Annotated in this window: 52 protein-coding genes (2 of these 52 running past the window's edge); 32 read left to right on the top strand and 20 right to left on the bottom strand. The window is 70.5% G+C overall.

Annotated features, from left to right (window positions below; all coding sequences use genetic code 11):
- Positions 1–920 carry the 5' end (the start) of an APC family permease gene (locus ACFQVD_RS01540; RefSeq protein ID WP_343967578.1) on the bottom strand. Its footprint begins 1,120 nt before the window's first position, so 920 of the gene's 2,040 nt are visible here — the first part of the coding sequence; the start codon lies at positions 918–920; its stop codon lies beyond the left edge, outside the window.
- A gap of 116 nt (positions 921–1,036) precedes the next feature.
- Here ACFQVD_RS01540 and ACFQVD_RS01535 point away from each other — a divergent pair, with 116 nt between their 5' ends.
- Together ACFQVD_RS01535 and ACFQVD_RS01530 are read left to right on the top strand one after the other, a co-directional pair.
- A complete protein-coding gene (locus ACFQVD_RS01535) occupies positions 1,037–1,702 on the top strand; it encodes a potassium channel family protein (RefSeq protein WP_343967580.1) in 666 nt (221 codons plus the stop codon).
- On the top strand, positions 1,702–2,373 hold the full coding sequence (locus ACFQVD_RS01530; protein ID WP_030914802.1) for a potassium channel family protein: 672 nt from the start codon (positions 1,702–1,704) through the stop codon (positions 2,371–2,373). Before ACFQVD_RS01535 ends, ACFQVD_RS01530 begins: the two co-directional genes overlap by 1 nt.
- 80 nt (positions 2,374–2,453) lie before the next feature.
- Here ACFQVD_RS01530 and ACFQVD_RS01525 read toward each other — a convergent pair whose 3' ends face one another.
- The 7 genes from ACFQVD_RS01525 to valS form a co-directional block, all read right to left on the bottom strand.
- The gene (locus ACFQVD_RS01525; protein WP_343967686.1) at positions 2,454–3,116 is read right to left on the bottom strand and encodes a DUF3159 domain-containing protein; all 663 of its coding nucleotides are present in this window, start codon (positions 3,114–3,116) and stop codon (positions 2,454–2,456) included.
- 33 nt (positions 3,117–3,149) lie between these two features.
- Positions 3,150–3,542: an OB-fold nucleic acid binding domain-containing protein gene (locus tag ACFQVD_RS01520; protein WP_030914810.1), complete on the bottom strand. Its 393-nt coding sequence runs from the start codon at positions 3,540–3,542 to the stop codon at positions 3,150–3,152.
- 49 nt (positions 3,543–3,591) lie between these two features.
- Entirely contained in the window at positions 3,592–4,266 is a 675-nt protein-coding gene (locus tag ACFQVD_RS01515; RefSeq protein WP_343967584.1) for a DUF3710 domain-containing protein, read from the bottom strand.
- Positions 4,267–4,405: 139 nt separating this feature from the next.
- On the bottom strand, positions 4,406–4,849 hold the full coding sequence (gene dut / locus ACFQVD_RS01510) for a dUTP diphosphatase (protein ID WP_343967586.1): 444 nt from the start codon (positions 4,847–4,849) through the stop codon (positions 4,406–4,408).
- The gene (locus tag ACFQVD_RS01505) at positions 4,846–5,400 is read right to left on the bottom strand and encodes a PaaI family thioesterase (RefSeq protein ID WP_343967588.1); all 555 of its coding nucleotides are present in this window, start codon (positions 5,398–5,400) and stop codon (positions 4,846–4,848) included. The genes dut and ACFQVD_RS01505 overlap by 4 nt, the downstream gene beginning before the upstream one ends.
- A gap of 11 nt (positions 5,401–5,411) precedes the next feature.
- On the bottom strand, positions 5,412–6,575 hold the full coding sequence (locus tag ACFQVD_RS01500; RefSeq protein ID WP_343967590.1) for an AI-2E family transporter: 1,164 nt from the start codon (positions 6,573–6,575) through the stop codon (positions 5,412–5,414).
- A gap of 426 nt (positions 6,576–7,001) precedes the next feature.
- The gene (valS, locus tag ACFQVD_RS01495) at positions 7,002–9,584 is read right to left on the bottom strand and encodes a valine--tRNA ligase (protein ID WP_343967592.1); all 2,583 of its coding nucleotides are present in this window, start codon (positions 9,582–9,584) and stop codon (positions 7,002–7,004) included.
- A gap of 82 nt (positions 9,585–9,666) precedes the next feature.
- On the opposite strand from valS, the gene ACFQVD_RS01490 reads away from it, so the two are divergent.
- Positions 9,667–9,963 (top strand): DUF4235 domain-containing protein, encoded by a 297-nt coding sequence (locus tag ACFQVD_RS01490; RefSeq protein WP_343967594.1) that lies wholly within the window; start codon positions 9,667–9,669, stop codon positions 9,961–9,963.
- A gap of 46 nt (positions 9,964–10,009) precedes the next feature.
- Here ACFQVD_RS01490 and ACFQVD_RS01485 read toward each other — a convergent pair whose 3' ends face one another.
- The 5 genes from ACFQVD_RS01485 to ACFQVD_RS01465 all read right to left on the bottom strand — a co-directional run bounded on the left by ACFQVD_RS01485 (position 10,010) and on the right by ACFQVD_RS01465 (position 14,948).
- Positions 10,010–11,386 (bottom strand): alpha,alpha-trehalose-phosphate synthase (UDP-forming), encoded by a 1,377-nt coding sequence (locus ACFQVD_RS01485; RefSeq protein ID WP_343967596.1) that lies wholly within the window; start codon positions 11,384–11,386, stop codon positions 10,010–10,012.
- A gap of 55 nt (positions 11,387–11,441) precedes the next feature.
- Complete coding sequence (locus ACFQVD_RS01480; RefSeq protein ID WP_364153153.1) at positions 11,442–12,248, bottom strand: hypothetical protein; 807 nt, start codon at positions 12,246–12,248, stop codon at positions 11,442–11,444.
- 83 nt (positions 12,249–12,331) lie between these two features.
- Positions 12,332–12,631 carry a DUF4193 domain-containing protein gene (locus ACFQVD_RS01475; RefSeq protein WP_030914836.1) on the bottom strand — a complete coding sequence of 100 codons (300 nt, stop codon included), beginning with the start codon at positions 12,629–12,631 and terminating at the stop codon, positions 12,332–12,334.
- Positions 12,632–12,903: 272 nt separating this feature from the next.
- Complete coding sequence (locus ACFQVD_RS01470; protein ID WP_343967688.1) at positions 12,904–14,214, bottom strand: sensor histidine kinase; 1,311 nt, start codon at positions 14,212–14,214, stop codon at positions 12,904–12,906.
- 80 nt (positions 14,215–14,294) lie between these two features.
- The gene (locus tag ACFQVD_RS01465) at positions 14,295–14,948 is read right to left on the bottom strand and encodes a response regulator transcription factor (RefSeq protein ID WP_343967605.1); all 654 of its coding nucleotides are present in this window, start codon (positions 14,946–14,948) and stop codon (positions 14,295–14,297) included.
- A 222-nt stretch (positions 14,949–15,170) separates the two neighbouring features.
- Here ACFQVD_RS01465 and ACFQVD_RS01460 point away from each other — a divergent pair, with 222 nt between their 5' ends.
- Entirely contained in the window at positions 15,171–15,335 is a 165-nt protein-coding gene (locus ACFQVD_RS01460) for a hypothetical protein (protein WP_169750159.1), read from the top strand.
- Positions 15,336–15,411: 76 nt separating this feature from the next.
- Here ACFQVD_RS01460 and ACFQVD_RS01455 read toward each other — a convergent pair whose 3' ends face one another.
- Positions 15,412–16,206 carry an inositol monophosphatase family protein gene (locus ACFQVD_RS01455; protein ID WP_343967608.1) on the bottom strand — a complete coding sequence of 265 codons (795 nt, stop codon included), beginning with the start codon at positions 16,204–16,206 and terminating at the stop codon, positions 15,412–15,414.
- A gap of 92 nt (positions 16,207–16,298) precedes the next feature.
- Complete coding sequence (locus ACFQVD_RS01450) at positions 16,299–18,320, bottom strand: S9 family peptidase (RefSeq protein ID WP_386274183.1); 2,022 nt, start codon at positions 18,318–18,320, stop codon at positions 16,299–16,301.
- Positions 18,321–18,413: 93 nt separating this feature from the next.
- Between ACFQVD_RS01450 and ACFQVD_RS01445 the strand changes: the two genes are divergently transcribed.
- Positions 18,414–19,376, top strand: a complete 963-nt coding sequence (locus ACFQVD_RS01445; RefSeq protein ID WP_343967614.1) for a ferrochelatase — start codon at positions 18,414–18,416, stop codon at positions 19,374–19,376.
- 12 nt (positions 19,377–19,388) lie between these two features.
- On the opposite strand, the gene ACFQVD_RS01440 is transcribed toward ACFQVD_RS01445, so the two are convergent.
- A complete protein-coding gene (locus tag ACFQVD_RS01440; protein ID WP_343967616.1) occupies positions 19,389–20,660 on the bottom strand; it encodes a lytic murein transglycosylase in 1,272 nt (423 codons plus the stop codon).
- A 156-nt stretch (positions 20,661–20,816) separates the two neighbouring features.
- Between ACFQVD_RS01440 and ACFQVD_RS01435 the strand changes: the two genes are divergently transcribed.
- The 3 genes from ACFQVD_RS01435 (at position 20,817) to sepH (ending at position 25,767) form a co-directional block, all read left to right on the top strand.
- A complete protein-coding gene (locus ACFQVD_RS01435; RefSeq protein ID WP_343967618.1) occupies positions 20,817–22,019 on the top strand; it encodes an MFS transporter in 1,203 nt (400 codons plus the stop codon).
- Positions 22,020–22,130: 111 nt separating this feature from the next.
- Positions 22,131–23,444, top strand: a complete 1,314-nt coding sequence (locus ACFQVD_RS01430; RefSeq protein ID WP_343967620.1) for a D-arabinono-1,4-lactone oxidase — start codon at positions 22,131–22,133, stop codon at positions 23,442–23,444.
- Between the two features lie 568 nt (positions 23,445–24,012).
- Positions 24,013–25,767 carry a septation protein SepH gene (sepH, locus tag ACFQVD_RS01425; protein ID WP_343967622.1) on the top strand — a complete coding sequence of 585 codons (1,755 nt, stop codon included), beginning with the start codon at positions 24,013–24,015 and terminating at the stop codon, positions 25,765–25,767.
- A gap of 55 nt (positions 25,768–25,822) precedes the next feature.
- Here sepH and ACFQVD_RS01420 read toward each other — a convergent pair whose 3' ends face one another.
- Positions 25,823–27,685 (bottom strand): PH domain-containing protein, encoded by a 1,863-nt coding sequence (locus ACFQVD_RS01420; protein WP_343967624.1) that lies wholly within the window; start codon positions 27,683–27,685, stop codon positions 25,823–25,825.
- Complete coding sequence (locus ACFQVD_RS01415; RefSeq protein ID WP_343967626.1) at positions 27,682–28,290, bottom strand: PH domain-containing protein; 609 nt, start codon at positions 28,288–28,290, stop codon at positions 27,682–27,684. The genes ACFQVD_RS01420 and ACFQVD_RS01415 overlap by 4 nt, the downstream gene beginning before the upstream one ends.
- Before the next feature lie 233 nt (positions 28,291–28,523).
- On the opposite strand from ACFQVD_RS01415, the gene ACFQVD_RS01410 reads away from it, so the two are divergent.
- The 6 genes from ACFQVD_RS01410 (at position 28,524) to ACFQVD_RS01385 (ending at position 36,391) form a co-directional block, all read left to right on the top strand.
- Positions 28,524–29,495: an ATP-binding cassette domain-containing protein gene (locus tag ACFQVD_RS01410; protein ID WP_343967628.1), complete on the top strand. Its 972-nt coding sequence runs from the start codon at positions 28,524–28,526 to the stop codon at positions 29,493–29,495.
- The gene (locus tag ACFQVD_RS01405) at positions 29,492–30,301 is read left to right on the top strand and encodes an ABC transporter permease (protein ID WP_343967631.1); all 810 of its coding nucleotides are present in this window, start codon (positions 29,492–29,494) and stop codon (positions 30,299–30,301) included. The genes ACFQVD_RS01410 and ACFQVD_RS01405 overlap by 4 nt, the downstream gene beginning before the upstream one ends.
- A 452-nt stretch (positions 30,302–30,753) precedes the next feature.
- Positions 30,754–31,305: a YbhB/YbcL family Raf kinase inhibitor-like protein gene (locus tag ACFQVD_RS01400; protein ID WP_343967633.1), complete on the top strand. Its 552-nt coding sequence runs from the start codon at positions 30,754–30,756 to the stop codon at positions 31,303–31,305.
- 183 nt (positions 31,306–31,488) lie between these two features.
- Positions 31,489–33,009 carry a hypothetical protein gene (locus ACFQVD_RS01395; protein ID WP_343967635.1) on the top strand — a complete coding sequence of 507 codons (1,521 nt, stop codon included), beginning with the start codon at positions 31,489–31,491 and terminating at the stop codon, positions 33,007–33,009.
- A gap of 71 nt (positions 33,010–33,080) precedes the next feature.
- Positions 33,081–35,330, top strand: a complete 2,250-nt coding sequence (locus ACFQVD_RS01390) for a SulP family inorganic anion transporter (protein WP_343967638.1) — start codon at positions 33,081–33,083, stop codon at positions 35,328–35,330.
- 68 nt (positions 35,331–35,398) lie between these two features.
- Positions 35,399–36,391, top strand: a complete 993-nt coding sequence (locus ACFQVD_RS01385; protein WP_343967640.1) for an NAD-dependent epimerase/dehydratase family protein — start codon at positions 35,399–35,401, stop codon at positions 36,389–36,391.
- Between the two features lie 343 nt (positions 36,392–36,734).
- On the opposite strand, the gene ACFQVD_RS01380 is transcribed toward ACFQVD_RS01385, so the two are convergent.
- Entirely contained in the window at positions 36,735–37,190 is a 456-nt protein-coding gene (locus tag ACFQVD_RS01380; RefSeq protein ID WP_343967642.1) for a hypothetical protein, read from the bottom strand.
- A 310-nt stretch (positions 37,191–37,500) separates the two neighbouring features.
- Between ACFQVD_RS01380 and ACFQVD_RS01375 the strand changes: the two genes are divergently transcribed.
- The gene (locus ACFQVD_RS01375; protein WP_343967644.1) at positions 37,501–38,775 is read left to right on the top strand and encodes a phytase; all 1,275 of its coding nucleotides are present in this window, start codon (positions 37,501–37,503) and stop codon (positions 38,773–38,775) included.
- 194 nt (positions 38,776–38,969) lie between these two features.
- Positions 38,970–39,278: a hypothetical protein gene (locus tag ACFQVD_RS01370; RefSeq protein WP_343967646.1), complete on the top strand. Its 309-nt coding sequence runs from the start codon at positions 38,970–38,972 to the stop codon at positions 39,276–39,278.
- 619 nt (positions 39,279–39,897) lie between these two features.
- Here ACFQVD_RS01370 and ACFQVD_RS01365 read toward each other — a convergent pair.
- Complete coding sequence (locus ACFQVD_RS01365; RefSeq protein WP_343967648.1) at positions 39,898–41,070, bottom strand: ABC transporter substrate-binding protein; 1,173 nt, start codon at positions 41,068–41,070, stop codon at positions 39,898–39,900.
- A gap of 221 nt (positions 41,071–41,291) precedes the next feature.
- On the opposite strand from ACFQVD_RS01365, the gene ACFQVD_RS01360 reads away from it, so the two are divergent.
- From ACFQVD_RS01360 to fxlM, 16 genes are all read left to right on the top strand, one after another.
- Positions 41,292–42,035, top strand: a complete 744-nt coding sequence (locus ACFQVD_RS01360) for a GntR family transcriptional regulator (protein WP_343967650.1) — start codon at positions 41,292–41,294, stop codon at positions 42,033–42,035.
- A gap of 123 nt (positions 42,036–42,158) precedes the next feature.
- Positions 42,159–43,130, top strand: coding sequence for a Gfo/Idh/MocA family protein (locus ACFQVD_RS01355; protein WP_343967652.1), 972 nt, complete (start codon positions 42,159–42,161; stop codon positions 43,128–43,130).
- Entirely contained in the window at positions 43,127–43,963 is an 837-nt protein-coding gene (locus ACFQVD_RS01350; protein ID WP_343967654.1) for a TIM barrel protein, read from the top strand. The genes ACFQVD_RS01355 and ACFQVD_RS01350 overlap by 4 nt, the downstream gene beginning before the upstream one ends.
- Entirely contained in the window at positions 43,960–44,931 is a 972-nt protein-coding gene (gene iolC, locus ACFQVD_RS01345; protein ID WP_343967655.1) for a 5-dehydro-2-deoxygluconokinase, read from the top strand. Before ACFQVD_RS01350 ends, iolC begins: the two co-directional genes overlap by 4 nt.
- Positions 44,924–45,805: a Cgl0159 family (beta/alpha)8-fold protein gene (locus tag ACFQVD_RS01340; RefSeq protein WP_343967656.1), complete on the top strand. Its 882-nt coding sequence runs from the start codon at positions 44,924–44,926 to the stop codon at positions 45,803–45,805. Before iolC ends, ACFQVD_RS01340 begins: the two co-directional genes overlap by 8 nt.
- A complete protein-coding gene (iolB, locus tag ACFQVD_RS01335; RefSeq protein WP_343967658.1) occupies positions 45,802–46,650 on the top strand; it encodes a 5-deoxy-glucuronate isomerase in 849 nt (282 codons plus the stop codon). Before ACFQVD_RS01340 ends, iolB begins: the two co-directional genes overlap by 4 nt.
- Positions 46,647–48,485 carry a 3D-(3,5/4)-trihydroxycyclohexane-1,2-dione acylhydrolase (decyclizing) gene (gene iolD / locus ACFQVD_RS01330; protein ID WP_343967660.1) on the top strand — a complete coding sequence of 613 codons (1,839 nt, stop codon included), beginning with the start codon at positions 46,647–46,649 and terminating at the stop codon, positions 48,483–48,485. Before iolB ends, iolD begins: the two co-directional genes overlap by 4 nt.
- Positions 48,485–49,465 carry an inorganic phosphate transporter gene (locus tag ACFQVD_RS01325; RefSeq protein WP_343967662.1) on the top strand — a complete coding sequence of 327 codons (981 nt, stop codon included), beginning with the start codon at positions 48,485–48,487 and terminating at the stop codon, positions 49,463–49,465. The genes iolD and ACFQVD_RS01325 overlap by 1 nt, the downstream gene beginning before the upstream one ends.
- Complete coding sequence (locus ACFQVD_RS01320) at positions 49,462–50,121, top strand: DUF47 domain-containing protein (protein ID WP_343967664.1); 660 nt, start codon at positions 49,462–49,464, stop codon at positions 50,119–50,121. Before ACFQVD_RS01325 ends, ACFQVD_RS01320 begins: the two co-directional genes overlap by 4 nt.
- A 45-nt stretch (positions 50,122–50,166) precedes the next feature.
- Positions 50,167–51,993 (top strand): ABC transporter permease, encoded by a 1,827-nt coding sequence (locus tag ACFQVD_RS01315; protein WP_343967666.1) that lies wholly within the window; start codon positions 50,167–50,169, stop codon positions 51,991–51,993.
- The gene (locus ACFQVD_RS01310) at positions 51,994–53,094 is read left to right on the top strand and encodes an ABC transporter ATP-binding protein (protein WP_343967668.1); all 1,101 of its coding nucleotides are present in this window, start codon (positions 51,994–51,996) and stop codon (positions 53,092–53,094) included.
- Positions 53,091–53,855, top strand: coding sequence for an HAD family hydrolase (locus tag ACFQVD_RS01305; RefSeq protein WP_343967670.1), 765 nt, complete (start codon positions 53,091–53,093; stop codon positions 53,853–53,855). The genes ACFQVD_RS01310 and ACFQVD_RS01305 overlap by 4 nt, the downstream gene beginning before the upstream one ends.
- Positions 53,846–54,649 (top strand): inositol monophosphatase family protein, encoded by an 804-nt coding sequence (locus tag ACFQVD_RS01300; protein ID WP_343967672.1) that lies wholly within the window; start codon positions 53,846–53,848, stop codon positions 54,647–54,649. The genes ACFQVD_RS01305 and ACFQVD_RS01300 overlap by 10 nt, the downstream gene beginning before the upstream one ends.
- Positions 54,646–55,425, top strand: coding sequence for an HAD family hydrolase (locus ACFQVD_RS01295; protein WP_343967674.1), 780 nt, complete (start codon positions 54,646–54,648; stop codon positions 55,423–55,425). The genes ACFQVD_RS01300 and ACFQVD_RS01295 overlap by 4 nt, the downstream gene beginning before the upstream one ends.
- Positions 55,426–55,499: 74 nt before the next feature.
- Positions 55,500–57,032, top strand: coding sequence for a CoA-acylating methylmalonate-semialdehyde dehydrogenase (locus ACFQVD_RS01290; protein ID WP_386274170.1), 1,533 nt, complete (start codon positions 55,500–55,502; stop codon positions 57,030–57,032).
- A gap of 265 nt (positions 57,033–57,297) precedes the next feature.
- Positions 57,298–57,338, top strand: the beginning of a protein-coding gene (gene fxlM, locus ACFQVD_RS01285; protein ID WP_386368353.1) for a methyltransferase, FxLD system. Its footprint extends 1,135 nt past the window's final position; only the first 41 of its 1,176 coding nucleotides appear in the window; the start codon lies at positions 57,298–57,300; its stop codon lies off the right edge, out of view.

Here is a 57,338-nt window from a genome sequence, read left to right as displayed (position 1 = left end):
GGTCCGGCGGGCCGCCCGTCGATGAGCACGTCCCGGAAGGCGACGGCCGGGTCGGCGACCTTGACCCCCGAGGCCAGGCCGAGAGAGATGATGCCGACGAACATCGTCACCGAGACCAGGCCCATCATCAGCAGCGTGTTCGCGGCGTTCCTGCTCTTGGGCTTGCGGAAGGCGGGCACGCCGTTACTGATCGCCTCGACACCGGTAAGCGCGGCGCAGCCGGAGGAGAACGCGCGCAGGATCAGGAAGGCCGCCGCGAAGGAGGTCAGGTCGGACTGCTCGGCGACGATCTCGTATCCGGCGGTGGGCGCGCGCAGTTCGTCGCCGAGGACGAACACCCGGAAGCCTCCCCACATGATCAGGCCGAGGACGGCGAACATGAAGGCGTAGGTGGGGATCGCGAAGGCCGCGCCGGACTCCCGGATGCCGCGCAGGTTCACCAGTGTCAGCACGATGACGATGAGGATCGCGACCAGCGGCTTGTGCTGGGCGACATAGGGGATGGTGGCCCCCACGTAGTCGACGCCGTTGGCGACCGACACCGCGACGGTCAGCACGTAGTCGACCATCAGGGCACTGGCGACGGTCAGACCGGCGTTCGGGCCGAGGTTGACCGTGGCGACCTCGTAGTCGCCGCCCCCGCTGGGGTAGGCGTGCACGTTCTGCCGGTACGAGGCGACGACGGTGAGCATCACCACCACGACGGCGACGGCGACCCAGGGACTGAAGTGGTAGAAGGAGACTCCGGCCAGCGAGAGGATGACGAGGATCTCCTGCGGGGCGTAGGCCACCGAGGAGAGCGCGTCACTCGCGAAAACAGGCAGTGCGATGCGCTTGGGAAGCAGCTGCTCGTGTAACTGTGTGCTGCGTAGCGCACGCCCGATGAAAAGGCGTTTGACAAGGTCCGTCACCTTCGACACGTCTGCTGATGCTAGTCGTTATTACCCGGCTCCACTCACGCGGCGCTCCCGGGGGGCGCCATACTGGCTGAATACATCGGGAACAAGATCCGCCTCACAGCGACCGGCGGGGGAGCATGCATATCGTGATCATGGGGTGTGGCCGGGTTGGTTCGACTCTGGCGCACATTCTCGAGGACAGCGGCCACTCGGTCGCGATCATCGACCGTGACCCGCAGGCGTTTCGCCGCCTGCGGGCCGGGTTCCGGGGTCGCAGGGTCACCGGGATCGGCTTCGACCGGGATGTCCTGGAAGAGGCGGGCATCGAGGCCGCGGGCGCCTACGTGGCGGTGAGCAGTGGCGACAACTCGAACATCATCTCCGCCAGGGTCGCCCGCGAGACGTTCGGCGTGGACAACGTCGTGGCCAGGATCTACGACTCCCGGCGCGCCGAGGTCTACCAGCGGCTGGGCATCCCCACGGTGGCCACGGTCCGCTGGACCGCCGACCAGATCCTGCGCCGCGTCCTGCCCGAGGGTGCCGAGCCGCTCTGGCGCGACCCCAGCGGGCGCGTGGTGCTGATCGAGGTGGCCTACCACCCCGGCTGGATCGGCGCCCCGGCGCGGAGGCTGGAGGAGGCCGCGGGAACCCGCCTGGCGTTCATCAACCGGATCGGTGAGACCCTGCTGCCCAAGAACGACTCGGTGGTGCAGGAGGGGGACGTGCTGCACGTCATGGCGGCCGAGGCGGACATGGACCGCATCAACAAGGTGCTGTCCGCGGCACCGGAGGAGGGGCACTGATGCGCGTCACCATCGCCGGCGCGGGAGCGGTCGGCCGGTCGATCGCCGCCGAACTCCTGGAGAACGGCCACGAGGTCCTGCTCATCGACATCGACCCCAAGGCCATCAAGATCGACACGGTGCCGCGGGCGGAGTGGCTGCTCGCCGACGCCTGCGAGATCTCCTCGCTGGACGAGGCCGGCCTGGCCGACTGCCACGTGGTCGTCGCGGCCAGCGGTGACGACAAGGTCAACCTCGTGGTGTCGCTGCTCGCCAAGACGGAGTACGGCGTGCCGCGCGTGGTCGCCAGGATCAACCACCCCAAGAACGAGTGGCTGTTCAACGAGTCGTGGGGCGTCGACGTGGCCGTCTCGACCCCGCGCCTGCTGAGCGCGCTGGTCGAGGAGGCGGTCAGCGTCGGCGACCTGGTGCGCCTGATGACCTTCCGCCAGGGCCAGGCCAACCTGGTCGAGCTCACCCTGCCCGAGGACGCACCGGTCGTCGGCCACCGCGCGGGCTCGGTGCCGTGGCCGAACGACACCGCCCTGGTCGCGATCCTGCGCGAGGGCCGGGTGCTGGTACCCACCGCCGACGACCCGCTGGAGGCCGGCGACGAACTGATGTTCGTGGCCAGCCAGGAGGTCGAGGAGGAGCTGGCCGAACTCCTCTCCCCGCACCGCGCGCCGCGCTGAGCGGAGGGGCTTCGGAGCGGTATGACGGTCCGAAGCCCTCTCAGAGGTGCCCGCCAGGGGACGGCGGAGCGGGCTGTCGCTCAGGAGGCCGCGGGCCGCACCGGGGTCCGGCCACGGGCCAGAAGCCACACCATGGCGGCGAGCGCCGCGACCTGGAGCGGCCAGCCCATCGCGATCTTGAGGATGCCCAGCTCGGCGACCGCGTCGTCCCTGCCGATCAGGTAGACGGGGAGCTGCACCGCCACCCGGACCACGCACGGGATCATCAGCAGCCAGGTGAGCCTGGTGCACAGCCTCACCACGGCCGGATCCGCGCGCCACGCGGTCGGGTCACCGGTGACGGACCCGATGAGGAACCCCACCACCGGCCATCGGGTGACGATGGACAGCAGCATCACCACGGAGTAGCCGGCGTTGTAGAGGATGCCGGGCAGGAAGACGTCCTCCGCCTGGCCGGTGCGGGAGGCGAAGAACGCGCCGATGCCGATGCCGATCAGGCTGTTGATCACGAACTGCGGCGTCGAGCGTTGCACCAGCCGCACGACGAGCAGCAGCACCGCGGCCGAGATGCTGACGATCAGGGAGCGCTTCAGATCGGAGGTGGCGATCCACATGCCGGTGAAGGCGATGGTGGGCACGGCGGCCTCGATGACGCCCCGCACCCCGCCGAACGCCTTGGCAAGCTGACTGCGGATCGCGGCCTCGACCGTGTCGTGCGCGGCGGTCTCGCCGGTGGAGGTCATCTTCTCGCTCACCGTTCCGTGGTCATCGATCGCTCACGCACCGCCTGCCGGGCGCAGCTCGTATCTGGGGTTGAACATGACTTTGCGCCCATCCTGAATGCTGACCAGCCCTTCGGCCAGCACCAGGCGGCCAGGTTCGATGCCCGCGATCTTCCTGCGGCCCAGCCAGATCAGATCGATCACATCGGAACCGTCGTAGAGCTCCGCCTCCAGCGCGGGAGCGCCCCCGCGAGGGCGCAACGTCACCGTCCGCAGGGTACCGCTCACGCAGAAGCGTCGGCGCCCGCCACACGAGACGATGGGCGTGGCGCCTTGGCGGTCTAGGTCCTGCTGAAGCTCGTCGGCCTCCAGCTCGGCCTGACCGGCGGTCAGCCGGCGAAAGAAGCCTCGCAGACCGCTCTGTTTATGCGGTTCCTGAGAACCCACGGACCTCTCCTTCACGTACGAGTCGAATCAGCGTACGCGATCCGGCCTCTCAGCGGATCTCCGCGATCTCCGGTCCCCGGTCGAACGGGTCCAGGTCGGGCCTCCTGCCCCCGGCGGCCTGCTGCTCCACGGCCTGCCTGGCCTCGGGGGGCAGCCGGAGCTCGATCGCCTCCTTGGGGGCCATCGGCTCGTCACCGCGTACCACGACTATGTCCCGGACGACATCCTCCAGCGTCGCGGCGACCTCGGCGTCCTGTGCGGCGCGCCCGCTGATCACCGCGCGCAGGAACCAGCGCGGCCCGTCCACCCCGATATAGCGGACCGGCTGCTCGACGCCCTCGGCGGGGATCCTGGCGGCCAGCTCGACGCCGAACGCCCCCTCCCGCTCCTCCGCGGTGCCTCCGGCGCTCTTCACCCCCTCGGCCAGCTCGGCCCTGACCTCGTCCCAGATCCCGCTCCGCTTGGGCGCCGCGAAGGCGTGCACCTGCAGAGCACTCTCGTTGAACAGGACCACCGCACCGACGATCTGGTCGCCGGCCAGGTTGAGCTGGACCTCGAAACCGGGACCGACCGGCAGGCGCATGCCTCCGAGGTCGACCCGCTCACGCTCGGGGTAGGGCTCGTCGGCGTCCCACGGGCCCGACTCCCGCGCCGGGACCTGCGGGGTCTCGTCCACCGCGGCCTTGGCGGCCGGGGACTCCTCACGACGGCGACGTCGGAACATTTTCCTCACACTCCTTGAAGTTTCGCTGGTAACTCATCCCCCGCCGGATACGGCGGCGGGTGGCCTCCGGGGCCGAGGGTGCGCCCAGGTTCCGGATCATCGTCCGCCACCTCCCTCACCTCGTCGGAGTCACTCCCTGTCAGCGGCCCGTGGACCCGAACCCGTCCGCGCCTCGCACCGATCCGGGCAACCGGTCCGCCTCGTAGAACACCGCCCTCTCCACCTTCTGGATCACCAGCTGCGCGATCCGGTCCCCCCTGCGCAACCGCACGGTGTCCTTGGTGTCGGTGTTGAGCAGCGTCACTCTGATCTCGCCCCGGTACCCCGCGTCCACGGTGCCGGGCGCGTTGACGAGCGTCACACCGTACCTGGTGGCCAGGCCCGAGCGCGGGTGGACGAACGCGGCGTACCCATCGGGCAGCGCGATCGCCAGCCCGGTGCCGACCGCGGCCCGCTCTCCGGGGAGGAGTTCGACGTCCTCGGCGGCGTGCAGGTCGGCGCCCGCGTCACCCGGGTGGGCGTACGACGGCGGCGGCAGGTCGGCGTCGAGCCGGTGGATCAGCACCTCGACGGTGTGGGTCACGGGTTCACCTCGTACTCGTGATGCTCGTCGATGATCGCCTGGGCGTCGCCGTGTTCGGCGAAGTGCTCCATGCCCACCTCGATGAAGAGCGCTGCGGCCCGCACGGCGACCGGGCCGTCCGGGGAACCGATCCGGCCCTCAGCCTCAAGGTACGCCTTCCTGCCCGACATGCCGTTGCACCAGGCGCGCATATGCAGGACGGTACCGACCGGAACCGGGGCGAGATAGTCGGTCTCCAGCCTCGCGGTGACGTAGGGGCGCTGGAAGAGCCAGACCAGCATGCCGATGACCTCGTCCATCGCCGTGGCGAGCACGCCGCCGTGCGCCAGGCCCGGCGCCCCCTGGTGCGCCGTTCCCACGGTGAACGTGGCGACCACCGTGACCCCGTCAGGGGTGACGGCGGTCAGCCGCAGGCCCGTCGGGTGGTCCTCACCGCAGCCGAAACAGCCGCTGTAGTGGGAACCGAGGGTGGCGCCGGGGGCGGGCCCGCCGGGGAGCGGCCGTGGAAGGACGGCGTCTGGCGGAGGGGTGGTCAAGGCGGAACGAGTCACGGAGCAGAACGTTACCCCCTGGGCTGCGGTGATTCCTCATCCACCGGCTTTCCCGCTTCCGCCGCCGGTTCCGCCCCGCCCGGGTCGGGATGCGGCGAGGCCGGTGGCAGGGCGAGCGGTTCGTCACTGCTGAGCTCGGGCAGCGCCCGGTAGATCACGGCGGCCACCGGCACCGCCACCGCGGCCCCGGCGATACCCGCCAGGATGCCGCCCACGGCCAGCACCAGGATGATCGCCAGCGGGTGGAAGTGGAGCACCCTGCCGACGATCAGCGGCTGGAGCACGTGGTTCTCCAGCTGCTGCTCCACGATCAGGATGCCGATGAAGATCAGAGCGTAGATCGGCCCCTTGGCGCCGAGGGTGACCAGGGTGGCCACGGCACCGGCGAAGAAGATGCCGACGATGGGGATGAAGCTGGCCAGGAAGATCAGCACCGCGAGCGCCGCCCAGAGCGGCACCCCCATCCCGGCGAGCACGATGCCCATGACCACGCCGTGCACGGCGGCCACCGCGACCGTGCCCTGCACGTAGTGCGAGAGCGTCACCCAGGCGGTCCGCCCGGCCCTGTCGACGCGCGGCGCGACCCCGCCGAACCCCTTCAGGAACCACGACCAGATCCGGTCGCCGTCCTTGAGCATGAAGAAGGTCACGAACAGCAGCAGCACGATGGAGGCCAGCACCTCCAGCGCCACCGTGGCGCCGGTGAGGACCGTCTGGGTGATCTCGTTGCGCTGGTTGGTCATCTGCTTGCCGATCTCGTCGACCCAGCTGCTGATCTGGGTCGGCTGCAGATGCAGGGGCCCGGTGTAGAGCCAGTTCTCCACGTCCTTGGCCGTCCGGCGCACCTGGTCGACGAGGCCGGGGAACTCCTCGTTGGCACGCGCCCCGATGATCCAGCCGGTGCCGCCGAGCACCGCGAGCGCGACGATCATGGTGACCCAGGTGGCGTAGATGGGCCGCATGCCCATCGCGCGAAGCCGCCTGGTGACCGGGAACAGCAGCGCGGTCAGCAGGAGCGCGATGGCCACCGGCAGTATCACGATGTGCAACGTCGCGATGAACTGGGCGAAGTAGAAGACGGCCCAGCCGATGATGATCAGGCAGAGGCTCCACATCGCGAGGCGCAACACCGTGCGAGGTACCAGGTTCGTCAGGCGCTCCCGATCTGATGTCACACGTTCCAGACTGTCATGCCGGGAAGAGAAATGCGCGAGGGTTGTCGCAGGGACATGGAAAGCGGCGGCCCGGCCGTACGACGCCGCCGTGGATGCGCCCACCGGCGGTGACGGAGGCGGAGACCCACCCGCTTCGGGGCCGGGCGTCGGCCCACCGGGCCGGACGCCCGCCCTGTCGGGTCCGGGCGCCGACCCGCCGGGGCCGACGCCCGGCCGACCGGGATCAGCGCCCGCCCGGTCAGGGGCAGGCACTCACCCGGCTGAGGTCAGCGCTCATCCGGCGGGCGGGAGATCACCCTGTCTTCGAGGTAGCAGCTGCAGTTGCCACATCCTGGCGGCATGCCTGTCCTCCTCTCACCTGTCCTGCTGCCTTGACCGTACGACAGGATTCCCCGACGGCGAGGACAGATTCGCGTGCGCCCGGGGTCAGGTGAGGACGACCTCCACCACCAGGTCCCCCTCGCCCTCCTGGAGCACGAACTCGTCGATGACGCCCGCACCGCACAGGTCGTCCTGCGCCCGGCGCACGAGGTCGGTCCCGGCGCCGGTGACGATCAGCCGGGAGACCTCCGCGCGCATGGAGAGGCGGGCGTCGGACTTGGCCTTGCGGACCCGGCCGAGGACGGCGGCCACCACGGGCAACAGCTCGGGATCGCCTCCCCGCTCACGCGCCTGGGGCCAGGCCGCCCGGTGCACCGAGCCCTCACGCCACCAGGACCAGACCTCCTCGGTGACGAAAGGCAGGAACGGGGCGAACAACCGGAGCATGACGTCGAGCGCCTCCCGCAGCGCCGCGTGCGCCGAGCGCGCCGCAGTGCTCCCACCGTTCCCACCACTCCCGTCATTTTCGTGCGCGGTGTTCGCGTCGTCGTAGGCCCTGGCCTTGACCAGCTCCAGGTAGTCGTCGCAGAACTCCCAGAAGAACCGCTCGGTCCGCTCCAGCGCGCGGGTGTAGTCGTAGCCCTCGAAGGCCTCGGTGGTCTCGTGGACCACCTCCGACAGCCGGGCCAGCATCGACAGGTCGATCGGCTCGGTGACCTCCCCGCCCCCCTCGCCCAGGTTCAGGACGAATCTGGAGGCGTTCAGGATCTTGATGGCCAGCCGGCGGCCGACCTTGATCTGACCGGTGTCGAATGCCGTGTCGGTGCCGGGACGGCCGCCGGCCGCCCAGTAGCGGACCGCGTCGGAGCCGTACTGCTCCAGCAGGCCGAGCGGGGTGACCACGTTGCCCTGGGACTTGGACATCTTCTTGCGGTCGGGGTCGAGGATCCACCCGGAGATCGCGACGTGGCTCCAGGGCAGGGTGCCCTGCTCCAGATGGGCACGGACCACGGTGGAGAACAGCCAGGTCCGGATGATCTCGTGGGCCTGCGGGCGCAGGTCCATCGGGAAGACCCGCTCGAACAGGTCCCGGTCCCGCTCCCAGCCCCCCGCGATCTGCGGCGTCAGCGAGGAGGTGGCCCAGGTGTCCATGACGTCGGGGTCCCCGATGAAGCCGCCCGCCTTGCCCCGCTGGTCCTCGGTGTAGCCGGACGGGACGTCGGCGGAGGGATCGATCGGCAGCGCGGACTCGGGCGGCACGATCGGCGCGGAGCGGTCGGGCTCGCCCTCGCCGTCCAGCGGGTACCACACCGGGATGGGCACGCCGAAGAACCGCTGCCGGGAGATCAGCCAGTCGCCCGCCAGGCCCTGCACCCAGCTGTCGTAGCGGACCCGCATGTGCGGCGGGTGCCAGGACAGCTCCGCGCCGCGCGCCAGGAGCGCGTCGCGCAGGGCGAGGTCGCGTCCGCCGTTGCGGATGTACCACTGGCGGGTGGTGACGATCTCCAGGGGCCGGTCGCCCTTCTCGTAGAACTTCACCGCGCGCCGCACGGCGCGGGGCTCGCCCTCCATGTCGCCCGACGCGCGCAGCAGCTCCACGATCCGCTCGCGGGCGCCGTGCACGGTCCTGCCCGCCAACTCCGCGTACGGCTCCCCCGGCACGCCCTCGGGCGCGTCCGGCAGCAGCCTGCCGTCCCAGCCGATGACGGCGCGGGTGGGCAGGTCGAGCTCGCGCCACCAGACGACGTCGGTCACGTCGCCGAAGGTGCAGATCATCGCGATGCCCGAGCCCTTGTCCGGCTCGGCCAGGTGGTGGGCGAGAACCGGCACCTCGACACCGAACAGCGGTGTCCTGACCGTGGTGCCGAACAGCTGCCGGTAGCGTTCGTCGTCCGGGTGGGCAACGAGCGCGACGCAGGCGGGCAGCAGCTCGGGGCGGGTCGTCTCGATCCAGACCCGGTCACCGAACCCCCTGGCCCGCTGCTCCTCGGACAGGCTGAAGCCCAGCCGGTGGAAGGCGCCGGGCCACTCCCGGTCCTCCAGCTCGGCCTGGGCGACGGCGGTGCGGAAGGTGACGTCCCACAGCGTGGGCGCCTGGGCCATGTACGCCTCCCCCCTGGCCAGGTTGCGCAGGAAGGCACGCTGGGACGCGGTCCGCGCGGCGTCGCCGATGGTGGCGTACGTCAGCGACCAGTCGACCGACAGGCCCAGACGGCGCCAGAGCTCCTCGAACACCTTCTCGTCCTCGACGGTGAGCCGCTCACACAGCTCGATGAAGTTTCCGCGCGAGATCGGGATCTGCCGTTTGGGATCGGGTTTGGCGGGGGGCTCGAACGAGGGGTCGTAGGCGATGGAGGGGTCGCAGCGCACGCCGAAGTGGTTCTGCACCCGGCGCTCGGTGGGCAGGCCGTTGTCGTCCCAGCCCATGGGGTAGAAGACCTCGCGGCCGCGCATGCGCTGGAAGCGGGCGACGGTGTCGGTGTGGGTATAGGAGAAGACGTGGCCGACGTGGAGGGAACCGGAGACGGTCGGCGGCGGGGTGTCGATCGAGTAGATCTCCCCACGCGTGCGCGACCTGTCGAAACGGTAGGTCCCCTCGGTCTCCCAGCGGCCCGACCATACGGCTTCCAGGCCATCGAGAGTCGGCTTCTCGGGCATGGGCGCAGGGCGCGGTCGCTGTTGTGTCATGCCTCCCTATGGTATGGCTTCACGCGATGCGACGCTCGGGGAGACTAGTGTTCTTGATGCGGACAGAAAACGGGAGGACCACATGGCCGACAAGAGCGAGAAGCAGGACATGGCGTGGCGAGCCATCGGTGGCCTGCTCGGCCTCATCACCGCCTGGAGCGCCAAGAAGGTCATCGGGTTCGCCTGGGAGAAGAGCACCGGCAAGAAGCCGCCCGCCGACAGTGAGTCGCCGGACATCAGCCTCGGCGAGGCGATCGGCTACGCCGTGGTGATGGGGGTCGGCATGCAGGTGGCGCAGATCGTGGTCGCCCGCAGCGCCAGGAGGCGCTATGACGCGTGGAAGTCCCTGAAGGGGGCGGCCAAGGACGTCACCGGCTGACGGCCGCCGAACGCCCCGGCCCCGCCGGGGCCGGGGAGGACATGGGTCAGGACGACTCGAGCGAGGTGAGAAACTCCTTCGCCCAGCGGTCCACGTCATAGGTGGACACCCTCCGGCGTAGCGAGCGCATCCGGCGCGACAGGTCGTGCGGAGTCGCCCGCATCGCGGTCAGCATGATCCGCTTGAGGCCGTCGACGTCGTAGGGATTGACCATGAACGCCTGACGCAGTTCGTCGGCCGCCCCGGCGAACTCGCTGAGCACCAGCGCGCCGCCCAGGTCGTTGCGGCAGGCGACGTACTCCTTGGCGACCAGGTTCATCCCGTCACGCAACGGCGTGACCATCATCACGTCCGCCGCGAGATAGAGCGCGGCGAGCTCGTCACGGCCGTACGACTGGTGCATGTACTGCACGGGCTGCTGCCCGAGCTCTCCCTGCTCGCCGTTGATCCGGCCGACCTGGAGCTCGATCGAGTCGCGCAGCCGCATGTACTCCTCGACCCGCTCCCGGCTCGGCGTGGCGATCTGCACGAACACCGCCTCGCCCGGTTTGATCGTTTTCTCCGCGAGCAGTTCCCCGAACGCCTTCAGACGCTGGCCGATGCCCTTGGTGTAGTCGAGCCTGTCGACGCCGAGCAGTATGCACTCGGGATCGCCCAGTTCCCTGCGGATCTCCCTGGCCCTGGAGATGATGTGCGGCTCGCGGACCAGCGAGTCGAGCTCGCCGAAGTCGACGGAGATGGGGAACGCCCCGGCGCGCACCACCCGGCCGTCCACGTAGATCTCGTGCTTGTGGTGCTGGAGGCCGAGCAGGTGGCGGCAGAGCCGGATGAAGTTGGAGGCGCCGCCGGGGCGCTGGAAACCGACCATGTCCGCGCCGAGCAGTCCCTCCAGGATCTCGCGCCGCCACGGGAGCTGGACGAACAGCTCTATCGGCGGGAAGGGGATGTGCAGGAAGAAACCAATGCGCAGGTCGGGGCGGAGCTTGCGCAGCATGGCCGGGACCAGCTGGAGCTGGTAGTCCTGGACCCACACGACCGCGTTCTCCGCGGCCTCCTCGGCGGCGGCCTGGGCGAAGCGCTCGTTGACCGCACGGTAGGCGTCCCAGGTGACACGCGAGTAGACGGGGGTGGCGACCACGTCGTGGTAGAGGGGCCAGAGTGTGGCGTTGGAGAAACCCTCGTAGTAGAGCTCGACCTCGTGCTCGAACAGCGGGACGGGGACGAGCTGCATGCCGTCGTGCTCAAAGGGTTCGAGCCGTTCGCCGGGGGCCCCGTGCCAGCCGATCCAGGCCCCTTCCCTGCGCTGCAGGACCGGGGCGATCGCGGTCACGAGGCCGCCGGGGCTGCGCCGCCACATGTCCTCCCCCACCCGGTCGACGGGGAGGCGATTGGCGACGATCACAAACGTACTGCGGCCCGGCACAGATTCCTCCAGGTAGTCGGGGGCTTACTGAATTAACTACCCGTTTGAGGAGTTTCTATGGCTTTCCAGGCGGAAGGGCATGATGAACCCGCAGATCACTCCGTACCATCTCGCCGAGTTTCTTCGTGGCGGCGCGGTTGAGGACCCCTCCCGCCACAGCGCCGGTGAGAAAGGGACCCAGGGTGGTGAGGTGGCGTCCGAGAGTGCGCATCAGCCTGTTGCGCAGGGCGGTCTTGGTGGCGGCGCCGAGCGCGACGGTCATCGTTCCGGGGGACATGGGGTCGACACCGCGCTGTCTGGACCAGGCCGCCGCGAAGGCCATGGCCCGCTGGGAACCGTTGCCGGGCACCTGCATCCCGTACACCTCGTGGAGCTCCGCGATGAGCTTGACCTCGATCGCGGCGACGACGAGGGTCTCGGCCACCAGCTGGGCGGGGGCGGAGAGCAGAAGGGGAGGAGTGGCGAACTCGGCCGCGGCGACGGCCCCGCCGATGGCTCCGACCGTCATGGTGGCCTTGGCCGCGGTGCGCACCAGGTCGTCCGCCAGCGCCTCGGCGGTGAGGCCGTGGTGGTGCTCGGAGAGGGTGTGCAGGTCCCGGATGGGAATGCGGGGCGCCACGGCCATGAACGCGTCGGTCAGCCAGCGGCCCCGGCCCGCCCCCGGCTCCCTGGCCTTCCCGGCTCTCCGGGTCAGTGCTTTCGTGAGGCGGCCGAGCAGCTTTCGCCGCTCGGCCCCATCCATGTCACCCGGCTCCGCGAGCCGGCCGACGATCTCGGCTACTTCCCGATCAGACGCGTCGGACGACTCCCCGGCAGTGGAGTCGTCCGGCGCCGCATCGGTCTGCCTGTTCTCTGACGTCATGTCTCGGAACCTCCTCAAGGCTGTCCTGGGCCCCTATCCCATGGCTGGAAGAGCACACCCCGAACAGGCCATCGGAATTATCGTCAAGCCGCGCATTCCCGGCATATCTGCTGACCGTTCTTCTCAACGGCGAGCTGACTGCGGTGGTGCACCAAGAAGCAACGCGCGCAGGTGAACTCGTCGGCCTGACGAGGAATCACCCGGAGCGAGAGCTCCTCGTTCGACAGGTCCGCGCCCGGCAGTTCGAGCGACTCGGCGAGATCCGTCTCGTCGATGTCGATGCTGCCCGAGGACTTGTCGGTACGGCGGGCCTGCAGTTCCTGAAGACTGTCCTCACTGAGGTCGTCGTCGGTCTTGCGTGGGCTGTCGTAATCGGTAGCCATCGGTCTGCTCCATCCCCCTCATCTATCTGTGTGCGCTCACTCGCGCGTGTGTAACGTTCGAGAGGCACGACTTGTGCCCGATCTGCCGACGAGATTCCTGCTTCGGTACCCTGCCGGAATGGTCACTGAACCTCCCTACACGTGAGGGACGTACTGCCAATGGCCACGGTTAGCCAAATATGGCGTAAACCACAGCATCGGCGGCATGCACCACCGTGTTCGACGGCACATCCAACCACATGTACGGCGTGAACGAGACGCCCCCCGCCGGATCAACGTGCCTGAAGTCGCACGGTGACCACCAGACCTCCTCCGTCCCTGGGGATGGCGGTCACGTTGCCCCCGTGAGCCCGCACCACCGCGCGGACGATGGAAAGCCCGAGCCCCGCCCCCTTGTCGGAGTCGACCCGATCGGCGTTGAGCCGCCGGAACGGCTCGAAAAGACTGTTCACCTCGTACGCGGGGATATGCGGCCCCGTGTTGGCCACCTGAACAACCAGCGCGCCCTCCACCATTCCCGTCCTGACCCACAGGCGTCCGGACTCGGGGAGGTTGTGCTTGATGGCGTTCTCCACCAGGTTGGCCACACAGCGTTCCAGGAGCACCGGATCACCGACGGTCCCGGCACTGCGGAGCTCGGTGATCACGGTGACCTCGGCCTCCGCGGCCCGCGTGGCGAGCTGGTCGACGGCCGTCTCGGCCACGTCCTTCATGTCCACCGGCTTGCGCACGCTCAGCTCGCGCTCGCTGCGTGCCAGCAGCAGCAGGCCCTCGATCAGGCGTTCGTTGCGGGCGTTGACCTCCAGGAGGGTGCGGCCCAGCGCCTTGAGATCGCCCGACGCCTCCGGGTCGCCCAGCGCGATCTCCAGGACCGTCCGGTTGATCGTCAGCGGGGTGCGGAGCTCGTGCGAGGCGTTGGCCACGAATCTTCGCTGTGTGTCGAAGGCCACATTGAGCCTGGTGAGCATCTCGTCGAAGGTGTCGGCCAGCTCCTTCAGCTCGTCGTCGGGCCCCTTGAGGTCGATCCGCTCGTGGGCGAGCGTGGAGCCCGACAGCTTGCGGGCCGTGGCGGTCATCTGCTGGATCGGCTTGAGCGCCCGGTCGGCGACGATGTAGCCGATGATGACCGCCAGGATGCCGACCCCGAGCAGGGCCAGCAGCGAACGGGCCAGCAGTTCCCTCTGTACCGCGACGGTCGCGGCGTGCTGCTGCCAGTACCACTGCCGCTGGGCCTCGCGCGCCACCTCGGGAGAGACCAGCCCGTCCAGGTTGAGCGGGTAGTCCGGCCACACCGCGCCCAGCGCCCAGCCCACCATCAGGTAGATCACAAGCATGAGCAGGGCACCCGCGGTGAAGAACAGCGTGGCGTAGGTGATGGTCAGCCGCCACCGGATGCTGACCCGGTCCACGATCGCCCGCAGCCGGCTCAGCGGGGTGTGCTCGACCGGCATCGTGCCCGCCGGCGGCGGACCGTCCCAGCTGGGCGGACCGGTCGGCGGCGGGGGCTGAGCACCTTTGCCCGGGGGGCCGGACCCGAGCTGCTCGCTCTTCCAGGCTCCCCGCTCGGAGTGCGGGCTGATCATCGGGTGGGTCGGCACGGCCCCCCGGTCCTTGTCCGCCGGGACGAACGTCGGACGCTCCTCTCCCCCGCCTGCCGGAACGTTCACAACCGGTACCCGACCCCTGGCACCGTCTCGATCACCTGAGGCTCGCCCAGTTTCTTTCTCAGCGTCATCATGGTGACGCGCACCACGTTGGTGAACGGGTCGATGTTCTCGTCCCACGCCTTGTCCAGCAGATCCTCCTGGCTGACGACCGCGCCCTCGGCGCGCATCAGCTCCTCCAGGACCGCGAACTCCTTCTTGGTGAGCGCCACCTCCGCGCCGTCCCTGGTCACCAGCCGCTTGCCGGGATCCAGGCGGACCCCCGCCCGCTCCAGCACCGGCGGCAGCGCCGGGGCGGAGCGGCGGCCCAGCGCCCGCACCCGCGCGACGAGCTCGATGAACACGAAGGGCTTGGCCAGGTAGTCGTCGGCGCCCAGCCCCAGCCCCTCCACCTTGTCGTCGACGTCGCCCGACGCGGTCAGCATGAGAATCCGCGACGCGGTACGGGAGGCCACCAGCCGGCGGCAGACCTCGTCACCGTGCACCTTGGGCAGGTCACGGTCCAGGACGATGACGTCGTAGTCGATGTAGCCCGTCCGCTCCAGCGCGCCGGCGCCGTCGTAGGCCACGTCCACGGCCATCGCCTCGCGCCGGAGCCCGGTCGCGATCGCGTCGGCGAGCACCCGCTCGTCCTCGACCACAAGCACTCGCACGGCTTATGGCACCTCCCGTCACATTCCATGAGCAGCCGCTGGAACGGCCCCTCATTCTCGCCCCATCCCCTGTAAGCACACGGTAAGGCCCTCCCAGGGGTAGACACTCCGTGTGATGTCGGAAACACACAGGTTTAGCTTCCCGGCCGCCATGGGTACAGCCGGTTCCAGTCTCCATCGCGGTACCTTCCGCCCCCATACGCCCGTGAGAAAGAAGGTGAGATGGGCGAGTTCACCACCACAATCGAACACCGCCTCGACCAGGCATACCGGAATCTGCAGGAGGCCAGGTCCTCCGGCGATGACTACCTCGCCGACACCTTCACCGCCGAGATCGAGGATCTCCAGCGTCTGGCCACAGACAACGGCGTCCCCATTCAGCGCTGATGGGAGGAAGCCCCCCGGCCATCTTGGCCGGGGGGCTCCCTCATGCCCGTACCGCGAGGATCCGGAGCGCGACGCCTCAGGCGTCGCGCTCCGGATCCAGCGGGAGCAGCAGGTCGTGCAGTTCCTCGAACAGACCGGGCGCCGCGCACAGGACGAGGCCGGGATTGGCCGGTCTGCCGGCCAGTCCACCGAGCCTGGCCCCCGCCTCCTGGGCGATGAGGCCGCCGGCCCCGTAGTCCCAGACGTTCGGGCCGCGCTCGTAGTAGCCGTCCACCCGTCCCGCCGCCACCGAGCAGAGGTCCGAGGCCGCCGATCCACCCCTGCGGATGTCACGTACCCGCGGCACCACGTGACGGAGCACCTCCGCCTGCACCTCGCGCCGCCCGCGCTCGTAGCCGAATCCGGTGGCGATCAGTGCCCGGTCCAGCGGCACACCGGTGTTACAGCGCAGTCGCTCCCCCGCCAGCCAAGCGCCCCCGTCCTTGACGGCGGTGAACACCTCTCCGCGGGGCACGACGTTGACCACCCCCGCGATCACCTCGCCGTCCACCTCGACCGCGATGCTGACCGCCCACTCGGGCAACCCGTACAGGAAGTTGACGGTCCCGTCGATCGGGTCGACGATCCAGCGGACCCTGCCGTCGCCGGTGGCGCCTCCCTCCTCGCCGAGGATCGCGTCGCCGGGCCTGACCGCCCGGATCCTGTCGCGGATCAGCTCCTCCGAGGCCCGGTCGAGGGCTGTCACCACGTCGGTGGGACTGGATTTGGTGACCAGCACCTCGGGACGGGACGGGCGCTTGGCCAGGAGCATCTCGCCGGCCTCCCTGGCTATCTCCTCCGCCAGCCTGCCGAAGGTCACGGTACTGTCCAATCCCCTCACCACTTCCTCACTCGCTCCTCACTCGCCTCGCCGGACCCGGGAACCGGCCCTGTCCTCCGCCGGCCGAAGGACACGGCACGGGTTCACGACAGCGACTCAGGGCGTTTCCACTCGCGGCCGAGGACATGCTGATCCAGGAAGGCCAGCACGGTCTCGTACCAGACGACCGCGTTGCCCGGCTTGAGCACCCAGTGGTTCTCGTCGGGAAAGTACAGGAACTTCGACTCCACGTCGGAGCGCTGCAGGTCCCACCAGAGACGCAGCGCCTCGCCGATGGGGACCCGGTAGTCCTTGTCCCCGTGGATGACCAGTATCGGGGTGGAGATGTTCCCCAGCGACCGGTGCGGAGAGAGCTTCGCGTACAGCCCGGTGCCCGGGGCTCCGAACTCGCGCTGCCAGTACATCGACGCGTCGGTGGTGCCGGCGAACTGGTCGAGGTTCCAGAGCGAGGCGTGGGTGACGATCGCACTGAACCTGTCGGTGTGCCCGGCGACCCAGTTGGCCATGTAGCCGCCGAACGAGCCGCCCATGGCGGCGGTCCTGGTGGCGTCGACCTCGGGCAACTCCAACGCGGCGTCGGTGATCGCCATCAGGTCGGCGTGGGTGCGCGGGCCCCAGTTGGCCCAGCCGCGCCGGATCATCTCCGGCCCGTACCCGGTGGAGATGCACGGATCGGGGAGCAGCACGGCGTAACCGTGCTGGGCCATGATCCATGGGTTCCAGCGCCAGGACCAGTCGTTCCAGCTGCCCAGCGGGCCGCCGTGGATCCACAGCAGGAGCGGCGCGGGATTCTTCGCCGAGGCTCCCTCGGGCAGCGTCAGCCAGGCCCTGATCTCCATGCCGTCGTCGGCGGTCGTGATCACCTCGGTGAGCCGGCCGGGCAACTCCAGTTCGGGGGCGGGGGAGGGCAGCTTCTCGACGGTGCCGTCCGCGGCCACCCTGACCGGGGCCGCGGGCGCGTCCACCGCGCCGCGCAGCGCGTAGACGGTGCCGTCGGGCGCGACGTTGAGCGAGGCGTACGCGGCGTCGTCACCGGTGAGCCGCTCCGGCGCGGAGCCGTCGGCCGGGACCCGGAAGATCGGGCGGCGGCCGTGATGGTCGGCGGCCACGAACAGCGAGCGGGAGTCAGGCGCCCAGACGATGTCGGACGGCCAGAGCGCCCCGCCCGCGGGGTGGCCCTCACCGGTGGCCAGATCGACGATCCACAGGGTGCTCTCGGGGATGTGGTCGATGTCGGCGTGGTTACTCCGGACGCACGCGACCAGGCGTCCGTCGGGAGAGATCCTGATCGGCCCGTCGAAGTCGTGGCCGTCGGCGGCGGCGAGGACACGCCTGGCCCCGCCGTTGGCCGTCTCGATGGCGACCAGTTCGAAACGGAGCTCGCCATGCGGCAGCGAGACCCCCCAGGTGGCCACGACCGTGGAACCGTCCGGCGTCACGTCGTAGGCGCTGTGGCTCGCCAGGGCCTTGCCGGGCTGGGGGGTGAGGTCCCTGACCTCGGTCAGCCGCTCCTCCTCGCCCAGCGTGCCCGCGAACAGCCGGGGCTCGCCGGGACCTAGATCGTGATCCCAGTAACGCACCGGGTAGCTCTCGTGCAGAATCGCACTGATCCCCGCCTCCTTGCGCGTCTTGCGCCGCTCGGCCTCCCCCGCCTCGTCTCCCGGGAGCACGTCGGAGCAGAAGACCACGGTCTGCCCGCCGGTCGCGAATCCGGCGACACCCCCCGGTCTGGACGCGATCTGCCGGGCCTCTCCTCCCGCCGCGGGCAGCAGCCAGAGCGCCGGAACCTCCTCGTCGGCCTCCTTGACCGTCGGGTCGGGCCTGCGCGAGCCGAAGAGCAGATCACCACGCTGGGTGAACTCGGCCCCGGCCTCGCCCCTGACCGATCTGGTCAGCCGATGCGGCCTTCGGCCGTCGAGCGGGATCTCCCAGAGGGAGGTTCCGTAGGATCTGCCATCGGGGTTGAGCGCCTGCACCACGCTGACCAGGCGCGTTCCATCGGGGGATAGCCGCAGGGATGCCACCCGCGGCACGCCGACATAATCGCGGATGTCGTTAAATGGGGTCACAGTTTCGAACCTACCCCGGCTGCCGTCTTCGGACATGCCCCCAAACACTCATCCACAAATGTTGTTGATGACGGACTACTCATGGTGACCATGCGAGAGAACACCCCGGCATGCGGTTTGATGAAGGCCATGGGGAATTACGACGCACTGCTCGTCGTCTCGTTCGGGGGTCCCGAGAAGCCTGACGACGTGATGCCGTTCCTGGAGAACGTGGTGCGGGGCCGTGGGATCCCGCGCGAGCGGCTGTTGGAGGTCGAGGCGCACTACCAGCGCTTCGGTGGGGTCAGCCCGATCAACCAGCAGTGCCGCGACCTGATCGCGGCCCTGGCACCGACCATCGACCTTCCGATCTACTGGGGCAACCGCAACTGGCACCCCTACCTGGAGGACACGCTCCGCGAGATGGCGGGCGACGGCGTGCGCAGGGCGGCGGCCTTCGTCACCTCGGCCTACAGCTCGTACTCGAGCTGCCGGCAGTACATCGACGACATCGCGCTGGCCAGGGCCGCGGTCGAGGGTGCCCCCGAGGTGGTCAAGCTCCGGCACTACTTCGACCACCCGGGCTTCATCGCGGCGATGGCCGACCACACCCGCGAGGCGCTGGACCGGCTGCCCGACGGGCTCGGCGACTCCGCCCGGCTGGTCTTCACGGCGCACAGTATTCCGGTCTCGATGGCCGAGACGGCCGGCGAGAGCGGCGGGGCGTACGAGGCTCAGCTGCGCCGCGCGGCCACGCTGGTCACCGCCGAGCTGGGTGGCGACAGGCCGTGGGACCTGGTCTGGCAGAGCCGGAGCGGTGCCCCCCACATTCCGTGGCTGGAGCCCGACGTCTGCGACCATCTGCCGGAGGTCGACGCCCCGGCGGTGGTGCTGGTGCCGATCGGTTTCGTCTCCGACCACATGGAGGTCGTCTACGACCTCGACGTGGAGGCCGCGGCGACGGCGAGGAAGATCGGCCTGCCGCTGGTCAGGGCGGCCACGGCCGGCACCCACCCCCGGTTCGTCTCGATGGTCTCGGAGCTGCTCGCCGAACCCGAGCCCGTCGCGTGCTCGGCCACCTGCTGCCCGGCGCCGCCGCGCCGCCGCGGCTAGGGAGCCGGCGCCTCAGGGATAGGCGGCGGCATAGCCGCGGGAGATGGCCAGAACTTTGGAGACGTACGACCAGGAGTGGTTGTAGAACCAGATGGCCTTCTCCAGCTTCTTGCCGCCCTGGGCCGCTCCGTTGGCGCACAGGTAGTTGGCCGCCGACGGGACCGCGTCGTAGGGGCTCCAGATGTCGGCGACACCGTCGCCGTCGCCGTCCACGCCGTAGGCCTTCCAGGTGGCGGGCATGAACTGCATCGGTCCCTGCGCGCCCGCGGAGGAGGGACCGTTGTTGCGCCCGTGGGAGCTCTCCACCTGGCCGATCGCGGCCAGCACCGTCCAGGAGAGCCCCGGGCAGACCTCGGCCGAGGCGCGATAGAGCTCCAGGTAGCTGCCGGGTCTGCCGACCGTCACCCGGGCCGCCTTCGCGGTCTTGTCGGTACCGGTCTTCGCCGGGGCCGTCTTGTCCGTGTCGGCCTTGCCCGTACCGGCCTTCGCCGTGCCGGACCCACCGACGGCGACCACCTGGGAGCCTGAGCCGAGCAGCCTGCCCACCCGGGCCCTGAGCACGGCGGTGGCCTTCTCGGGCCCGTGCACGAGCAGCGCCACTCCCGGCGGCAGGCCCAGCCTGCGGCCGGTCTCCTCCCCCACGATGCCGTCCACGCCCGGCAGGCCCAAGGCGGCCGAGGCCGCGGCCCGCAGCCGGGGACCATCGTCCACCTGGTACTCCGCACCGAGGACCAGCCCCAGGCGGCGCGCCGCCGAGCTGTCCGCGACGAACTCGCCCCTGGCCAGGGCGCTCCACACCTCCTGCTGGTCGGCGACGGCCCTGGGAACCCACGCCCGGAAACGGGCGGGGTCGACCGCGAGGAGGTTGAGTCCGACCCCGGACACCTTGACCGCCCCGCCGTCGAAGGAGTCGATCTTCTGAACGTACTTGAGCCGGGAGATGTCCTCCTTGCTCTGCTCGGTCAGCGTCGACGGGGATATGACCAGTAGCCGGGGCGGGGTGGAGGTGAACCCCGGGCTGTCCGCCCCTTGGGGGCCGGGGGTCCCGGACGGCTGCGAGGCCGGGGTCTCCGGGGCGGGGCTCTGCGGGGCAGCGTTCTCCGGGTTTACCGGGTCCGCCGTGGCCGGCGGGGTCGCCGACCGGCCGACCACCGGCGCGATCGCCGCCAGGTCCCGGATGCGGGACTCCGTGACGGCGTTCCCGTCCGGGGCCGCGGGACGGCCACCGGTGATCACTGCGAGCGCGACGCCACCGAGAGCGACAAGTACGGCTAGAGCAACCATCACTGGGACGAATGCCCTCAACCCGGGAAGACGTGACACCGCGCTCACGTTAGCCTCAACGGCCCCCGTCGGGAGCCGTTGCCTGGAAAATCACTTGCCGAGAAGCGACTCCGTGCGGAATCGTCGGCATGTTCCACCCGCATAAAGCATCAGGGAGTGTCAGTGGTCGGGCCGTACCGGGGGCTCTTCAGTACGCCCGGCGTCAAGGGCTTCGTCATCGCGGGATTCTTCGGGCGGATGCCCATGTCGATGCTCGGCATCGGCATCGTGCTGCTCATCGAGGCGCTCACCGACTCCTACGCGACGGCGGGAGCGGTCGCGGCCACCGTCAGCGTCTCCTTGGCCGTCGCCGCTCCCCTGTCGGGGCGCCTGGTGGACAGGTTCGGCCAGGCCAGGATAGTCATCCCGCTCACGCTGGCGCACGGCGCCACGCTGACCGGCATGATGCTCTGCGCCAAGTTCGGCGCCCCCCGGTGGACGCTCTTCGCCACCGGTGTCGCGGTCGGCGCGACCGCGCTCTCGCTCGGCTCGCTCGTGCGCGCCCGCTGGTCGCACCTGCTGGGCGGGACGGCGAGGCTGCACACGGCGTTCTCCTTCGAGTCGGTCGCGGACGAGGTCATCTTCGTCGCGGGTCCGGCACTGGTCACCGCCCTGGCCACCATGATCAACCCGTACGCGGGCCTGATCGTGGCTCTGACCTGCACGACCATAGGCACCATCGCCTTCGGGCTGCAGCGTGGCACGGAGCCGCCCATCCGCCCCAGGGAAGAGCGCTCGGGCACCCCGATCACCATCCCCGGCGTCGCCCTGATGTCATGCGCCTTCCTGGCGATGGGGGCGGTGTTCGGCTCTGTCGACCTGGTCACGGTGGCGTTCGCCGAGGAACAGGGCGCCAAACCCGCCGCCGGCCTGCTGCTCGCCTCGTTCGCCGGCGGGAGCCTGGTCTCCGGGCTCTGGTACGGCGCACGGCAGTGGACCGTCTCGCTGCGCGGCAGGTTCATCGGCTCGCTGGCGGTGTTCGCCCTGGGCCTGACCCCGATCATGCTCATCGACGACGTCAGGACCATGGCGGGCGCGCTCTTCCTGGCCGGGCTGGCCATCTCCCCGACCGTCATCACCGGCTACAGCCTGACCGAGCAGCTGGTCCCCGTCCACCTGCTCACCGAGGGCATGGCCTGGATCTCGACCTCGGTCGGGTTCGGCGTGGCGATCGGCGCGTGGGCGGGCGGCAGGCTCACCGACGCGTTCGGCGCTTCCAACGCCTACGGATTCTCCTTCGTCTGTGCCCTGCTGGCCGTGACGGTCGGCGTCGGCGGCTCCGCCTGGCTGCGAACCCCTGTCGCCCGGCAGCAATCATGAGTATTGTTCATATTCGCTGGCGGAGCGAGTGACGAACCGGCGGTAACCCGCGTCCCAGGGGCGTCGACGCCCGCGACAGGGCCGGGTGACGCCCGCAGGGCAGGAGCGAACATGGGCGAGACCTTCCGCAACTGGGCGGGAAACCAATCCGCCACCCCCACGGAGGTCCGTACGCCGTCCGATGCCGAGGGGGTCTCGCGGGCGGTGCGCGACGCCGTCGCCTCGGGACGCCGGGTGCGGATGATCGGCAGCGGGCACTCGTTCACCTCGGTCGCCCTGACCGACGGCATCCTGCTGCGGCCGGACGCGCTGACCGGGATCCGCGAGGTGGGAGACGGCTGGGTGACGGCCGAGGCGGGGACGACGATCGGCACGCTCAACCGGGAACTGCACCAAAGGGGGCTGGCCCTGGCCAACATGGGCGACATCGACGCCCAGACCCTGGCCGGGGCCGTCCAGACCGGCACCCACGGCACCGGCAGGGACCTCGGCGGACTGGCCGACCAGGTGCTGGCACTGGAGATGGTGCTCGCCGACGGCGAGATCGTCACAGTCCGCGGCGACGGCGAGGGGAAGATCCGCGGGGTGGCCGAGCAGGACCTGTTCGACGCGGCCAGGGTGGGCCTGGGCGCCCTCGGCGTGGTGACCGCGGTGACCTTCCGGGTGGAGCCCTCCTTCCTGCTGCGCAGCGTCCGGGAGCCGATGGCGCTGTCCTCGATCCTGGACTCCCTCGACTCCCTCGTCACCGGCAACGAGCACCTCGACTTCTTCTGGATGCCGCACACCGACACCTGCCTGACCAAGCGCAACAACCGCAGCCCCGGCCCGGCCCGGCCGCCGAGCGCGCTGAGGTACTGGCTCGACAACCACTTCATGGAGAACACCCTGTTCGGCGCGGTGTGCGGCATCGGTGGCCGCTACCCGGGCGCCATCCCCCGGCTCAACGCGCTCTCGGCCGCGACGCTGTCGGCCTCGACCCACACCGACGCCTCACATCGGATCTTCACGAGCGTGCGCCGGGTACGCTTCCTGGAGATGGAGTACGCCATCGCGCGCGAGCACCTCGGCCAGGCCCTTCGCGAGGTCCGCGACCTGCTGGAGGTCAGGGACTGGAAGATCAGCTTCCCGATCGAGGTGCGGGTCACCCCCGCCTCGGACGCCTGGCTGTCCACCGCCTACGGCAGGGACTCGGCCTACATCGCCTGCCACGTCTACCGGCCGACCCCGAACCCCGCCTACTTCGAGGGCGTTGAGGAGATCATGACGAGGCTCGGCGGCCGCCCGCACTGGGGCAAGCTGCACACTCGCGACGCGACCTACCTGACGAGGGTCTATCCCCGGTTCGCCGACTTCCTGATGGTACGGGACGCCCTCGACCCCGGACGCGCGTTCGCCAACGAGTATCTCGACACCGTCCTGGGCTGAGGGCCGCCGAGGCGGCCCCGTTCCCCCGATTCGGCCGCTTCTCACAAGCTTTCGGTAAAGGGTGACGCAAAGGCTCGCTCGAAGAGTGACGCGTCCGCGTGTCCCGTCGTTCCCCCGGCACGTGCGACGGGCAGATTCGCAGACGCCCGCGCCGCTCGACCCCGAGGGAGTCCGCTGGAGATGACCTTCTCCCGCCGTCCATGCCAGCCGCCGCCGCGATCCGTCGTCACGGACCGCGACGACCGGCCCCCGCACAACGCCGCGATCGCGACACACCCTTCCCGGACCGGCGGACCGGCCTCACCGCCATCTTCCGGTTCTTGGCGGAAGTCCGCAGCGGTTCACCGGGTTATCCATGAGAATCCCCTGAGGACCCCGAAGTTGCTGCTCCAGACCGGTGCCCTGTAATTAGATGAATGGAGCAAATGTGACCGGCGTCACATCGCTGCGAGCCCCATCCAGGAAGGCGATGTTCGGACATGCCGGGTACGGTGCTGGCAGGCAACCGGCACACGCGAGAGACTCAAGGGTCCGGGGGAAGATTGAGCACGACGACGAAGGGACTCGCATGCAGGAGCTCCGACTCGTCGCGGTGAGTGAGGACGGGACCTATCTCGTGCTGGCGACAGCCGGCCGGGGTACCCGGTTCACGCTGCCCGTCGACGACCGGCTCCGTGCTGCCGTCCGCGGCAACTTCTCCCGTCTCGGCCAGTACGAGATCGAAGTGGAGAGTCCGTTGCGCCCCAAGGAGATCCAGGCCCGGATCCGTGCCGGCGAGACCGCGGAGGAGATCGCCAATACGGCGGGCATCCCGGTCGAGCGCGTGCGATGGTTCGAGGGCCCCGTGCTCCAGGAACGTGAGTACATGGCACAGCAGGCGCAGCGCTGCGCCGTACGCCTGCCCGGCGACTCCGCTCCCGGTCCCACTCTCGGCGACCTGGTCGCCGAGCGGCTGACCCGCCGCGGCGTCCCCGCCGACGAGATCGAGTGGGACTCCGCCAAGCGGGACGACAACATGTGGCGCATCAAGCTCGGGTTCGTGTGGAACGGTCACACGCGCAACGCCGAGTGGCTCTTCGACCCGCGCCGGCGCCACATCACGCCCCACGACGACGAGGCCCTGCGCCTGTCCAGCGGAGAGGACGTCAAGCCGGTCGAGGACACCACGGTCACGCCGTTCGTGCCGCGGGTGGCCAAGCTCGCTCCGGTGCCGCCGCTGGCTCCCGAACCGCCGAACCAGCAGCCGGTCGCCTTCCCCTCGGTCCTGCGGCACGAGTCCGTGGCACAGCCCCGGCCCGCCTACGCCCAGACCGAACCTCCGGCCGCCTACCAGCAGCCGCCCATGCCTCCGCTCCCCGCCGGATACGAGGCCCCGAGGGTGTCCGTGCCGCCGCTGCGCGCTCCCGACCCGGCCGGATACCAGTCCGACCGGGCATCGGAGCCCGCCGCTCCCGCGGCCGAGGGCCCCGATCCCGCCGCGCGGGTCAGGCCTCCGGAGCCGGTGCTGCCGGAGCCGGTCACCGCGTACGAGCCGGTCTCACCGGCCGCGCAGGAACCCGCCGCGTACGAGCCGCTGCCCGCCCCGGAGCCTGAGCCCGCGGCACCCGCCGCGCCACAGCCCGTTGTCGCCGTCCAGTCCCCTGTGACGGCGGCCGAGCCGGCTCGGGTCGGGCCGCTCTCGGCCGGCGCGCCGGAGCCGGTGCCCGCCACGACGCGGGAATCGGCCACCGGATCCGACCTGCCCGAGCAGGCTCCGGCGCACGCGCCGGCCACTCCCCCCGAGCCCGTGGTCGCGGAGGCCGCGAAGACTCCGGAGGCCGCGAAGGCCCCGGAGGTCATGGAGGTCATGGAGGTCATGGAGGTCATGGAGGCTCCCCAGGTCGCCGAGGTATCGGCCCCCCTCCCGCCCACCGCCGTGACCCCGCCGGAGCCTGTCGCCGTCCCGTCCGAGCCCGCCGAGCAGCGGTCCGCGGCGGACGAGAAGACGGCAGGACAGCCGGTCTCCACGAAAGCGGAGAACACCATCGCGGCGAAGGAGACCCCCGCGCCGGAGTCCGAACCGGCCCAGGAGGGTTCGATAGCCGTACCGGCGGCGCGCGTCAGCGTGGACGAGCGGGCCAAGGCCGAGCCGGGCAGGCAAGAGACACAGGGGGACACGGGGGCCATGCAGGAGACCAAGGTCGACAAGCCCGCGGCGGAGAAGCCCGCGGAACCGCCGAAGCCGGCACCGGCTCCGGCGCGGCCTGCCAAGAAGTCCCGGGGGCGGCGGGCGTCCGTGCCCACCTGGGACGAGATCATGTTCGGCGCCCGCCGCCAGGACTGATCGCACCACGTCAGGCGGGGGCGACCGGGACACCGGCCCCCCGCCTCACCGTATGTCAGCCGTTCCCCGGCTCCCCGGGCGAGGTCGACCTGTCCCGCGTGGACGGTTCGCCGGGTGCTGCCGATCCGAGGGGCGAGGACTCCGCGGGAAGCGGGTTTCCGCGGCCCAGGTCCTCGGAGACGAGGAACGGGGCCAACCAGGTCGGGGTGACCTCGGCGGCGAAGGCCGGTCCCTCGGCCTCACCGACGTCGAGGGCGGCGTAGCCACCGGTGCCCGCACCCACGCCCGCGGTCACGGTCAGCAGACCGGCGCGGCGCTGGAACCAGGTCTGGCTCAGAGTCCAGCCGACTACCGCCCGCTTCTCCACCACCGCCTGAGAGCGGCGTAGCGACCCCGAGCGGACCGACAGGCGGCTCCCGTCGTAGGTGTGGCCGAGGGACCGGTAGCGGTCCAGGCCGAGCGGGACGCCCAGCAGCGCGAGGATCAGGGCGGGCACCGCGAGCGCCCACCAGAGCCCGGACCAGAGCAGGGCCGCCGTCGTCGCACAGGCGGCGACGACCAGCCACGGGAAGATCGCCCGAAACAGCCGGCGCCTGCGTGCCGCCGGCGGGTGGGACCGCAGCCCGGTGGTGATCGGGCCGATCGCCTCACCCACCACGTCGAGCACGGTCTCCCTCGGGGCGACGGGAAGCAACTGGCCCCGGGTCTCCGAGTCGCCGAGACCGGTCACGATCGCCCATGCGCGGCCGAACCCCGCCCAGCGCTCGGCCGGCCCCTCCACGAACTCGAACCCTCGCACCCTGCGCCGCTCCAGGGACACGCTCCTGCGCGTGACCAGACCGCGCCCGGCGATCAGGTATCCCTCACTGGCGCGGAGTGTGAAGTCCCAGTTGAACACCGCGTACATGACCACGCCGACCACCGGCATGGCCAGGAGCAGCAGTACCAGGGCCGCGGTGAGCAGGGGCGGATGCTCCCAGAGCCACTCCCCCGCGCCCATCACGACCCGCCTGTCGATCTTGAGCTCGCCGCCCCACTGGAACGCCAGGCCCACGGCACCGGCGACCAGCGCGAACGGGGTCAGCAGGTAGGAACCGGAGAGCGGGCCGTAGACGAGCCACTTCCGCGGCAGCACGAAGAACACCCGCTCGGGGGTCGCGTCACCCACCTCGTGACGGACGACGGCGGGGGCCGCCGGCTCCGCCGCGTCCGCGGCCGTGAGCTCACCCGGGCCGGACGCCGAGGCCGTCTCGCGCGCCTGGGCGCGTCTCGCCATGCGGGCGCGTGCGTGCCAGAGCAACACCGCCTTGAGCCGCTCCCCCTCCTCCACGGTGACCCCGTCGAGCTCGCCCTCCTGCTTGTCGTCGCCGCCGGCGCCGGTGTCGATCCGCAGGACGGCGATGCCGAGCAGGCGGTGCAGCGGCGGGGCACTGACGTCGACGCCGCGGATCCGCTCCAGCGGGATCGTCCGCACCGACCTGCTGATCAGCGACCGGGTGAGCTCCAGCCGATCACCGGCGATCCGGTAGGTGAAGGTGACCCAGCGCACGGCCGAGAACGCGACGGAGCCGACGACGCCCAGCGCCGCCCACACGAACGACCCCGGAGAGAACCCGCCGAGGAACAGGACACCGGCCAGCGGCAGGAAGAGCGAGGGCAGCATCCGGATCGGATCGGTCAGCAGCACCTTCGGGCTGAGCCGCAGCGACGGCCCCGTCCGGTCGGCCGGGCGAGCGGGATCAGGACGCGGGACGGATCCGGGAGACCCGGAACCGGACACCGAGGATTCGGCGCCCTCCCCTGCCCCGCCGGCCGAACGAGCGGGGTCAGGATCAGGGACGGCCCCGGAACCGGGCACCGGGGGTTCGGTGCCCTCCGGCCGCTCCGCCGGTGAACGGCCGCTGGGGGATCCGGTCACGTCGCGTCGTCCCTGAGCTCTTCCGCGCGACGGGCGAGCCCCTCGGCCAGTTCGGCGGCGACCGCGTAGTCAAGGCCCTTGATGGTGGACGAGCCCGCGTGGGAGGCGGTGCGGATCTCGACGGTCGCCAGGCCCAGCATGCGCTCGAACCAGCCCTGCGCCTTGTCGACGGTCTGGATCCTGCTGACCGGCACGAACACCCATTCCCTGCTGAGCCACCCGGAACGGGCGTAGACGACGTCCTCGCTGAGCTCCCACCTGTGCACGGCGTACCGCCAGAACGGCTCGATGAGCGTGCCGGGCACCAGTAGCAGCACCATCAGCCACGGCAACCACCAGATGTTGTCCAGCGCCCATCCGGGCAACCACGACCAGCGGCCCTCGTCGATCCACCTCGCCAGCAGGAAAGAGCCGCCCACCAGGAGAAGGGACCAGAGAATCCCCTCCGTCAGCCACAACGTGACCGCCTTGCGCGAGATCGGGTTGGCGGGGGCGCGCAGGGAGACCCGGGCACGCCCGGGAGTGCCCCTGCGACGTTCACCCGGCCGACCGGCCGCCGTGGCCTCCTCCGGGGCGGGGCTGTGCTCATCGGCTCGGTCGCTCACGCTGTCAGCCTAAACGGTCACGTCCCACGGGGCGCTCCGGCGATGTGACGCAAAAAGTCCCACCGGAGCCCGGCGGGTCATCGCGGCAGGTCCGCGGGGCAGGCGCTCCGACAATGCGGCTCCCCTACCGCGATCCGGTGTCGCCCGTTCCCCCTCCAGCCGGGCCGTGGATCGAAAAAGTGTCGGTGGCGCGGTACATGCTGGAGATCCGGAGACTACGGAGGGCATGACCGATGACCTACGCGATCCAGGCCGAGGGTCTGGTGAAACGCTACGGGGAGACCCGGGCACTGGACGGGGTGGACCTCCTCGTTCCCCAGGGAAGGCTGCTCGGTGTGCTCGGCCCCAACGGGGCGGGCAAGACCACCGCGGTGCGCATCCTGGCGACGTTGCTCCGCCCCGACGCCGGCACCGCCGTCGTCGGCGGCTACGACGTGACGCGCCAGGCCCACCAGGTGCGTTCGCTGATCGGTCTGACCGGCCAGTACGCCGCCGTCGACGAGATGCTCACCGGCGTCGAGAACCTGGTGATGATCGGCCGCCTGCTGGGCATGACGCGCGCCGACTCCCGGGCGCGCGCGGGCGAGCTGCTGGAGCGCTTCGACCTGTCCGACGCCGGCGGGCGGGCCGCCAAGACCTACTCCGGCGGCATGCGCCGCCGCCTGGACCTGGCCGCCAGCCTGGTCGGCCGCCCCCAGGTGCTCTTCCTCGACGAGCCCACCACCGGGCTCGACCCGCGCAGCCGCACGGACCTGTGGAGTGTGGTGCGCGGCCTGATGGCCGACGGTGTCACCGTGCTGCTCACCACCCAGTACCTGGAGGAGGCGGACCAGCTCGCCGACGACATCGTCGTCTTCGACCACGGCAGGGTCATCGCCTCCGGCACCTCCGACCAGCTCAAGGCGACCACCGGCGCCCAGGTCCTGGAGGTGCGCCCCTCACAGGCCGAGCACCTCGATCTGGTCGGCAAGGTGCTGGCCGACGTGCTGGGCGAGGTTCCCGACCTCAGCGGGGGCAAGGCCACCGCCTCCGTCCACGACCCCGCCACCGTCCCCGCGATCGTGCGCCGTCTGGACGAGCAGGGCGTCGTCGCCTCGGAGCTCGCGCTGCGCAAGTCCAGCCTGGACGAGGTGTTCCTGGCCATCACCGGCCACCTGCCCGAGGACGAGGAGACCTCCGACAAGGAAGAAGAGGCGTTCGTGTGACCACACTGACGACGACCATCCCGCAGATGGCCGCCAAGCGCGTCACCCCCCTGGCGACTCTGCAGCAGACCATGACACTGGCCTGGCGCAGCCTGGTCCAGATCAAGCACAACCCGTGGGAACTGCTGGATCTGAGCATCCAGCCCATCATGTTCCTGCTGCTGTTCACCTACGTCTTCGGCGGCGCCATCTCCGGATCCACCGGCGACTACCTGCAGTTCGCCCTGCCCGGCCTGCTCGTGCAGAACGCCCTGTTCTACACGCTCTCCACCGCCATCGGCCTCAACACCGACATCACCAAGGGCGTCTTCGACCGGCTGCGGAGCCTGCCCATCGCCCGCACCGCGCCCCTGTCCGGGCGCATCATCGCCGACACCGTCAAGCAGATGTGGGCCTTCGCCCTGCTGATCGGCTTCGGCATGGTGCTGGGCTTCCGGGTCACCACCAGTTTCTTCGGACTGCTGGGTGCCCTGGCGCTGCTGGTCGTGGTCGCCCTGGCCATGTCCTGGATGTCGGTGCTGATCGGTCTGAAGGCCTCCAGCCCCGAGAAGGTGCAGATGATCGCCTTCTCCACGATGATGCCGCTGACCTTCACCAGCAGTGCCCTGGTGCCCTCCGCCACCTTCCCGTCCTGGCTGAAGACCTGGTCCGACCTCAACCCCGTCACGCACCTGGCGGACGCCATCCGCGGCCTGCTCATCGGCGGCGACGTCACCAGGGCCGCGCTCTTCTCGCTGCTCTGGGCCGCCGGTTTCGCCGTGGTCTTCGCCCCTCTGGCGATCCGCGCGTTCCGCAGCCGCGTCTAGGCACCCTTTCCCGAAGTGCCCCTGAGCGCCTCCCGGGTCTCTGCGCCCGGCGTGGCCGGGCGACGCCTCACCACGTCGGGGGCACTCCGGGGCGGCTCTCCCCGGGAGGCTCCAGACAGGCCGCTGCACGAGGTTTCCGCCAGGGCCGGGAAAACGGTCCGGCTGGATCCGGCAGGGGCGGGGTGGCCCATTGGAGGGGCGGCTCGGGGGCACAGCCGCCACGGGCGCTCCAGCCGCCGCAGATGTGCCAGGCGTCACGGCCGCCGGAAACGACCAGACATGGCCGGCGCGTGACGGCCGGGGGACGGCGAAACCAGTTTGATGTTAACTCTCGCCCCTTCCGTCCCTCGATTTTGCCCGTTTTTCGGCCTTTTCCCACCCGCGGAACCTCGCGATCCGGTCTGCGCATCTTCCAGACCCGCGTAGCATCATCGGGCATGGGGCAGCCAAACATGTCTACGCGCCGCCCGCGGCTGATCTCGGGAACGGCGATCGCCGCGGCGCTCGTCGTCATGTCCTCGGGTTGTGGGATGGCCAGCGGCATGGCCTCGACGGAGAGATCTCAGCTGGAGCCGATCAGCGTCTCCAGCCCCCGGGTCAGAGACGGCGGCCCCCTGCCGTCCGACTATTCATGCAAGGGTTCGGCCGGTAATCCCCCGTTGCGCTGGTCTCGCGTGCCCGAGGGCACGAAGTCCGTCGCGATCGTGGCGGACAGCAACTCCCGGACAGGCGGCGAAGTGCACTGGGTCGTTTTCGACATCGACCCCCGCACCAACGAACTGCCTGAGGGTGGCGTCCCGGTGGGAGCCGTGGAGGGAAGCACGACGAACGGCAAGGTGGGCTATAGCCCCCCGTGCGGCGTCCAGGAGAACTATCGTTTCACTGTCTACGCGCTCGACGGCAAGGTCGATCTTCGCAAGGGAGCCTCCCTTGGCCAGACCTTGAGGAGCATCGCGGACAAGACGATCGCCTGGGGACGGCTCACCGCGGCGCACATCGAGTGACTGGCCAAACACCGGAGGTAGTAATGGTTACCAATTCTTCACTTAGGGTGTGACAACGCTCATAGTGGTCCGACACAATCAGATCCAATGTCCAAGCGCAGGTGATGCATGGGGGAAGGTCGCGTCGATGGCCGCGCGACCTCACCGGCGCCGCTGTAAGGCCATGGCCTTGAGGGTGGTGCAATGATCGCGGTCGTAGTAAGCCTGGTCGCCGTCGTGCTCCTCGTGCTCGTCGTCGTGGCACTGGGAATGCGGTCGATGAACCGCAGGGAGAGCGCACTCCCCGCGGAACGTCTGCGGGAGATGGCGGAGAAGGAGGCGCTGACTCCGACCATGTCCAGCGACGACTTCGCCACCAGAGAACCGAAGATGAACCACTTCACCCCCGACCTGACGCCGTTCGACGAGCCGAAGCCGCCGCGCCAGCCGCGGCCGCCGAGCTCCCGGGGCAAGCGTGGGCTGAACGAGTTCGGCCAGGTGGACGACTACGACGACGACTACTGGACACGGCTCCAGGCTGACGAGGGCGGTTTCGGAGGGCCCTTGGCAGCTCAGATGGGCGCGAGTCGTCCCGTCGACAAGGAGAACCAGCAGGTCGACGCCGACGCGACGACGGTGCAGGCACCGCTTCCGACCAGGCCCCAGCCGTCCCGCGGCGCCCCGCAACCCCCCGCTCCCCGGCCGGCCAGGCCGGCAGCCGAGCCGGCCGTCGCCTCCGCCTCACTGCCCTCCGGCCTCGACGATTTCATCGCCCCGGTCCAGCCGAACCCCGCTCCCACCGCGGCGTCACTCGCCGAGCAGCGGACCGTGACGTTCGCGGCACCCACTCCCGGCGCCTTCGGCGACGCCCGCCCCTCGCGGGCGAGTTCCCGCCGCGGCGGGAACCGGACGCCCGCACAGCCGTCGCCCCAGCCCGCCCAGGGCAACGGCGCCCCCTCCCGGCCCGACCCGCTGAACGACCCGCTCGGCGGCTCGTACCCTCGCCGCGGCGCGAGCTCCCGGCCCAGCGGCACCGGCTCGTCCGGTGCCCGTCCGGGCAACGGCGGACCGCCCGCCTCGATGCCCCCCATGGGTCCCACGACCAGCGGCGGCTTCCCCGCCACGCCCGCGCCCGACCCGCTCGCGGCTTCCTACCGTCCCCCGGCGCAACCGCCCAAGAGCACCCCGGCGCAACCGCCCAAGGACAACCTGGCGGACAACCCGTGGGCGCAGGCCACGAGCCCGACGTCGGGTGGCTGGCCGGTGGCGAACACCGCCGACATCCTCGATGACCCGGCTCCGTCCTACTCCTCGTACCAGACGCCGGTCTACGACGCTCCGCCCGCGGGCTCGTACGAGGTCAGCTCGGGCTGGGCCACCATCGACGACGACGCGATCACCGGTCCGAGCCCGGCGGTCTCCGCCTCCACCGGCCCCTCCCGGGCCTTCCCCCCCGCCCAGGACCGCCCGGCCGACCCGCGGGGCGGCCCGGTCGGCGGGTATGGCTACGAGCCCCAGCCCGCCACCCCGGCCAGCCCGGTCGCGTGGCCGGAGCCCGGCACTCCCAACGGGAGTGACGGCGCGAGCTGGCCGAGCTACGGCGAGCTCTACGGCACCGCCCCCGAGACCGCGACCACTCCCGCCGAGGGACGAGGCCGGGGCGGCTCGCGGGGCAACCACCATCGGGGGACCCAGGAGCCCGACTACCCCGACTATTACCGCTGATTCTCCCCGTCCTCCGTAAAAGCCCACGGTAAACGCCCGGCCGATGCGGCACGGCCCCGTAGGGTCTGCACATGGAGACGGACACGAAGAGCGACGGTTTGTTTACGGTGGGTCGCATCGCCTCCGTGCTGCGGTACGACCTACCCGCATCCCTGGTGGTCTTTCTGGTGGCCCTGCCCCTCTCACTGGGCATCGCGGTCGCCTCCGGAGCGCCACTGGCGGCAGGGCTCATCGCCGGCGTGGTGGGCGGCGTGGTGGCGGGTCTGCTGGGCGGCTCCGTCGTCCAGGTGAGCGGACCCGCCGCGGGACTGTCCCTGGTGGTCGCCGATCTGGTGATGCGATACGGCTGGCGGGCCACCTGCATGATCACCTTACTCGCGGGCGTCCTGCAGCTGCTGCTGGGCGTCTGCCGGGTCGCCCGCTCGGCGCTGGCGGTCTCGCCCGCCGTGGTGCACGGCATGCTCGCCGGGGTGGGCGTGGTGATCGCCCTGGCCCAGCTGCACGTGGTGCTCGGCGGGAACCCGCAGCGCTCCGCGATCGAGAACCTGGTCGAGCTGCCCCAGCAGATCATCCACAACCACACGCACGCGGTCTTCGTCGGCCTGCTGACCATCACGGTCCTGGTCGCCTGGACCCGTCTGCCGGCCCGGGTGCGGGTTTTCCCCGCGCCGCTGGCGGCCCTGCTCGCCGCCTCGGTGACCGCCTGGGCGCTCGGCTGGGAGGTCACCCGGATCGACCTGTCCGCCAGCCTGGACTCCTGGGCCACCCCGATCTGGCCCACGGGTGACTGGCACGGGATCATCGCCGCGGTGCTGATCGTGGCGCTGCTGGCCGGGGTGGAGTCGCTGCTCTGCTCGGTGGCCGTCGACAAGCTGCACGAGGGCAGGCGTTCCGACCTCGACAGGGAGCTCGTCGGCCAGGGCGTGGCCAACATGGTGACCGGCGCGCTGGGCGGCCTGCCCGTGGCCGGGGTCATCGTCCGCAGCACCACCAATGTCAGGGCGGGGGCGCGCAGCCGCTGGTCCACGGTCCTGCACGGCGTGTGGATCCTGCTGTTCGCGGTCGGCCTGGGGTGGATGATCGCCCTGATCCCGATGGAGGCGCTGGCCGCGCTGCTGGTCTTCATCGGCGTGCAGATGGTCAACATGGGGCATCTGCGTAACCTGCGCGGCCACAGCGAGGTGCCGGTGTACGTCGTCACGATGGCCGGGGTGGTGCTGCTCGGCCTCGCCGAGGGAGTGCTGGTCGGCCTCGGCCTCGCCGCGCTGCTCGCGCTGCGCCGCCTCACCCGGGTGACCGTGCGGGCCACCGCCGAGCCGGACGGGCGCTGGCACGTGGTGATCGGTGGCTCGCTGACCTTCCTGGGGGTGCCCACGCTCACCTCGGAGCTGCGGGCCATCCCGCCGGGGGCCTCGGTCGATCTCGACCTGAACATCGACTTCATGGACAACGCGGCCTTCGAGGCCATCCACAACTGGCGGCACGAGCACGAGCGCGGCGGCGGGAGCGTGGACATCGACGAGATCCACGACGAGTGGTACGCCATGGCGGCCAGTGGCGCCCGGGTGTTCCCCGCCAAGACCCCGCCCCTGGCACCTGACCGGTGGTGGCTGCCCTGGTCCCACCGGCGGAGCGGGCGGCGCTCGGCCCGTCACCCCCTGGTCGCCACCCGGCACGTGCCCCGCGGCGACAGTCCCGCCGTGCCCGACCTGCTGGCCGGGGCTCGGGAGTTCCACCTGCGCACGGCACCGCTGGTCCGTCCCCTCCTGCACGGGATGGCCCGCAGGCAGGAGCCCTCGCATCTCTTCATCACCTGCGCGGACTCCCGCATCGTGCCGAACCTGATCACCGCCAGCGGCCCGGGAGACCTGTTCACCCTCCGCAACCTCGGCAACCTGGTGCCCCGGCGGGGTTCCGCGCCGACGGACGACTCGGTGGCCGCGACCATCGAGTACGCGACGGACGCGCTGAACGTCCGCACCATCACGGTCTGCGGGCACTCGGGGTGCGGGGCGATGAGCGCCCTGCTCAGCGGGGGCGAGAAGACGGCGGGCCTGCCGGCGCTGGGCCGCTGGCTGCGCCACGGCAACCACACCCTGGCCCGGTTCATCGAGGGCGAGAGCGCCGGCGAGGACGAGGGCCCGCTGGACCGCCTCTGCCGGGTCAACGTGATCCAGCAACTGGAGAACCTCCGGACCTACCCGCAGGTGGACCAGCTGTTCCGCGCCGGGCACCTGGAGCTGGTCGGCATGTACTTCGACATCGGTACCGCCCGGGTGCACCTGCTGGAGCATCCTCCGATCGCGAGCCGTCCGCTGTGAGCGGATGGCTTGCGCTACGGGTGAAAGCCTGTGGTCCGCCATTCGCCGGGCGCCAAGAATGAGGCGCTATGAGAATTCTGATCATGGGTGGTTCGGTCTTCCTCGGCCGGGCCATCACCCAGGAGGCGCTGCGGCGCGGGCACGAGGTCACGACGTTCAACCGGGGGCGCAACGGGGTCGACCTGGTGGGCGTGGAGGCGGTCAGGGGCGACCGTGAGGTGCCGGAAGACCTGGATCGCCTGGTGGCGGGCCGGGAGTGGGACGCCGTCATCGATGTCCACGGGCAGGTCCCGAGGGTCGTCGGCGAGTCGGTGCGGAGGCTCTCCGGCCGGGCGGCCACCTACGCGTACATCTCCAGCATCTCGGCTCTCTCCGACTTCCCCGAGCGGGAGTGCGACGAGAGCTCACCGCTCTTCGAGTGCGCGCCGGACGCGGGTCCCGAGGACGGTCACTACGGCATGCTCAAGGCGGGCTGCGAGCGGGCGGTGGAGGAGGGCTTCGACGGCAACGCGCTGATCATCCAGCCGGGTCTCATCCTGGGCCCGTACGAGAACGTGGGCCGTCTGCCCTGGTGGCTGGACCGGATCTCCCGGGGCGGGCGGGTGCTGGCCCCGGGTGACCCGGACCGGGCGATGCAGCTCATCGACGCCCGCGACATCGCCGCGTTCGTTCTCAGCCATGCCGAGGCCGGGACGGCCGACCGCTTCCTCACCAGCGGGGTGCGCGGCAACATCACCTACGGCGGCTGGCTGGCCGAGTGCCGCGCGGTGACCGGCTCGGACGCCGAGTTCGTCTGGGTCGACGACGGCTTCCTGCTCGATCGGAAGGTGTCACCGTGGACCGAGTTCCCGCTCTGGGCTCCCGGCGGTCCCGAGTTCGCCGGGGTCTGGCTGCCCTCGTCGGCGAAGGCCATCGCGGCCGGGCTGACCTGCCGCCCGGTCGCCGAGACCGTACGCGACACCTGGGCGTGGCTGCGGGACGTCCCGCCGGGGGAGCGTGTGTTCCGCGGGCACGGCATCGATCCGGAGAAGGAGGCCGGAATCCTGGCCGAGTGGGCCTAGGGAGCGCCTGTGACTCCTCCGCTCCCCCGGGTACGCCTCCGGAGGAGTGGCACAGGCTCGTGGCGGCGGGGCCGGGCGGCCCGCCGCCCTGGGCGCCCCGAGATTCGCAGGACTGTCATGACCGACCTCGGGGCGCTGGGTTCCGCCTGCGTTAGAGAGGTATTTCTACGCATACATCGGGTCGGCGGACACATAGGGTCGTGGCTGTCCGGCTCCGTCCCCCGAACGCCGGACGGCGGTCCACGCTCCCAGGGCCGAGGGTGGAGGGCCGCCGATATCGTCCTCCACCCACCCCCGATTCACCGGTTCCCGTCCCGGCCTGGGCGCGGGGAGAGGCACCGCGTCACGCGCGGCGGGTGTGCCTCATCGTCCAGTTGGTCTCCCAGGTCTTCTCCCCGTCTGCGGAGAACGCCTGCTCCCACAGGGCCGATGTCGGTGTGATCTCCGACCATGTGTACCGCATCCGGATGGGCCTGCCCTCGTGGGTCTCGTCGCCGTGGAACACCCCCTTCCCGTCGGCGAACGCGCCGAAGACGGGATTGTGCAGGACTCCGGTCTCACTGTTGATCCAGTAGATCGCCCACAGTTCGCGTTCCACGTCGAAGGTCCGTATCGACACCCCCTTGAAGCCCTTCGTGGGGAAGGTGATCTCGTCGAAGACACCCGCGCCGTCAAAGAAGCCGCGGCAGACGGCGAAGCTGGGGAACTCCTCCCACTCGTCCCTCCCGCTCAGGGGTTTGACGAGCCTACGGTTGTCGATGTCCCAGCTGCCGTGCAGGAAGTCGAAGTCGCTGTTCATGTCAGAAGGTTAGAACCGCCCACTGGCACTTGGCACGCGGGAACTCCGGACTCGGGCGGACGGTCACGGCGGATCCGCCCGTCAGCGTGCCCCGCCTCGACCCACCCGTCGGGCACGAGACCGGTCATCGGCACACGGGCCCGACCGTCCGGGCGACGAGCGGGTGATTTCACCCCCTCTCAAACCGGATATACGACAGCGCGGGCACCCCTTACCGGATCCATGTCATGACATACGTACGTCCTATTGATTTATGGTGAATTCGTCGTTACGTTCTTGTTGAACCTCATCCCCCAAACGAGGAGGCGCAATGCGTCCTCTGTCCAGGCTTTTCCTGGCAGCCCTGACGTTCTCACTGGTAGGCGGGGCGTCGCTCCCCGCGACCAGTCATAGTGTTTCGGTGGTGGATCCCCAGGTAGAGACCCCTGCCCTGTACGACGACGAAGCCGGCGGCAACTCCAACGGTGACGACCCGGCGATCTGGGTCCACCCGTCCAAGTCCGGCAAGAGCGTGGTGATCGGCACCGCCAAGGAGGGTGGCCTCTTCGTCTACAACCTCGACGGGCAGCAGATTCAGCACCTCGCCGCGCCCGCGGCCCCGGGGCCTGACGACGAGGTCGGACGGTTCAACAACGTCGACGTCACCTACGATTTCGGCGGGCGGGACCTCGCGGTCGTCTCCGACCGCGGCCGGGACCAGCTGCGGATCTACGCCATCGCGAACGGCCAGCTCACCGACGTGACCGACCCGGCCGCGCCGTTCGTGTTCAACACCACCCAGCAGCAGGTCAACGACGCCGAGACCGCGTACGGCCTGGCCACCTGGAAGGACTCCACCGGCACCTACGCGCTGGTCAGCCGCCGGCACCGGACCTCGATCGGCCTGGTCAAGCTTCTGCCCAAGCCGAACGGCAAGGTCGGCTATCAGCTCGTCAAGACCCTGAACCTGCCCTCGTCGTTCACCCTGCCGAACGGCCAGAGTTGGACGCCCTGTGACGAGCCGGGCCGGGAGCCGCAGGTCGAGGGCATGGTCGTGGACCAGGAGAAGGACGTCCTCTACGCGGCCCAGGAGGACGTCGGCGTCTGGCGGATGCGCGCGGACCTCACCGGGACCCCCGTGCTGATGGACAAGGTCCGCGAGTACGGCGTGCCCGCCACCTACGACCCGGTGGCAGACGAGTGCACCCCCGGTACGGACCCGGGCTACGGCGGCCAGCGTCTGACCGCGGACGCCGAGGGTCTCACGATCTACTACCGGGAGGACGGCAAGGGCTACCTGCTGGCCTCCAGCCAGGGCGACAACACCTTCGCCGTCTACCGCAGGGAAGGCTCCAACGCCTACCTGGGTCAGTTCAGGATCGGTTCGTACAACGGCATCGACGGCGTCGAGCACAGCGACGGCTCGACCGTGCTGAACGTCCCGCTGGGCGACTTCGAGGAAGGTCTGTTCATCTCGCACGACGGCGCCAACACGCCGACCGCACCCGACCGTGAGAACACGAACTTCAAGTTCGCCGACTGGAGTGACATCGCCGACGGACTCGACCTGGACGTGGACACCGACGGCTGGGACCCGCGCGACTGAGCAGCGGAGAAAGCCCTCGGCTACTCGGCGGATTCGAGAGCCGGTCGGCAGCGTGTGATCGGTTGATCGAGCCGTGAGTAGTCTGATCAGACGCTCGGCTGGGATTTCCCAGCCGAGCGTTTGGCGTGGGCGGCTGTGGACTCGGCGCGGAATTCACGGGCGTGCCGGAGCAGGCCGGCGCTCGCGGGAGGGCGATGGGGGGTGCGGGTTCGTCTCGGCGGCGCGACGGGCCGCGCCGGCTCACCGCCCGCCTGGCGGCTACCCGTGGCACGGTCGTGACCGGGAACCTCAACGTGCCGGGGATGCCGGCCAACCGGCGCCTGGCCCGCGCGGTGACCGACGCCGGACTGAACGAGATGCGGCGTCTGTTCGCCCACAAGGCCGACCGCCGGTATCCCAGCGGTAAGACGTGCCAGGGTCACGGCGCGGTGAAAGCCGGGCCGCCCTGTCCGGACGCACGCGTGAGCGCACCGAGTGCGGTCTGGGCCTGGATCGGGACCTGAGCGCCGCTCGTGGTCTGGCCGTGCTCGCGGCCGAGGCCGCCCAGAGTCCCGGGGAGACGACAAACGCCCGCCGCGCAGCGACGGGACCCGGTGTTCGCGCCGGGCAGGCACCCGGGAAACGGGAACGCCGCCGCGGCAACGCGGCGGCTCGCCGATCCTCACTGACGAACACCGGGAATCAGCGGGAGGGTCGACCGGCGCGGACTCCCGTGTGGCGGCGACCGCCAAGCCGACCGCGCCCTCCGCCTGATTCACACAGACCCGTACGGCCCCTGCCCCGAGGCGCGGGTCCACGCCGTACCGGCGGCGGCAGGTCCGGGAAAAGATCGTCCACGGCCTCGTCCGCGGGCTGTTCAAGGCCTTGACCAGGCCGAACGACCGGCAGGCAACCGCCGGAAAAGCCATGGGGACACCGGATCGGTTCGGCACTCCCTGACCGGGGCATTCTCACCGGTCACGCCGACCTCGATCACGCCATTCGTATCGCCATGGCCCGGCCCGCCGGCGGGCCGGGCCATGGGCATCGGGCGACCGTCACCTGCTCCCCCGATGCCCGCACCGCCGGTTCGTCACCTGTCTCCGACGAACGCGGCGCCGGATATCGGACCCACGCGCCGGGTCAGCCGTGGTTGACCCGCCAGAAGTCGGAGACGGTCTGGCGACCCCGCAGGTCTCCGAGCAGTCCCTTGGGATCGGTGTGGAAGAGCTGCCCCTTCCAGTCGGACAGCCCGGGCGGGGTGACCAGGGGCTTGACCGTGCTGTTGCCGGAGATGCCGCCCTCGCCGATCTCGTGCTTGACGCCCTCCTCGGTCATGATGAAGTGGACGTACAGCTTGGCCGCGTTGGGGTGCTTGCTCTTGGCGGCGATCGCGACGTACTTGGGGTAGCTGAAGCCGACGAACGGTGCCATCCCCTCGCAGGTCGCCTGGGTGTACCCCTTGTCCTCGTTGTTGCGGAACTTCGAGATCGACATGAATCCGATCTTCTTGTCGGTGGAGCTCGGCGCGCCCACCGCACCGGAGATGTCCTCGTCGGAGCCGGTCAGCACCGGCTTGTTGCCCGCCATCCGCTTGATCCACTCATAGGCGGCGCTCTTCTCCTCGGTCTCCAGGGGCTTGCCGTACTTGGTCTGGTAGGCCTGCTCCAGCGCCTGGTTGCCGTGCGCGTCCATCTGGGTGAAGAACGACAGCACGGTCGGCTTGCCCAGCGGGTCCTGCATCACCAGCTTGCCGGCCCACTCCGGCTCGGTCAGGTCCCACACGTTCTTCACCGGGCACCCTTCCGGCGACAGCTTGGTGTTGTAGGCGAAGACCGTGGCCTTCGACAGCGCGAGCAGCGGGTTCTGGTTCTCGGCCGGGATCTGGTCCGTGAGGTCGCCGGGCACCCACGTCCGCGCCACACCCTGCGGGATCAGCTGGCCCACCAGCACCCCGCCGTCCTCGTACATCGCCGCGTCGATCGTGATGTTGTCGGCGGCGTGCTCCCTGATCATCTTCTCGGCGGTCTGCGGGGTGTCCGACTTCACGCCTTCCATCTTGATGCCGTACTTCGCGGTGAACGCCTTGGCCACCTCTTCGATGTCGCCGCTGGAGTCGTAGACCAGCACGCTGCCCTCCTTCTTGGCGGCGGCGACCAGCGCGTCCAGGTCGAAGTTCGCGTCGAGCGAGGGGCCGGGCAGCGGCTGCTCGGCGGCCGTCGCCGGCGAAGGGGCACCGGTGGCCGTGGAAGGCGCGCAGGCTGCGGCGGCAAGCGCCAGCAGCGCCGTAGAGATGATCTGTTTGGTACGCCTCACGGTAGCGTCACTCCTTTTGCCCATCGGGGTCGTAGGCGCCGCCAAGCACCCCGACTCGGCGCCGCAATGGGCTCAACAATGAACATCACGTGAATAGCTTGTCAAGACATTCTTACTTTGGTGGGGCATCCGACACACTCTCGTTACCGGATGGGCGGCCCGGCGAGCCGACCCGAATCGGTCATTGGTCAGGACATTCTGACGTCAGATACCATCTGACCGTGACTGCGACGAGATTGGACATCGACCTCGACCGGTCGAGCCCGGTTCCCCTGTACTTCCAGGTAGCCGAGCGGATCGCGGAGGCGATCCAGACAGGCGAGCTGCTCCCGGGTTCCCGGCTCGACAATGAGATTCAGCTCGCCGACCAGCTGGGGCTTTCGCGCCCGACCATCCGCCAGGCCATCCAGTACCTCGTCGACAAGGGGCTGCTGGTCCGCAAACGCGGCGTGGGCACCCAGGTCGTACACGGCCAGGTCAAGCGGGCGGTCGAGCTCACCAGTCTCTACGACGACCTGCGCAGGGCAGGGCAGAAGCCGATGACCCGGGTGCTGTCCATCGACACGGTCGCCGCCGAGGAGAGTGTCGCCGACGCCCTCGGGGTCGCGCCGGGCACCGAGGTGCTCCGACTGGAGCGGCTCAGATACGCACTGGGCGAGCCGCTCGCCCTGCTGCACAACTGGCTGCCACTGGGATTGACCCCCCTGTCGGCCGAGATGCTCGAGGCTCGCGGACTCTACGAGCTGCTGCGCTCGGCCGGCGTCCGGATGCGGGTCGCGAACCAGCGGATCAGCGCTCGTGCCGCCACCCCGGCCGAGGCGCGGCTGCTGAACGAGCGTCGCGCCTGCCCGCTGCTCACCATGGTCCGCACGACCTACGACGACCAGGGCAGGGCCGTGGAGCACGGCTCACACGTCTACCGCGCCTCGCACTACTCCCTTGAGGTCACCCTCGTGGAGCGCTGAGCGCGTCACCCCTTCCCGCTCCATCATCGTGATGATGATAGCTAGTCAGAATGTCAGGACAAACTATTGACGGTTCACCTGTCGTTCATCTAGAACTGGAGGCCCCTGTCACAAGGAGCCGCCATGCGTGTGGGTTTGCTAGGCCTTGGCCGTATAGGCATGTTCCATGCCGCCACCCTCTCGACTCTCGTGGATGACCTCGTCGTCTCCGACGTGGATCACACCAGAGCCGAGGAGGTGGCGGGACGGCTCAAGGCCCGAGTCGGAGACCCCTTCGACGCGGACGCGGTGGTGATCGCGACCCCGACCTCCACCCATGCGGAGGCGCTGTTGCGGGCATCCGACCTGGGAGTGCCGGCGTTCTGCGAGAAACCCGCGGCCCCCACCGTCGCGGAGACCCGGCGGGTCGCCGAAGCGGTCAAGCGTAGCGGCGTCGCCGTGCACATCGGCTTCCAACGGCGCTTCGACGCCGGCTACACCGCCGCACGCGAGGCGCTGCGCGGTGGCGAGCTCGGCGAACTGCACCGGGTCCACCTGCTGACCGCCGATCCGAAGCCCCCGGCCGCCGGGTACGTCGCGCTGTCCGGCGGCATCTTCCGTGACTGCCACATCCACGACTTCGACATCCTGCGCTGGGTCACCGGCCGTGAGGTGGACACCGTCTACGCGACCGGCTCCAACCGGGGCGAGGCCTTCTTCACCGAGGCCGGAGACGTCGACAACAGCGCCGCTCTGCTCATCATGGACGACGGCACGCTGGTCACGCTGCAGGGTTCCCGCTACAACGGCGCCGGATACGACGTGCGGATGGAGCTGGCCGGGACCCGTGCCACCTGGGCGGCGGGACTCGGCTACCGGACCCCGCTGCGCTCGGCCGAGGGCTTCGACCCGGGCGGGGACCCGTGGCCGGACTTCCAGGCCAGGTTCGACGCCGCGTACGTCGCGGAGATGCGCGCGTTCCTGGCGATGGCGCGAGGTGAGCGCGAGAGCCCCTGCACGGTCCAAGACGCCCTGTCCGCGCTCTACCTCGCCGAGGCGGCCGATCTGTCGCTCCGCGAGGGACGGCCGGTCCGCCTCCTGGAGGTGACGAAGTGAGGATCGCCGCCGCACCGATCTCCTGGGGGGTCTGCGAGGTGCCCGGCTGGGGGTACCAGCTGCCCGCCGAGCGGGTGCTGACCGAGATGGCCGAGATGAACCTGACGGCCACCGAGCTGGGCCCCGACGGCTTCCTGCCCGCCGACCCCGGTCGCCGCGCCCGCCTCCTCGGCCGCTACAACCTGAGCGCCGTGGGCGGCTTCGTCCCCGTGGTCCTGCACGACCCCGCCCACGACCCGCTGCCGGGCCTGCGGGCCACACTGGCCTCCTTCGAGGACGAGGCGGTGGTCGTGCTGGCCGCCGCCACCGGCGTGGACGGCTACGACACGCGCCCCGCGCTGGACGCGGAGGGCTGGCGCACGCTGCTGACCAATCTGGAGCGGATCCGTCACGAGACGGCCCGCCCGGTCACCCTGCATCCGCACGTCGGAACCATGATCGAGACCAGGGAGGAGGTGGACCGGATCCTCGACGGCTGCGGCGTCGCACTCTGCCTGGACACCGGTCACCTGCTCATCGGCGGCACCGACCCACTGGACATCGTCCGCAGGGCTTCCGGGCGGATCGCCCACGTCCACCTCAAGGACGTCGAGGCAGCCCTCGCCGAGCGGGTCAGGACGGGCGCTCTCACCTACACCCAGGCCGTGCGGGCGGGGATCTACCGCCCGCTCGGCCAGGGCGACGTCGATGTGGCGGGCATCGTCACCGGCCTGACCGCGGCCGGCTATCCCGGCTGGTACGTGCTGGAGCAGGACGTCGTCCTCGACTCCGGGGACGCGAACCCGATGGAGGACGTCCGCACCAGCCTGGCCTATCTCGGAGGCCTCAGGTGAGCGTGCCCGCCGAGGTGCTGACGATGGGCCGGGTCGGGGTGGACATCTACCCGCTCCAGGTCGGGGTGTCGCTGCGGGAGGTGGAGACCTTCGGCAAGTACCTGGGCGGCAGCCCGACCAACGTGGCCGTGGCCGCCGCCCGGCTGGGCCACTCCAGCGCGGTGATCACCAGGACCGGGGCCGACCCGTTCGGCTCGTTCGTCCACGACGCGCTGCGCGCCTACGGCGTCGACGACCAGCACGTGACCGAGGTGCCCGGCCTGCCCACGCCGGTGACGTTCTGCGAGATCCTGCCCCCGGACGACTTCCCGCTCTACTTCTACCGCTATCCCAAGGCTCCCGACCTGGAGATCCTCCCCGGGGAGCTGGATCTCGCGGCGATCGCGTCAGCGGGGGTGTTCTGGACGACCGTGACCGGGCTGTCGGCGGAACCGTCCCGCAGCGCGCACCTGGCCGCCTGGCAGGCCCGGGGGCGGGCGCCGCACACGGTGCTGGACCTGGACTACCGGCCGATGTTCTGGCCGGACGAGCGCGAGGCCCGACACCAGGTGCGCGCGGCGCTCGGCCAGGTCACCGTCGCGGTCGGCAACCTGGCGGAGGCCGAGGTGGCCACCGGCACCCGCAAGCCCCACGAGGCGGGCCGGGCGCTGCTGGAGGCCGGGGTCGAGCTGGCGATCGTCAAGCAGGGCCCGGACGGGGTGCTCGGCATGACCGCCACCGAGACGGTGGAGGTGCCGCCGGTGAAGGTCGAGGTCGTCAACGGGCTTGGCGCGGGCGACGCCTTCGGCGGGGCGCTCTGCCACGGCCTGCTGGAGGGCTGGCCACTGGAGCGGGTACTGAGGTTCGCCAACGTGGCCGGGGCGATCGTGGCCGGCCGACTGGCCTGTGCCCCCGCCATGCCCGCCGTGGACGAGGTCGAGAACGTCCTGTCAGACGGATTTCCGAAAGGGGACGCCGCGCATGCGTGAAGAGGACCACCGGCGGTTGCTCGACGACCGAGCCTGGCATCCGGAGCGGGTGACCGAGGCGGCCGCCAGGCGCAGGCGCAGGTCGCTGCCGGCCGGTCGTGACCAGCTGCTGATCATCGCGGCCGATCATCCGGCGCGGGGCTCGCTCGGCGTCGGCGGCGAGCCGATGGCGATGGAGAGCCGTGTCGGCCTGCTGGATCGGCTCATGACCGCCCTGGCCAGGCCCGGCGTGGACGGGCTGCTGGCCACGCCCGACATCGTCGAGGACCTGCTGCTGCTCGGCGCGCTCGACGGCAAGATCGTGATCGGTTCGATGAACCGGGGCGGTGTGCAGGGCTCGGTGTTCGAGTTCGACGACCGCTTCACCGCCTACGACGCCGAGTCGATCGCGGCGATGGGTTTCGACGGCGGCAAGATGCTGTGCAGGATCGCGCTGGAGGACGCCTCGACCGCCACCACGCTGGCGAGTTGCGGGCATGCCGTCACCCGGCTGGCCAGTTACGGGCTGATGGCGATGATCGAACCGTTCTGGTCCAGGCGGGTCGACGGCGTGGTGAGACACGATCTGTCGCCGGAGGCGATGATCCACGCCATCAGCGTCGGCCAGGGGCTCGGCGCGACCTCCGCCCATACCTGGCTGAAGATCCCGGTGGTCGAGGGGATGGAGCGGGTCATGGAGGCCACGACACTGCCGACGCTGCTGCTCGGCGGTGACCCCGACAAGGCACCCGACCAGGTCTTCGGCTCCTGGAGCAAGGCACTGCGGCTGCCCGGCGTACGTGGTCTGGTCGTCGGCCGGGCGCTGCTCTACCCGCCGGGCGACGACGTGGCGGCGGCCGTGGACACCGCGGCGAGCCTGCTGGAGTCGTCGTGACGCACATCCCCCACGGCACCGCCGCCTCGCCCCCGTGGGCAGTGCAGATCACCCCCGAGTCGGCCGGCTGGACCTATGCCGGCCTGCGGGTGGTGGATCTGCCTGACCACCCCGTGCACTTCTCCACCGGCCGGGAGGAGATGCTGGTCCTGCCGCTGTCGGGCTCGTGCGAGGTCACCGCGGGCGGCCTGCGGCTGTCGCTGTCCGGGCGTACGTCGGTCTTCGACGCGGTGACCGACTTCGCCTACCTGCCCATCGACACATCCGCGGTGATCACCGGCCACGGCCGCATCGCGTTCCCCTCGGCTCGGGCGACCCGGCACTTCCCGGTCCGGTACGGCCCGGCCGAGCAGGTCCCGGTGGAGGTGCGCGGCGCCGGGCAGGCCAGCCGCCGGGTCAACAACTTCTGCGCGCCGGACGCCTTCGACTGCGACAAGCTCGTCGCGGTCGAGGTGTTCACCCCCGGTGGGAACTGGTCGTCCTACCCGCCGCACAAGCACGACACGGCCTCCGAGCACGAGGCCGTACTGGAGGAGATCTACTACTTCGAGGGCGGCCCCGGCTACCAGCGGGTGTACGGCACGCACGACACCCTGGCCGAGGTGAGCGGCGGAGACGTGGTACTCGTCCCGCACGGCTACCACGGCCCCTCGATGGCCGCCCCCGGCTACGACCTGTACTACCTGAACGTGCTGGCCGGGCCCGCCGAGCAGCGGTCCATGGCCTTCTGTGACGACCCCCGGCACGCGTGGATCCGCTCCTCCTGGGCGGATCAGCCGGTCGACCCCCGTGTGTCGCGTCGCGTCGCGGACACCGGGCCCGGATTCCCTGGAGGTACCTCATGAGGCTCACGGTGGCTCAGGCGCTGGTGCGGTTCCTGGCGAACCAGTGGGCGGAGCGCGACGGCGTCGAGCAGCGGCTGATCGCGGGCGTCTTCGGCATCTTCGGCCACGGCAACGTGGCGGGCGTCGGCCAGGCCCTGGCCGAGCAGGGCGCGGGCACCGGCGACGCGCTGCCGTACTACCTGGCCCGCAACGAGCAGGCCATGGTGCACACCGCCGTCGGCTACGCCCGTACGCGCGACCGGCTCTCCACCTTCGCCTGCACCACCTCCATCGGCCCCGGCGCCACCAACCTGGTCACCGGCGCGGCACTGGCCACCATCAACCGGCTCCCGGTGCTGCTGCTGCCCGGCGACGTCTTCGCCACCCGGGTCGCCGGCCCGGTACTGCAGGAACTGGAGGACCCGGGCTCCTACGACGTGACGGTCAACGACACGCTGCGCCCGGTCAGCCGCTTCTTCGACCGGATCGACCGGCCCGAACAGTTGCCGTCCGCCCTGCTGGCCGCGATGCGGGTGTTGACCGACCCGGCCGAGACCGGCGCGGTCACCCTGGCGCTCCCCCAGGACGTGCAGGCCGAGGCCTACGACTGGCCCGAGGAACTGTTCGCCAGGCGGGTGTGGCACGTGGCCCGGCCGGTGCCCGAGCCCGCCGCGCTGGCCAGGGCGCTCGAACTGATCCGCGGCTCGCACAGACCACTGATCGTCGCCGGAGGCGGGGTCGCCTACAGCCGGGCCTGCGCGGAACTGCTCCGCTTCGCGGAGAACCACGGCGTGCCGGTGGCCGAGACCCAGGCGGGCAAGGGCGCGCTGCCCTACGACCACCCGTGCGCGGTCGGCGCGGTCGGCCACACCGGCACCGCCGCCGCCAACGCCCTGGCCAGGGAGGCGGACCTGGTCATCGGCATCGGGACCCGCTACAGCGACTTCACCACCGCCTCCCGGACCCTCTTCGGCCGGGCCCGGTTCCTCAACGTCAACGTCACCGCCTTCGACGCGGCCAAGAACTCCGGCGCGATGCTCGTCGCCGACGCCCGCGAGGCCCTGCTCGCCCTCGACCGGACGGACTGGCGGGCCGACCCCGAGTGGACCCGTCAGGCGGCCGCCCTGGCCGCCGGCTGGCAGGCCGAGATCAGCCGGACCTACGCCGGGACGGAGCTGACCCAGCCGGTCGTGCTCGGCATCCTCAACGAGATCGCCGAGGACGGCGTGGTCGTCAACGCGGCCGGGTCCATGCCGGGTGACCTGCACCGGCTGTGGCGGACCCGGGACCCCAAGGGCTACCACGTGGAGTACGGCTACTCCTGCATGGGGTATGAGATCGCCGGAGGGCTCGGGGTGAAACTCGCCGACCCGGAGCGCGAGGTGTTCGTGCTGGTCGGTGACGGCTCCTACCTGATGATGGCCCAGGAGATCGCCACCGCCGTGCAGGAGGGCGTCAAGCTCGTGATCGTCCTGGTGGACAACCACGGCTTCGCCTCGATCGGCGACCTCAGCGAGTCGGTGGGGGCCCTGCGACTCGGCACCGCCTACCGGATGCGCGGCCCGGAAGGAGAGCTGGACGGCGACCGGCTTCCCGTGGATCTGGCGGCCAACGCGGCCAGCCTCGGCGCCGACGTGCTGCGCGCCGGCGACCCGGAGGCGCTGCGGGCCGCGCTGGCCAAGGCGGTGGCGTCCGCGCACACCACGGTCGTCTACGTCGAGACCGTCCCCGGCGGCGGACCCGGCGCCCAGGCCTGGTGGGACGTCCCGATCGCCGAGGTGTCGGAACTGGCCCGGACCCGGGCCGCACGGGAACACTACGACGAGGCCAAACGCGATCAGCGGCCCTACCTGTGATGGGCTGGACGCCGGCGTTCGCCGCGATGGCGATCCTCTTCGTGCTGGTCAGCGGAGCCAACGACGGGGCCACCCTGATCGGGCTGGGGCTCAGATTCCCCCGCTCGCCGGGATGGGCGATCGCCGCGCTTCTGCTGACGGCGCTCTTCGCCGGGCCGTACCTGCTGGGGTTCTCGGTCGCGCGGACCTTCACCGAGAGGCTGGCGGGACTCGGCACGAGCGGCGGAGCGACGGCGTTCCTGGCCGGGGTGGTGACCGCGGTGATCGTGGTCGCGGTGCTGACCGGCAAAGGGCTGCCGACCAGCCTGACACTCGCGGTCATCGGCGGCATCAGCGGCGCGGGGCTCGGTGCGGGACTGCCGGTGTCGTGGCGGAGCCTGGGCACCGTCCTGGCCGTCGGAGCGGGTGCCCCCCTGGTCGGCCTGGTCCTGGGCCACCTGCTGGGAACCCTGTCGCGCCGGGTGCCGTCCTACCACCGGATGCCCCGGCTCGTGCTCTCCGCCCATCTGCTGGCCTACGCGGCCCAGTGCGTCGCCTACGCGGTGAACGACGGCCAGAAGATGATCGCGGTGGTCAGCGTCGCGTTGAACGTGGGCCGCGACGGGCTGGGCGGGGTCGGCCCCATCGAGGTCCCGCCGGTGTGGATGGCCGTCCTCGTGGCGCTGTTCCTCGCCGGATCCCTGACCAGCCTCACCCGCGTGGGAGAGCGACTGGGCCGCGGCCTGGTCATCACCCGGCCGCTGCACATCGTCTCGGCCGAGACGGCGGCCACCGGCGCCGTCCTCGGCAGCTCGGCCCTGGGAAGCCCGGTGAGCATGACCCAGTCCATCACGGCCGGCGTCGTCGGCGTGGCGGCAAGCGAGGGAGCCAGGAGGGTGCGATGGCAGGGCGTCGTGAACGTGGGTACGGCATGGCTGGTCACGCTGCCGTCGTCAATGGCCCTGGGCTGCCTGGCCGGGCTCGCGATGAGGCTGCTGTGAGCGGCGCGGGCGGCCGTGCCCGGCGGTTCGCGCGGGCCTGGGACGACCTTCGCGGCCGATCCGGACGACGAGTCGTCGAGCTGGTCCGCAAACAGGTCGCCGTCGCCCGCGCCGGAGCCGTACTGGCCCGCTCGACCGCCTCCGGCACGATCGGGCGATCGGCCGCCCGCACCCGGATGACGGAGGTGGAACACGAGGGCGACGCGGCGCGGGCCGAGCTGGTGCGCGTCCTGCGGCGGGTGCTGGCGACCCCCATCGACCGAGAGGACCTGTTCCGGCTCTCCCGATCGATCGACGACGTGCTGGACCACCTGCGCGACTACGTGCGCGAGACCGACCTGTTCGGACCGGAGGACCTCGGCTTCGCCGTCGAGCCGCTGCAGGTGGTGAGCGACGGCCTCGACGAGCTGGAGAACGCCGTCCTGAAGATGATCGACGACCCCGGCTCGGTCACCGTGGCCGTGCTGGCCACGCGCAAGGCCTGCAGCCGGGTCCGCCAGCTCTACCAGACCCGGCTCACCGAGCTGTTCACCGGGCCGCTGGAGATGAACACCCTGCGCGAACGCGAGCTGCTGTCGCGCCTGGACGCGGTCGGCCGGCGGCTCGGCGAGGCCGCCGACGCGCTCGCCGACGCGATGCTCAAGCGAAGCCACTGAGGAAGCTGACGGACCACCCTTGTGAACCCCCCGAAGGAAGTACCCATGGCTCTTCTCACCAAGGCGGAAACGCCGCCACCTCCCCCGAGGCGGCGCAGGCTGGTGTACCGGCTCCGCGTGCTGCGCCACGATCCGACCGCCGCGCTCGGGCTGATCCTCGTCATCCTGCTCGCCTACCTCGTCGTGGCACCGCTGGTCGCGGTGCTGTCGGACGCCTTCCGCCTGCAGTACGGCGACGACGTGCACGCCGGGCAGCAGTCCGGCGAATGGACCGGCTACTACCTGTGGCGGGTGTTCCGCTCCCAGATCAGCGGCCTGCTGTTCTGGGAACCGCTGCTCAACACGCTGGTGATCGCGGTGGGCACCACCCTGTTCGCGCTGGTCCTCGGGGGCGGCATGGCCTGGCTGGTGACCAGGACCAACGTGCCCGGGCGCAAGTGGCTCGCCGGCGCCCTGGTGGTCCCCTACATGCTGCCGTCGTGGACCTTCTCCCTGGCCTGGCTGTCGCTGTTCAAGAACGAGCGCGCCGCCGGGCAGGTCGGCTTCCTGCAGGCCCAGGGCATCCGGACACCCGACTGGCTCGCCTACGGCGCGGTACCGATCATCATCACCCTGGGGCTGCACTACTACCCGTTCGTGCTGCTCCTGGTCGGGAACGCGCTGCGCCGCATCGACGCGCAACTGGAGGACTCCGCGCGGATCCTCGGCGCCCCGCAGCGGACCGTCATCCGGCGGATCGTGGTGCCGCTGATGCTCCCGGCGCTGTCCTCGGCCGTGCTGCTGGTGGTCGGCCGGGTGCTCGGCACGTTCGGCACGCCCTACGTGCTCGGCCTGCCGGCCGACTACCGGGTGCTGTCCACCGGGCTCTTCCAGTCGATCCGCGACCGCAGCACCGGCGTGGCCTCCGTACTCGCCACCGTCATCGTGATCATCGGGGTGCTGATCGTCCTCGTCGACACCCGGATGATGCGCGAGCACCGCCGGTTCGTCACCGTGGGCGGCAAGGGAGCGATGGACCGGCTGGGCGACCTGCGCCGCTGGCGCTGGCCCGCCTTCGCGCTCGGTCTGGTGGTCTTCGCGGTGAGCGTCCTCGTCCCGGTCCTGACACTTCTGATCTCCACGGTCACCCGCACGCCCCTGGACCTGTCGACCTTCACCCTCGACTACTGGTTCGCCGAGAAGCTGCCCGGAGCGGTCGGCTTCCCGCACGGCGTCTTCCGCGGTTCCGAACTGTGGGAGGCCGCGTGGAACTCGCTGCGCATCGTCGGCCTGGCCTCGCTGATCTGCGCGGTCGCCGGCCTGCTGATCGGGTACGTCGTGGTGCGCGGAACGGCCCCGCGCGTCGCCGCGTTCCTCCGCCAGGTCTCCTTCCTGCCCTACCTCATCCCCGGCATCGCGTTCGCGGCCGCCTCGCTGTCGCTGTTCGCCGTCGCCAGGGGGCCGATCCCCGCGCTGTACGGGACGACGTTCCTGCTGATCCTGGTGATGGCCGTGACGCACCTGCCGTACAGCTCGCGCTCGGGCATCGCGGCGATGATGCAACTCGGCCGCGAACCGGAGGAGGCCGCGCAGATCGCCGGCGCCTCCTGGTGGCAGCGGATGCGGCGGATCATCTTCCCGATCCAGAAGGGCGCCCTCGTCACCGGAATCGTGCTGCCGTTCATCTCCGGGCTCAAGGAACTCAGCATCGTCATCATGCTGACCACCACCGGGACACAGCTCCTCACCACCCTGTCCATCGGCCTCGTGGACTACGGATACACCCAGCTCGCCAACGCGGTCGTACTCATGATCGCCTTGGTCTCCTTCACCATGACCTACCTGACCCAGCGTCTGACCAAGAGCAGCCTGGCGTCCGGCCTAGGAGGATAGATGCCGAACATCACCCTGAGCGGAATCGCCAAGAGCTACGGCGGTGGCGACTACGCCGTGAAGAACCTCGACCTGACCGTCCCCGACGGCGCGTTCATGTGCCTGCTGGGCCCCTCCGGCTGCGGCAAGACGACCACGCTGCGGATGATCGCCGGGCTTGAGCAGCCGACCGCCGGCACCATCGCCGTCGGTGACAGGGTCCTCGACTCCGTCGAGCGGGGACTCTACGTCCCGCCGGAGAAGCGCGGCATGGGGCTGGTCTTCCAGAACTACGCCCTCTGGCCGCACCTGTCGGTGCGCGAGAACGTCGAGTTCGGCCTGCGGATGCGCAAGGTGCCCGCTGCCGAGCGGCGGGCCAGGGCGGAGCTGGCGCTGCAGATGGTCCACGTCGACGCCGCCATGGACCGCTACCCCTCCCAGCTGTCCGGTGGTCAGCAGCAGCGGGTCGCGCTGGCCAGGATGCTGGCGATCAACCCCACGGTGCTGCTGCTCGACGAGCCGTTGTCCAACCTCGACGCCCGGCTCCGGCTGGAGATGCGCGCCGAGCTCAAACGCATCCACGAGGAGTCCAACGCGACGATCGTCTTCGTCACCCACGACCAGCTGGAGGCACTCACCATGGCCACCGACGTCGCGGTCATGAACGAGGGCGAGCTGCAGCAGTTGGCCCCCCCGATGGAGATGTACGCCAGACCCGCCAACCGGTTCGTCGCCGAGTTCGTCGGCAGCCCGCCGATGGCGATCGTCGAGATCGGCCCTTCTCCCACCGGTCTGGCCGGTTCGCTGACGCGCTTCGTCGAGTCCCGCGCCGGGCAGAGCGTCGCCCCCGGCGCCGTCGGTGTCCGCCCCGAGGCGCTGCGCCTCGGTTCGCCACCCCGTTCCGTCTGGTCCGAGGAGGCCACCGTCGAGGCCGTGCTGCCGGCGGGCTCCTCCTGGACCGTACGGCTGCGCGTCCTGGACACCGAGCTGTACGCGCTCTCCTACACGCCGGTCGAGGCCGCCGCCGGCGAGGTGCTGACCTGCTGGACCGACCAGATGCACCTGTTCGGCGCGGACGGCGCGCGGATCCCCTCCTGGGACAGGACGGGGGTCGGCGCGTGATCCGGCCCAAGGCTTTGCTGCTGGACTTCGGCGGGGTGATCGTGGAGACCGCCCGGCGCCCGTCGTGGACGGCCGAACTCGCCGCGGAGGTGCACGAGCTCCTCACCAGGGCCGGCTTCCACGGCCTCGGCCTCGACGACGTGGAGAACGACATCCTGGCGGGCGCGCGCGCCGACAGGTACTGGAAGGACTCCACCTCCCGTCAGTTCGCCCCGGCGGAGATGACACACCGCGGGTTCTGGGCCGACTACGTCGCGGGCGACTGGCCGGAGCAGGCCCGCTCACTGGTGATCGCCGAGGCGACCCCGCTCTGCAGGCGGATGGGCGAGCTACGCAGCGACCGCAAGACCCGGCCCGCGCTGCAGGAGCTGCTGGCCGCCTGCTGGACGCACGGCGTCACGCCCGCGGTCGTCAGCAACGCCCTGTGCGGAGCCGTCCACCGCGACTACATGGCCCTCAACGGCCTCGACCGCCAGGTGGCGGTGCAGGTCTACAGCGACGAGGTCGGCGTCCGCAAACCCAATCCGGAGATGATCTGGATCGCCTGCCGGGCCCTGGGCGTCGACCCCGCGGAGACCTGGTACGTCGGCGACAACTACGACCGCGACGTGGTCTGCGGAGCCCGCGCCCGGGTGGGGGCCACCGTCCTGATGGTCTCCCGGAGCACCGAGAAGATCCCCTACAAAGTGCGGCAGCGCCCTCAGGCGACAGTCGAGGACCCGCGCGGCCTGCTGAGCCTCCTGGAGGAGACATGGACCTGAAAACCTCACGCGATCTGGCCGCCATCGCGGTCGAGGCGGCCAGGGCGGTCGGCGACCGGCTCAGGGAGGCCTTCCGCTCCCGGCCCGAGGTGAAGACCAAGCGCGACTTCCACGACCCGGTGACCGAGCACGACAAGGCGGCCGAGGAGCGTATCCGCGAGGTCCTGGACCGGTTGTGCCCGGGCAGCGTCGTGGTGGGAGAGGAGGACGGCGTCCGAGGTGAAGGCGACATCAGCTGGTACGTCGACCCCATCGACGGCACCGCGAACTTCGCCGCCGGCCTGCCGTTCTTCTGCACCTCCATCGGGGCGGTCGTGGACGGCGAGGTGGTGGCGGGCGTCGTCTACGACCCCGTCCGCGACGACGAGTTCACCGCCTCGCTCGGCGGGGCCTTCTGCAACGGCGCGCCGATCCGCAGCGCCGGCGCGCGCACGGACCGGGAGGCGGTGCTGCTGTCGAGTTACCCCTCCCCGCGCGACCTGGCCGCGGAGGGAGAGGTGGCGCTGCACCGTTTCGCCCGGATGGTCAACGCCTTCGCCACCACGCGCCGCCCGGGGAGCGCGGCGCTGAAGCTGGCGCACGTCGCCGCCGGGTGGTCCGACGTCGCGTACGGCACGTACGTGAACGCCTGGGACGTGACGGCCGGCTCGCTCCTGGTGGAGCAGGCCGGGGGCGTCTACATCCCGCTGTCCGGCAGCATCTTCACCCCCGGCGGCTATCTCGCCTGCGTCGGTGGATTCGACCTCGCCGGCTCCGTGATGGCCGAGGTCTCCACGGCGAGGACCGCCTCGTGATCCGCTGGATCGTCACCGACCTGGACGGAACGCTCGTCGGGCGCGACCTGGCCATGGTGCCCTCCAGCCGGGACGCGCTCCGCCGCTTCGTCGCCTCGGGCGGAGAGGTGGTCATCGCGACCGGGCGGATGGAGCTGTCAGCCCTCCGCTACTACGAGGAACTGGGCCTCACCGGGGCGGCGATCCTCTACAACGGCGCTCGCACCGTGGATCTCGGCACCGGAGCCGTGCTGCGCTCCCGCCACCTGCCGGTGAACGCGTGGAAGGCGCTGCTCGACCTGTTCGAAGAACTCCCGCGGGGCGTCTACCCGGTGGCGTTCTCCGGCGGCGAGGCACTGGCCGTCCACGACGTGCCCGAACTGCGGGATTACGCCCGACGCGACGGAATCACCCTGCGGGATCCGGGCGACTGGTCGGCACTGTCCCCCGGCGAGATCACCAAATGCATGCTGATCGGCGATCGGTTTCCCGAATTGGATATTCCAGGAACCGTCACGGTTCGATCTGAGGCGACCTATCTGGAGGTGCTGCCCGAGGGCGCGACCAAGGGCGCCGCGCTCCGCGAGCTGGCCGCCTCCCGGGGCGTACCGCTGGAGCAGATCGCGGCCGTCGGCGACAACCCCAACGACATCGACATGATCATGACAGCCGGACTCGGGGCCGCGGTCGGCGACGGCCACCCGCAGGTCCGTGCGGTGGCCGATGTCGTGGTCGGGGCCTGCGCGGACGGAGCCGTCGCCGACGTGGTGGAACTGGCCCTCGGCTCCCATCCGTAGGTCGTGAGACCGAGCCCCGAACCGCGTTTCCTTCCCACGCCTAAAGGCGGGGTCTCCACGCTGAAGGGATTTAGATGAAGAACATCACTCACTGGATCGACGGAGTCCCCGCCGGGGACTCCCCCCGTGGCACCGGGAGCACACCTTCGGCGCGACTCGGCGAGATCTTCAACCCGGCGTCGGGGGAGGTCCAGGGACAGGTCCACCTGGCCTCCAGAGCCGAGGTCGACGCGGCCGTGGCCGCCGCCGTCGCGGCCTGGCCCGCCTGGCGGGACACCTCGCTGGCCCGGCGGGCGCGGGTGCTGTTCCGCTTCCGTGAGCTGATGTACGCCCACCGCGACGAGCTCGCGGCGCTGATCAGCGCGGAGCACGGCAAGGTCCACTCCGACGCGCTGGGCGAGGTCGCCCGCGGCCTGGAGGTCGTGGAGTTCGCCTGCGGCATCCCGCACCTGCTCAAGGGCGGCTTCTCCGAGGGCGTCTCCACCCGGGTCGACTCCTACTCGATCCGGCAGCCGCTGGGCGTGGTCGCCGGGATCACCCCGTTCAACTTCCCGGCCATGGTGCCGATGTGGATGTTCCCGATCGCGATCGCCTGCGGCAACGCCTTCGTCCTCAAGCCGTCGGAGAAGGACCCCTCGGCGTCGCTGCTGATGGCCCGGCTCTGGAAGGAGGCCGGGCTGCCGGACGGCGTCTTCGGCGTCGTCCAGGGTGACAAGGAGGCGGTGGACCGGCTACTGGAGCACCCGGACGTGCGCGCGGTCTCGTTCGTCGGATCCACGCCCATCGCCAGGTATGTCTACGAGACCGGCACCCGTCACGGCAAGCGGGTCCAGGCGCTCGGCGGCGCCAAGAACCACATGCTGGTGCTGCCCGACGCCGACCTGGACCTGGTCGCCGACGCCGCGGTCTCGGCGGGCTTCGGCTCGGCCGGCGAGCGCTGCATGGCGATCTCCGTCGTGCTGGCGGTGGACCCGGTCGGCGACGAACTGGTCGACAGGATCGTCTCCCGGGTCTCGGAGCTGACCGTCGGCCCCGGCGACGACCCCCGCTCCGAGATGGGCCCGCTGGTCACCGAGGCGCACCGCGACAAGGTCGTCTCCTACCTGGACCTGGGCGTCGCCGAGGGCGCGAAGCTGGTGGTGGACGGCCGCCGGACCCCGGTCCTGGGCGGCGCGGCGGCGGCCGAGACCTCCGGTTTCTGGCTGGGGCCCACGGTCCTGGACCACGTGCCCGCCGGTTCGCGGGTGCACACCGAGGAGATCTTCGGCCCGGTCCTGGCGATCGTCCGGGTCTCCTGCTACGAGGAGGGCCTGGAGCTGATCAACAGCGGCGAGTACGGCAACGGCACCGCGGTCTTCACCAACGACGGCGGCGCGGCCCGGCGCTTCCAGAACGAGGTCGAGGTCGGCATGATCGGCATCAACGTGCCGATCCCGGTGCCGATGGCCTTCTACAGCTTCGGCGGCTGGAAGTCCTCGCTGTTCGGCGACACCCATGTGCACGGGACCGAGGGCGTGCACTTCTACACCCGGGGCAAGGTCGTCACCTCCCGCTGGCTCGACCCCGGCCACGGCGGCGTCAACCTCGGCTTCCCCACCAACGGGTAGGCGTACCTCCCCGCGGTGATGTCGTCCGCCTCTGGTCTTCCAGGTCCTCTCTTCTCGGCCGGAAGACAGGAGCCGCCCGCCGGCCTCTCGTGTCGGCGGGCGTTGCGCGGCACTCGCATGCGGAGTACCGTCACGGCCCCCGGGCCCCATGTCTCCTCCCCCTCCACCTCCGGTACGGAACGCCGGACATCGGTGCGCCACGGGAACGTCACGTCTTCGGGGCATATAACTCAGGGCACCAGATGCGCATAGGGCACGGAGGTCGATGATGGCTCAGTGGCACGCGTTACGGGAAGAGCTGGTCTC

Origin of the sequence: Streptosporangium amethystogenes subsp. fukuiense (genome assembly GCF_042665875.1) — a bacterium.
Taxonomy (GTDB): domain Bacteria; phylum Actinomycetota; class Actinomycetes; order Streptosporangiales; family Streptosporangiaceae; genus Streptosporangium; species Streptosporangium fukuiense.
This window is presented reverse-complemented; position numbering and strand designations above follow the sequence as displayed.

Coding starts and splice junctions, on each gene's coding strand:
- ACFQVD_RS01400 (WP_343967633.1), top strand. CDS start 30,754: ATGTCTACGCGCCGCCCGCGGCTGATCTCGGGAACGGCGATCGCCGCG.
- ACFQVD_RS01530 (WP_030914802.1), top strand. CDS start 1,702: ATGCGCGTCACCATCGCCGGCGCGGGAGCGGTCGGCCGGTCGATCGCC.
- ACFQVD_RS01395 (WP_343967635.1), top strand. CDS start 31,489: ATGATCGCGGTCGTAGTAAGCCTGGTCGCCGTCGTGCTCCTCGTGCTC.
- ACFQVD_RS01515 (WP_343967584.1), bottom strand. CDS start 4,266: ATGTTCCGACGTCGCCGTCGTGAGGAGTCCCCGGCCGCCAAGGCCGCG.
- ACFQVD_RS01445 (WP_343967614.1), top strand. CDS start 18,414: ATGGGGAATTACGACGCACTGCTCGTCGTCTCGTTCGGGGGTCCCGAG.
- ACFQVD_RS01490 (WP_343967594.1), top strand. CDS start 9,667: ATGGCCGACAAGAGCGAGAAGCAGGACATGGCGTGGCGAGCCATCGGT.
- ACFQVD_RS01460 (WP_169750159.1), top strand. CDS start 15,171: ATGGGCGAGTTCACCACCACAATCGAACACCGCCTCGACCAGGCATAC.
- ACFQVD_RS01450 (WP_386274183.1), bottom strand. CDS start 18,320: ATGTCCGAAGACGGCAGCCGGGGTAGGTTCGAAACTGTGACCCCATTT.
- iolD (WP_343967660.1), top strand. CDS start 46,647: ATGAGGCTCACGGTGGCTCAGGCGCTGGTGCGGTTCCTGGCGAACCAG.
- ACFQVD_RS01375 (WP_343967644.1), top strand. CDS start 37,501: ATGCGTCCTCTGTCCAGGCTTTTCCTGGCAGCCCTGACGTTCTCACTG.
- ACFQVD_RS01525 (WP_343967686.1), bottom strand. CDS start 3,116: ATGACCTCCACCGGCGAGACCGCCGCGCACGACACGGTCGAGGCCGCG.
- sepH (WP_343967622.1), top strand. CDS start 24,013: ATGCAGGAGCTCCGACTCGTCGCGGTGAGTGAGGACGGGACCTATCTC.
- ACFQVD_RS01340 (WP_343967656.1), top strand. CDS start 44,924: ATGCGTGAAGAGGACCACCGGCGGTTGCTCGACGACCGAGCCTGGCAT.
- ACFQVD_RS01290 (WP_386274170.1), top strand. CDS start 55,500: ATGAAGAACATCACTCACTGGATCGACGGAGTCCCCGCCGGGGACTCC.
- ACFQVD_RS01355 (WP_343967652.1), top strand. CDS start 42,159: ATGCGTGTGGGTTTGCTAGGCCTTGGCCGTATAGGCATGTTCCATGCC.
- ACFQVD_RS01410 (WP_343967628.1), top strand. CDS start 28,524: ATGACCTACGCGATCCAGGCCGAGGGTCTGGTGAAACGCTACGGGGAG.
- ACFQVD_RS01480 (WP_364153153.1), bottom strand. CDS start 12,248: ATGACGTCAGAGAACAGGCAGACCGATGCGGCGCCGGACGACTCCACT.
- ACFQVD_RS01370 (WP_343967646.1), top strand. CDS start 38,970: ATGGGGGGTGCGGGTTCGTCTCGGCGGCGCGACGGGCCGCGCCGGCTC.
- ACFQVD_RS01385 (WP_343967640.1), top strand. CDS start 35,399: ATGAGAATTCTGATCATGGGTGGTTCGGTCTTCCTCGGCCGGGCCATC.
- ACFQVD_RS01310 (WP_343967668.1), top strand. CDS start 51,994: ATGCCGAACATCACCCTGAGCGGAATCGCCAAGAGCTACGGCGGTGGC.
- ACFQVD_RS01325 (WP_343967662.1), top strand. CDS start 48,485: ATGGGCTGGACGCCGGCGTTCGCCGCGATGGCGATCCTCTTCGTGCTG.
- ACFQVD_RS01430 (WP_343967620.1), top strand. CDS start 22,131: ATGGGCGAGACCTTCCGCAACTGGGCGGGAAACCAATCCGCCACCCCC.
- ACFQVD_RS01315 (WP_343967666.1), top strand. CDS start 50,167: ATGGCTCTTCTCACCAAGGCGGAAACGCCGCCACCTCCCCCGAGGCGG.
- ACFQVD_RS01390 (WP_343967638.1), top strand. CDS start 33,081: ATGGAGACGGACACGAAGAGCGACGGTTTGTTTACGGTGGGTCGCATC.
- ACFQVD_RS01300 (WP_343967672.1), top strand. CDS start 53,846: ATGGACCTGAAAACCTCACGCGATCTGGCCGCCATCGCGGTCGAGGCG.
- ACFQVD_RS01380 (WP_343967642.1), bottom strand. CDS start 37,190: ATGAACAGCGACTTCGACTTCCTGCACGGCAGCTGGGACATCGACAAC.
- ACFQVD_RS01535 (WP_343967580.1), top strand. CDS start 1,037: ATGCATATCGTGATCATGGGGTGTGGCCGGGTTGGTTCGACTCTGGCG.
- ACFQVD_RS01440 (WP_343967616.1), bottom strand. CDS start 20,660: ATGGTTGCTCTAGCCGTACTTGTCGCTCTCGGTGGCGTCGCGCTCGCA.
- ACFQVD_RS01470 (WP_343967688.1), bottom strand. CDS start 14,214: ATGATCAGCCCGCACTCCGAGCGGGGAGCCTGGAAGAGCGAGCAGCTC.
- ACFQVD_RS01475 (WP_030914836.1), bottom strand. CDS start 12,631: ATGGCTACCGATTACGACAGCCCACGCAAGACCGACGACGACCTCAGT.
- valS (WP_343967592.1), bottom strand. CDS start 9,584: ATGACACAACAGCGACCGCGCCCTGCGCCCATGCCCGAGAAGCCGACT.